The sequence below is a fragment of the Jannaschia donghaensis genome (assembly GCF_001403795.1).
Lineage (GTDB): Bacteria > Pseudomonadota > Alphaproteobacteria > Rhodobacterales > Rhodobacteraceae > Jannaschia > Jannaschia donghaensis.
Genome location: NZ_CXSU01000011.1, coordinates 1282 through 56694, shown reverse-complemented (window position 1 = coordinate 56694; position 55413 = coordinate 1282). Strand labels below are relative to the sequence as shown.

General features: G+C 66.0%; 56 protein-coding genes (1 of these 56 only partly in view). 25 read left to right on the top strand and 31 right to left on the bottom strand.

Annotated elements, in window-relative coordinates:
• Positions 1-765, bottom strand: partial view of an aminotransferase class IV gene (locus tag JDO7802_RS04665; RefSeq protein ID WP_055083161.1) — the 5' portion only. 135 nt of this gene lie to the left of the window's left edge; only the first 765 of its 900 coding nucleotides appear in the window; the start codon lies at positions 763-765; its stop codon lies beyond the left edge, outside the window.
• 86 nt (positions 766-851) lie between these two features.
• Between JDO7802_RS04665 and JDO7802_RS18675 the strand changes: the two genes are divergently transcribed.
• Positions 852-986 (top strand): hypothetical protein, encoded by a 135-nt coding sequence (locus JDO7802_RS18675; protein WP_275934848.1) that lies wholly within the window; start codon positions 852-854, stop codon positions 984-986.
• Here JDO7802_RS18675 and JDO7802_RS04660 read toward each other — a convergent pair.
• Complete coding sequence (locus JDO7802_RS04660; RefSeq protein WP_055083159.1) at positions 977-1267, bottom strand: YggT family protein; 291 nt, start codon at positions 1265-1267, stop codon at positions 977-979. The two genes, JDO7802_RS18675 and JDO7802_RS04660, sit on opposite strands and share 10 nt — an antisense overlap.
• A gap of 108 nt (positions 1268-1375) precedes the next feature.
• Here JDO7802_RS04660 and JDO7802_RS04655 point away from each other — a divergent pair, with 108 nt between their 5' ends.
• From JDO7802_RS04655 to JDO7802_RS04640, 4 genes are all read left to right on the top strand, one after another.
• The gene (locus JDO7802_RS04655) at positions 1376-1939 is read left to right on the top strand and encodes an acyl-CoA thioesterase (RefSeq protein ID WP_055083157.1); all 564 of its coding nucleotides are present in this window, start codon (positions 1376-1378) and stop codon (positions 1937-1939) included.
• Between the two features lie 76 nt (positions 1940-2015).
• Entirely contained in the window at positions 2016-3353 is a 1338-nt protein-coding gene (locus tag JDO7802_RS04650) for an MFS transporter (protein ID WP_055083155.1), read from the top strand.
• Positions 3350-4210: a penicillin-insensitive murein endopeptidase gene (gene mepA / locus JDO7802_RS04645; RefSeq protein WP_055083154.1), complete on the top strand. Its 861-nt coding sequence runs from the start codon at positions 3350-3352 to the stop codon at positions 4208-4210. The genes JDO7802_RS04650 and mepA overlap by 4 nt, the downstream gene beginning before the upstream one ends.
• Positions 4183-5037 carry an esterase-like activity of phytase family protein gene (locus JDO7802_RS04640; RefSeq protein WP_055083151.1) on the top strand — a complete coding sequence of 285 codons (855 nt, stop codon included), beginning with the start codon at positions 4183-4185 and terminating at the stop codon, positions 5035-5037. Before mepA ends, JDO7802_RS04640 begins: the two co-directional genes overlap by 28 nt.
• A 65-nt stretch (positions 5038-5102) precedes the next feature.
• On the opposite strand, the gene JDO7802_RS04635 is transcribed toward JDO7802_RS04640, so the two are convergent.
• A complete protein-coding gene (locus tag JDO7802_RS04635; RefSeq protein WP_055083149.1) occupies positions 5103-5957 on the bottom strand; it encodes an LOG family protein in 855 nt (284 codons plus the stop codon).
• A 44-nt stretch (positions 5958-6001) separates the two neighbouring features.
• Entirely contained in the window at positions 6002-6457 is a 456-nt protein-coding gene (locus JDO7802_RS04630) for a DMT family transporter (RefSeq protein ID WP_144430526.1), read from the bottom strand.
• Between the two features lie 98 nt (positions 6458-6555).
• On the opposite strand from JDO7802_RS04630, the gene dapD reads away from it, so the two are divergent.
• Both dapD and JDO7802_RS04620 read left to right on the top strand, forming a co-directional pair.
• Positions 6556-7404, top strand: coding sequence for a 2,3,4,5-tetrahydropyridine-2,6-dicarboxylate N-succinyltransferase (dapD, locus tag JDO7802_RS04625; RefSeq protein WP_055083146.1), 849 nt, complete (start codon positions 6556-6558; stop codon positions 7402-7404).
• Positions 7405-7495: 91 nt separating this feature from the next.
• Entirely contained in the window at positions 7496-7756 is a 261-nt protein-coding gene (locus JDO7802_RS04620) for a hypothetical protein (RefSeq protein ID WP_055083144.1), read from the top strand.
• A gap of 120 nt (positions 7757-7876) precedes the next feature.
• Here JDO7802_RS04620 and JDO7802_RS04615 read toward each other — a convergent pair whose 3' ends face one another.
• A complete protein-coding gene (locus JDO7802_RS04615; RefSeq protein ID WP_055083141.1) occupies positions 7877-8110 on the bottom strand; it encodes a DUF6525 family protein in 234 nt (77 codons plus the stop codon).
• Between the two features lie 102 nt (positions 8111-8212).
• On the opposite strand from JDO7802_RS04615, the gene JDO7802_RS04610 reads away from it, so the two are divergent.
• From JDO7802_RS04610 to dapE, 3 genes are all read left to right on the top strand, one after another.
• On the top strand, positions 8213-8458 hold the full coding sequence (locus JDO7802_RS04610) for a GlsB/YeaQ/YmgE family stress response membrane protein (protein WP_055083140.1): 246 nt from the start codon (positions 8213-8215) through the stop codon (positions 8456-8458).
• A 97-nt stretch (positions 8459-8555) separates the two neighbouring features.
• Positions 8556-8930: a DUF8846 family protein gene (locus tag JDO7802_RS04605; RefSeq protein ID WP_055083139.1), complete on the top strand. Its 375-nt coding sequence runs from the start codon at positions 8556-8558 to the stop codon at positions 8928-8930.
• Positions 8920-10062: a succinyl-diaminopimelate desuccinylase gene (dapE, locus tag JDO7802_RS04600; protein ID WP_055083138.1), complete on the top strand. Its 1143-nt coding sequence runs from the start codon at positions 8920-8922 to the stop codon at positions 10060-10062. Before JDO7802_RS04605 ends, dapE begins: the two co-directional genes overlap by 11 nt.
• Here the strand turns inward: dapE and yaaA are convergent.
• Both yaaA and recQ read right to left on the bottom strand, forming a co-directional pair.
• Positions 10059-10829, bottom strand: coding sequence for a peroxide stress protein YaaA (gene yaaA / locus JDO7802_RS04595; RefSeq protein WP_055083137.1), 771 nt, complete (start codon positions 10827-10829; stop codon positions 10059-10061). The genes dapE and yaaA overlap by 4 nt on opposite strands.
• Before the next feature lie 43 nt (positions 10830-10872).
• Positions 10873-12906, bottom strand: a complete 2034-nt coding sequence (gene recQ, locus JDO7802_RS04590) for a DNA helicase RecQ (protein ID WP_055084710.1) — start codon at positions 12904-12906, stop codon at positions 10873-10875.
• Between the two features lie 176 nt (positions 12907-13082).
• Here recQ and JDO7802_RS04585 point away from each other — a divergent pair, with 176 nt between their 5' ends.
• Positions 13083-14111 (top strand): TRAP transporter substrate-binding protein, encoded by a 1029-nt coding sequence (locus JDO7802_RS04585; protein ID WP_055083135.1) that lies wholly within the window; start codon positions 13083-13085, stop codon positions 14109-14111.
• Positions 14112-14183: 72 nt separating this feature from the next.
• On the opposite strand, the gene rsmD is transcribed toward JDO7802_RS04585, so the two are convergent.
• A complete protein-coding gene (gene rsmD, locus JDO7802_RS04580) occupies positions 14184-14729 on the bottom strand; it encodes a 16S rRNA (guanine(966)-N(2))-methyltransferase RsmD (RefSeq protein ID WP_055083133.1) in 546 nt (181 codons plus the stop codon).
• A gap of 10 nt (positions 14730-14739) precedes the next feature.
• Positions 14740-15936, bottom strand: a complete 1197-nt coding sequence (locus JDO7802_RS04575; RefSeq protein WP_055083131.1) for an NAD(P)/FAD-dependent oxidoreductase — start codon at positions 15934-15936, stop codon at positions 14740-14742.
• Positions 15937-16012: 76 nt separating this feature from the next.
• Between JDO7802_RS04575 and JDO7802_RS04570 the strand changes: the two genes are divergently transcribed.
• The gene (locus tag JDO7802_RS04570) at positions 16013-16501 is read left to right on the top strand and encodes a peroxiredoxin (protein WP_055083130.1); all 489 of its coding nucleotides are present in this window, start codon (positions 16013-16015) and stop codon (positions 16499-16501) included.
• 30 nt (positions 16502-16531) lie between these two features.
• Here the strand turns inward: JDO7802_RS04570 and JDO7802_RS04565 are convergent, their stop codons facing one another.
• A complete protein-coding gene (locus tag JDO7802_RS04565) occupies positions 16532-16954 on the bottom strand; it encodes an Lrp/AsnC family transcriptional regulator (RefSeq protein WP_055083127.1) in 423 nt (140 codons plus the stop codon).
• Between the two features lie 116 nt (positions 16955-17070).
• On the opposite strand from JDO7802_RS04565, the gene rocF reads away from it, so the two are divergent.
• The gene (rocF, locus tag JDO7802_RS04560; RefSeq protein ID WP_055084707.1) at positions 17071-18000 is read left to right on the top strand and encodes an arginase; all 930 of its coding nucleotides are present in this window, start codon (positions 17071-17073) and stop codon (positions 17998-18000) included.
• Positions 17997-19052 (top strand): ornithine cyclodeaminase, encoded by a 1056-nt coding sequence (gene ocd / locus JDO7802_RS04555; RefSeq protein WP_055083126.1) that lies wholly within the window; start codon positions 17997-17999, stop codon positions 19050-19052. Before rocF ends, ocd begins: the two co-directional genes overlap by 4 nt.
• Before the next feature lie 39 nt (positions 19053-19091).
• On the opposite strand, the gene JDO7802_RS04550 is transcribed toward ocd, so the two are convergent.
• From JDO7802_RS04550 to JDO7802_RS04515, 8 genes are all read right to left on the bottom strand, one after another.
• Complete coding sequence (locus JDO7802_RS04550) at positions 19092-19943, bottom strand: mechanosensitive ion channel family protein (protein WP_055083124.1); 852 nt, start codon at positions 19941-19943, stop codon at positions 19092-19094.
• Positions 19944-19956: 13 nt separating this feature from the next.
• Complete coding sequence (locus JDO7802_RS04545; RefSeq protein WP_055083122.1) at positions 19957-20202, bottom strand: 4a-hydroxytetrahydrobiopterin dehydratase; 246 nt, start codon at positions 20200-20202, stop codon at positions 19957-19959.
• The gene (locus JDO7802_RS04540) at positions 20199-21386 is read right to left on the bottom strand and encodes a GNAT family N-acetyltransferase (RefSeq protein WP_055084705.1); all 1188 of its coding nucleotides are present in this window, start codon (positions 21384-21386) and stop codon (positions 20199-20201) included. The genes JDO7802_RS04545 and JDO7802_RS04540 overlap by 4 nt, the downstream gene beginning before the upstream one ends.
• A 25-nt stretch (positions 21387-21411) precedes the next feature.
• Positions 21412-22167 carry a glycerophosphodiester phosphodiesterase family protein gene (locus JDO7802_RS04535; RefSeq protein WP_055083120.1) on the bottom strand — a complete coding sequence of 252 codons (756 nt, stop codon included), beginning with the start codon at positions 22165-22167 and terminating at the stop codon, positions 21412-21414.
• Positions 22164-22616 (bottom strand): RidA family protein, encoded by a 453-nt coding sequence (locus JDO7802_RS04530; protein ID WP_055083118.1) that lies wholly within the window; start codon positions 22614-22616, stop codon positions 22164-22166. The genes JDO7802_RS04535 and JDO7802_RS04530 overlap by 4 nt, the downstream gene beginning before the upstream one ends.
• Positions 22617-22715: 99 nt before the next feature.
• A complete protein-coding gene (locus JDO7802_RS04525) occupies positions 22716-24044 on the bottom strand; it encodes an HlyD family type I secretion periplasmic adaptor subunit (RefSeq protein ID WP_055084703.1) in 1329 nt (442 codons plus the stop codon).
• Positions 24045-24112: 68 nt separating this feature from the next.
• Positions 24113-25864 carry a type I secretion system permease/ATPase gene (locus JDO7802_RS04520; protein ID WP_055083116.1) on the bottom strand — a complete coding sequence of 584 codons (1752 nt, stop codon included), beginning with the start codon at positions 25862-25864 and terminating at the stop codon, positions 24113-24115.
• 93 nt (positions 25865-25957) lie between these two features.
• On the bottom strand, positions 25958-28108 hold the full coding sequence (locus JDO7802_RS04515; RefSeq protein ID WP_055083114.1) for a transglycosylase domain-containing protein: 2151 nt from the start codon (positions 28106-28108) through the stop codon (positions 25958-25960).
• 259 nt (positions 28109-28367) lie between these two features.
• On the opposite strand from JDO7802_RS04515, the gene JDO7802_RS04510 reads away from it, so the two are divergent.
• Both JDO7802_RS04510 and JDO7802_RS04505 read left to right on the top strand, forming a co-directional pair.
• Positions 28368-28706, top strand: coding sequence for a P-II family nitrogen regulator (locus tag JDO7802_RS04510; RefSeq protein ID WP_055083112.1), 339 nt, complete (start codon positions 28368-28370; stop codon positions 28704-28706).
• A gap of 25 nt (positions 28707-28731) precedes the next feature.
• On the top strand, positions 28732-30075 hold the full coding sequence (locus JDO7802_RS04505) for an ammonium transporter (RefSeq protein WP_055083110.1): 1344 nt from the start codon (positions 28732-28734) through the stop codon (positions 30073-30075).
• Between the two features lie 84 nt (positions 30076-30159).
• Here the strand turns inward: JDO7802_RS04505 and JDO7802_RS04500 are convergent, their stop codons facing one another.
• The 9 genes from JDO7802_RS04500 to regB form a co-directional block, all read right to left on the bottom strand.
• Positions 30160-31224 (bottom strand): SDR family oxidoreductase, encoded by a 1065-nt coding sequence (locus JDO7802_RS04500; RefSeq protein WP_083481027.1) that lies wholly within the window; start codon positions 31222-31224, stop codon positions 30160-30162.
• Between the two features lie 165 nt (positions 31225-31389).
• The gene (gene trxA / locus JDO7802_RS04495) at positions 31390-31710 is read right to left on the bottom strand and encodes a thioredoxin (RefSeq protein WP_055083108.1); all 321 of its coding nucleotides are present in this window, start codon (positions 31708-31710) and stop codon (positions 31390-31392) included.
• A 39-nt stretch (positions 31711-31749) separates the two neighbouring features.
• Entirely contained in the window at positions 31750-35115 is a 3366-nt protein-coding gene (gene addA / locus JDO7802_RS04490) for a double-strand break repair helicase AddA (protein ID WP_055083106.1), read from the bottom strand.
• Positions 35112-38054: a double-strand break repair protein AddB gene (gene addB, locus JDO7802_RS04485; protein WP_055083104.1), complete on the bottom strand. Its 2943-nt coding sequence runs from the start codon at positions 38052-38054 to the stop codon at positions 35112-35114. Before addB ends, addA begins: the two co-directional genes overlap by 4 nt.
• Positions 38051-38722, bottom strand: coding sequence for a nucleotidyltransferase family protein (locus tag JDO7802_RS04480; protein ID WP_055083102.1), 672 nt, complete (start codon positions 38720-38722; stop codon positions 38051-38053). Before JDO7802_RS04480 ends, addB begins: the two co-directional genes overlap by 4 nt.
• On the bottom strand, positions 38719-39741 hold the full coding sequence (locus tag JDO7802_RS04475) for an aminoglycoside phosphotransferase family protein (RefSeq protein WP_055083100.1): 1023 nt from the start codon (positions 39739-39741) through the stop codon (positions 38719-38721). The genes JDO7802_RS04480 and JDO7802_RS04475 overlap by 4 nt, the downstream gene beginning before the upstream one ends.
• Positions 39738-40229: a tRNA (adenosine(37)-N6)-threonylcarbamoyltransferase complex ATPase subunit type 1 TsaE gene (gene tsaE / locus JDO7802_RS04470; RefSeq protein WP_055083098.1), complete on the bottom strand. Its 492-nt coding sequence runs from the start codon at positions 40227-40229 to the stop codon at positions 39738-39740. The genes JDO7802_RS04475 and tsaE overlap by 4 nt, the downstream gene beginning before the upstream one ends.
• A 67-nt stretch (positions 40230-40296) precedes the next feature.
• Positions 40297-41883: a PAS domain-containing protein gene (locus JDO7802_RS04465; protein ID WP_055083096.1), complete on the bottom strand. Its 1587-nt coding sequence runs from the start codon at positions 41881-41883 to the stop codon at positions 40297-40299.
• A 76-nt stretch (positions 41884-41959) separates the two neighbouring features.
• Positions 41960-43324, bottom strand: coding sequence for a sensor histidine kinase RegB (gene regB / locus JDO7802_RS04460; protein WP_055083094.1), 1365 nt, complete (start codon positions 43322-43324; stop codon positions 41960-41962).
• 81 nt (positions 43325-43405) lie between these two features.
• Here regB and JDO7802_RS04455 point away from each other — a divergent pair, with 81 nt between their 5' ends.
• Positions 43406-43957 (top strand): ActR/PrrA/RegA family redox response regulator transcription factor, encoded by a 552-nt coding sequence (locus tag JDO7802_RS04455; RefSeq protein WP_055083093.1) that lies wholly within the window; start codon positions 43406-43408, stop codon positions 43955-43957.
• On the top strand, positions 43954-44304 hold the full coding sequence (locus tag JDO7802_RS04450) for a hypothetical protein (RefSeq protein WP_055083091.1): 351 nt from the start codon (positions 43954-43956) through the stop codon (positions 44302-44304). The genes JDO7802_RS04455 and JDO7802_RS04450 overlap by 4 nt, the downstream gene beginning before the upstream one ends.
• Here the strand turns inward: JDO7802_RS04450 and JDO7802_RS04445 are convergent.
• The 4 genes from JDO7802_RS04445 to JDO7802_RS04430 form a co-directional block, all read right to left on the bottom strand.
• A complete protein-coding gene (locus JDO7802_RS04445) occupies positions 44301-44699 on the bottom strand; it encodes a DUF2177 family protein (protein ID WP_055083089.1) in 399 nt (132 codons plus the stop codon). The genes JDO7802_RS04450 and JDO7802_RS04445 overlap by 4 nt on opposite strands.
• A gap of 23 nt (positions 44700-44722) precedes the next feature.
• Entirely contained in the window at positions 44723-45199 is a 477-nt protein-coding gene (locus tag JDO7802_RS04440) for a GNAT family N-acetyltransferase (protein ID WP_055083086.1), read from the bottom strand.
• A gap of 66 nt (positions 45200-45265) precedes the next feature.
• Positions 45266-45877 (bottom strand): HD domain-containing protein, encoded by a 612-nt coding sequence (locus tag JDO7802_RS04435; protein WP_055083084.1) that lies wholly within the window; start codon positions 45875-45877, stop codon positions 45266-45268.
• A 47-nt stretch (positions 45878-45924) separates the two neighbouring features.
• A complete protein-coding gene (locus JDO7802_RS04430) occupies positions 45925-46497 on the bottom strand; it encodes a YceI family protein (protein ID WP_055083082.1) in 573 nt (190 codons plus the stop codon).
• 185 nt (positions 46498-46682) lie between these two features.
• Between JDO7802_RS04430 and ahcY the strand changes: the two genes are divergently transcribed.
• The 7 genes from ahcY to msrP form a co-directional block, all read left to right on the top strand.
• Positions 46683-48068: an adenosylhomocysteinase gene (gene ahcY, locus JDO7802_RS04425; protein ID WP_055083081.1), complete on the top strand. Its 1386-nt coding sequence runs from the start codon at positions 46683-46685 to the stop codon at positions 48066-48068.
• A 184-nt stretch (positions 48069-48252) separates the two neighbouring features.
• A complete protein-coding gene (locus JDO7802_RS04420) occupies positions 48253-48789 on the top strand; it encodes a PRC-barrel domain-containing protein (RefSeq protein ID WP_055083079.1) in 537 nt (178 codons plus the stop codon).
• A gap of 81 nt (positions 48790-48870) precedes the next feature.
• Positions 48871-49584 (top strand): extensin-like domain-containing protein, encoded by a 714-nt coding sequence (locus JDO7802_RS04415; RefSeq protein WP_055083077.1) that lies wholly within the window; start codon positions 48871-48873, stop codon positions 49582-49584.
• Between the two features lie 99 nt (positions 49585-49683).
• Positions 49684-50025 carry a DUF2853 family protein gene (locus tag JDO7802_RS04410; protein WP_055083075.1) on the top strand — a complete coding sequence of 114 codons (342 nt, stop codon included), beginning with the start codon at positions 49684-49686 and terminating at the stop codon, positions 50023-50025.
• 174 nt (positions 50026-50199) lie between these two features.
• Positions 50200-52815, top strand: coding sequence for an ATP-dependent chaperone ClpB (gene clpB, locus JDO7802_RS04405; RefSeq protein WP_055083073.1), 2616 nt, complete (start codon positions 50200-50202; stop codon positions 52813-52815).
• 154 nt (positions 52816-52969) lie between these two features.
• A complete protein-coding gene (locus JDO7802_RS04400; RefSeq protein ID WP_144430525.1) occupies positions 52970-54481 on the top strand; it encodes an FMN-binding glutamate synthase family protein in 1512 nt (503 codons plus the stop codon).
• 130 nt (positions 54482-54611) lie between these two features.
• Positions 54612-55413, top strand: an 802-nt coding sequence (msrP, locus tag JDO7802_RS18200; protein ID WP_055083071.1) for a protein-methionine-sulfoxide reductase catalytic subunit MsrP, incomplete at its 3' end; no start/stop codon positions are given.

The following is a 55413-nucleotide window of genomic DNA, read 5'->3' as shown; positions in this document are numbered from 1 at the left end:
CTCCTCCGCGCCGTAGGTATCGACGAGGGAGAAGTTCCGCTCCTGGACCGGGATGTCGTTCGCGCGGCACAGGTCGATGACCTTCTGGCGGGTGATACCATTCATGCAGTAGTCGCCGGTGGAGGTCCAAACCGCGCCGCGGCGCACGATGAAGAAATTGCAGGCGTTGGTGGTGTTCACGAAGCCATGGATGTCGAGCATCAGCGCCTCGTCCGCGCCGGCCTTTTCGGCGGCGATGCAGGCCAGGATGCAGTTGAGCTTGGAATGCGAATTGAGCTTGGGGTCCTGCGTCATCGGCAACCCGCGCACGTGGGGCACGGTGGCCAGCGTCACGGGGCGCGGGATCTTGGGACGCGAATGTTCCATGATGATGACCATGGTCGGCCCCTTGGTGGACAGGCGCGGGTGCTGAAACGGCAGGCGCTTGACCCCGCGGGTGACCATCAGGCGCGCATGGGCATCGGTGGTGAAGCCGTTGGCGGCGCGCGTGTCCTCGATCGCCTGCATCACCTCGTCGGGGGTGAGCCGGATATCGAGGTCGATGGCCTTGGCCGCTTCGAACAGGCGGGCGATGTGTTCGTCGATGAAGGTCCAGCGCCCGTTGTACAGACGCAGCCCTTCCCAGACGCCGTCGCCCAGCATGAAGCCGGAATCGTAGACGCTGACCTTCGCGTCGTCGCGGTGGGTCAGTTTGCCGTCGACCCAGATGCGGATGTCGGCGTTGCGGGCGTCGTCTTCGGCGTCGTGGGTGCTGATCTTGTCCATGGACGGGACGGTGCCGTCACGCGGGTGTGATTTGCAAGTGCGGGCGTCGGGGGCAGACTGCCCGGACCACAAGAAGGGACGGTCCGATGACCTACAGACACGAAATCCGCATGATCCTGCTGGTCGGTGCCATCCTGACGGGGATCACGCTGCAGCATGCCGACCAAATCGATCTGGCCGATTGCCTGCTGTGCAAGGTCGGTGCCATTCTTCAGGTGTAAAGACCGGCGCGCAGGTCGCCCAGGACCATCTGGGCGATGATGATGGCAAGGATGAAAACCAGCGGGGCCAGATCCAGCGCGCCCATGTTGGGCAGGATGGACCGGATGCGCGAATAGGCCGGCTCCAGTATGCGGTTCAGGCCGTCCCAAAGCTGTGCGACGATGGGCTGCCCCATGTTGAGCACGCCGAAGTTGATAAGCCACGACATCACGATATGTGCGACCGCGAACCACCAGGCCACGTTCAGCAGGAGCAGGGCGATGTTGATGAGCGTGATCATGGGCCGTCCTTCGACTGTGTGCGGATGATCTAGGGATCGGATGCGCCTTTCGCAACCTGACGTGCCGTCGGGGTTGACGCAATTCGCCACAAGGTAAATGTCCGGGCGATGTATCCTTTCATCCGCCTCGCCTGGCAGCTTTGGCTGACCCGCAAGCAGCCCACGATGGGGCTGACCGATTTGCATGTGTCCCACCATCTGTGCCTGCCCTGGGATCTGGACGGGTTCCTGGAGCTCAACAACGGGCGGACGCTGACACTTTATGATATCGGGCGGTTCACCGCAGGGCAGCGGATGGGCCTGTCGGGGGCATTGAAGCGCAAGCGCTGGGGCCTGGCGGTCGCGGGGGCCAGCGTGCGGTATCGCCGCCGCGTAACCGGGTTCCAGAAGATCGAGATGCGCACGCGCTGCGTGGGATGGGACGCGCGTTTCGTCTATATCGACCAGTCGATGTGGGTGGGCGACACCTGCACCAGCCAGGCCCTCCTGCGCACCGCCGTCACGTCGAAGGCGGGCACGGTGGAGCCGCGGATCGTCGCGTCCGAGATCGGATTCGACGGCCCGTCGCCCGCGCTGCCCGACTGGGTCGCCGCCTGGGTCGAGGCGGAGGGGACGCGCCCCTGGCCGCCCGTCGGCGACGTGCCCGAAGGACACGTGCCGCCCGCGATCTGACGCAGGGGGCCACGCCTGTGTTGCGCGGATTTCAAAACACCCCCAGAAGTGATGCAGACCGAGGGGACGACATAACATGACCGACATAACGCTCAGGCGCCGGGTGCGCGGCTGGATGATGTTCGATTTCGCGTCGCAGCCCTACAACACCTTGCTGCTGACCTTCATCTTCGGCCCCTATTTCGCCAGCGCGGTCATGGACAACCCGGTCAAGGCGCAGTCGGCCTTCGGTTTCGCCATCGGCATCGCAGGCGCCATCATGGCCGTCAGCGCGCCGGTGATGGGGGCGATGGCCGATGCGTCGGGCCGGCATCTGACGTGGATCAAGACGTTCTCGGTCCTCTATGTCGTGGGGGCCGCCGCGTTGTGGTTCGCGGTGCCGGGGGCGGAGTCGGTCTGGCCGATCCTGCTGTTCTTCTGCATCGGTCTGATCGGGATGGAGTTTGCGACGATCTTCACCAATGCGATGCTGCCGACGCTTGGTCCGCGCGACGAGATCGGGCGCATCTCGGGCTCCGGTTGGGCGCTGGGCTATGTTGGCGGCGTGATTTCCCTGATCGTGATCCTGGCCTTCTTCGCGGAGACCGAGGCGGGTGTGACGATGATCGGGCTGGAGCCTGCCTTCGGGTTCGACCCTGCGGTTCGCGAAGGCACGCGTTTCGTCGGGCCGTTCACCGCGATCTGGTACGTGGTGTTCATGGTGCCATTCTTTTTGTGGGTGAAGCCGGTCCAGCGGGTTTCGGAGATAATTACGCCGGTGTCGGTCACCTTGCGCCGCCTGCGCCAGACGATCCGGTCGCTGCCCGCGCGACCGTCGTTCATGGCGTATCTGGTCGGGTCGATGCTGTACCGCGATGCGCTGGCCGGGCTTTACACCTTCGGGGGCATCTATGCCGCGGGCGTTCTGGGCTGGACGACGACAGACATCGGCAAATTCGGTATCCTGGCCGCGCTGACCGGGGCGGCCTTTGCCTGGGCCGGGGGGCGAATGGACCGCGCGCGGGGACCCAAGCCGGTGATCGTGCTTTGCGTCGTCGGGTTGATCGCGACGTCGGTCGGCGTGATCTCGATCACGCAGACCTCCGTCTTCTTCCTGCCGGTGCCCGAGGGGTCGATCCTGCCCGACCTCGCATTCTATGTGATGGGCGCGCTGGTGGGCGCGGCGGGGGGCGCGCTGCAGGCGTCCAGCCGCACGATGCTGGTGCGCCTGGTCGACCCGGATCACGTGACCGAAGGGTTCGGGCTTTTTGCGCTGGCGGGCAAGGCGACGGCCTTCCTGGCCCCGACGTTGATCGGGCTGGTGACATATCTGTTCGACAGTCAGCGGATCGGGGTGCTGCCTGTTGTCGCGCTGTTCACACTCGGGCTGATCCTGCTAGTCTGGGTGAAACCCGAAGGCGAGGCCACCGCATGATCCGTATCGCAACACTTGCCCTGACATTGATGCTGGCCCTGCCGGCGCAGGCGCAGTTGGCCAAGACGCAATTCGGGGCCGCGCGCGCCGGATCGGCACAATCGCCCGAACCCATCGGCAGCTATGCCAAGGGCTGCGCCGCCGGCCTGGTTCAACTGCCGGAAACGGGCGACAGCTGGCAGGCGATGCGCCTGTCGCGCAACCGCAACTGGGGGCACCCCGAACTGGTCGATCTGGTGCGGGACGTCGCGCGCCACATGAACCGCATCGGCTGGGCCGGGATCTATGTCGGAGACATGAGCCAGCCGCGCGGCGGACCGATGCTGTCGGGTCACCGCAGTCACCAGATCGGGCTGGACGCCGACATCTGGCTTTATCCGACGACGCGGATGAACCTGTCGCGCGGCGAACGGGAGAATATCTCGGCCATCTCGATGCGCCGGGCCGGGGGGGCCTTTGTCAACGCCAACTGGTCGCGGGGGCAGCATGAGTTGGTCAAGAAGGCAGCGCAGGATCCGCGGACGGCGCGCATCTTCATCTTTCCGGGGGCCAAGGTCGAAATGTGCAAGACCGAGACCGGGGATCGGTCGTGGTTGCGCAAGGTCCGTCCCTGGTACGGCCATCATTATCACATGCACGTTCGCATGTCGTGCCCGCGCGGCGCGCGCGGCTGCGTCGATCAGGCGGCCCCGCCCCCCGGCGACGGCTGCGGCGAGGCGCAGGAATGGGTGAACAACATCCTGAATCCGCAGCCGGCCCCGCCGCGCGACCCGAACGCGCCCGCCCCGCAGCCGCGCCGGGAATTGCAGCTGGCCGATCTTCCGACGCAATGCGTTTCGGTCCTCTCCTCGCGCTAGGGCTGATCGCCGGGTCGCCTGCGTTCACCGCCGAATTCCTCGGGTCCCATGTCTGGACGCCGGGGTTCGACGGGGCGGGGGGATACTCGGCGATCTGGCTGGATGACGACGGGGCGCAAACGCTGCTTTTGTCGGATCGGGGGACATGGGTGCGCGGCACGGTGACGCGCGATACGACCGGCAAGGTCACCGGGTTCGACATATCGGATCGCGGTCCGCTGCTGCGGTCGACGGGCGGCGCGTTGCAGGCGGGGGAAACGGATGCGGAAGCCATCGCTCAGGTCGACGGTGTTTTCTTCGTCGCCTATGAGGGCACCCACCGCGTCATGCGCCACCCCGACATTGCCGCCCCGCCCGAACGCTTTGCGCAGGACGGCCGGTTCGAGGCGTTGCAGGGCAATTCCGGGCTGGAGGCGCTGGCCGCGGATGCGCAGGGGCGCCTTTATGCCATCCCGGAGCGGTCGGGCGGATCGACGACGCCTTTTCCGGTGTCCCGCTTTGACGGCGGGCAATGGTCGCAGCCGTTCGCGCTGCGCCGCGACGGCCGGTTCCTGGTGTCGGGGGCGGATGTGGGCCCGGACGGTCGGCTTTATATTCTGGAGCGGGACTTCGCATTGCTTGGCTTTCGCAGCCGGGTGCGCAGTTTCGATCTGACCGGCGGCGACGAACGGCTGGAGCTGGTGACGGGGATCGGGGTGCACGACAATCTGGAAGGGATCGAGGTGTGGCGCGACGCGGCAGGGCGCACGCGCGTCACGATGATCTCCGACGACAATCAGCGCCCGCTGATCCAGCGCACGGAATTCGTCGACTACGTTCTGGACTGAAGGAACCGATGCCTTCTTCTGGTCGATGAAACCTTCGGGAGTGCGGGGGCTGGCCCCCGGCCCGGTCAGCCCTCGACCCGGCCCGGAATTTCCTGACGGCGGGTGCGGGGATGATGCCAGTTTTCCAGATGCGCCAGCGCCTCTTCGGCCGTTTCCACGAAACGGAACAGGTCCAGATCGTCCGCGCCGATGGTCCCCGCCTCCTGCAAGGCGTCCCAATTGATGATGGAGCGCCAGAATTTCTCTCCGAACAGAAGGAACGGCACGCGCTCCATCCGGCCGGTCTGGATTAGAGTCAGCGCCTCGAACATCTCGTCCAGGGTGCCGAAGCCGCCCGGAAACACGCAGATCGCGCTGGCGCGCATCAAGAAGTGCATCTTGCGGATCGCGAAATAGTGGAAGTTGAACGACAGATCGGGCGTCACGAATTCGTTCGGGGCCTGTTCGTGGGGCAGCACGATGTTCAGGCCGATGCTGCGTCCGCCGGCATCGTGGGCGCCGCGATTGCCCGCCTCCATCACGCCGGGGCCGCCGCCGGTGACGATGACATTCTCGCGCCCGGCCGACGTCGCGATGGAGCGTTCGGTGACCAGACGGGCGAAGCGCCGCGCCTCGTCGTATTGGGCGGTCAGGTCGCGCAGGGTGTCGGTGCGCGCCGTCGCCTTGTTTTCGGGCCGGGGAATGCGCGCGCCCCCGAACAGAACGACGGTGGAGGTGATCTGAGCCTCGTCCATCAAAAGCTCGGGCTTCATCAGCTCCAGTTGCAGGCGCACGGGGCGCAGGTCCTCGCGGCAGAGGAACTCCTCGTCGGCGAAGGCCAGGCGATAGGCCGGGTTGCGGGTCTGGGGCGTGTCGGGAACGGTGCGGGCGGTGGTGCGGTCTTCGCCGGAATGGCGCAGCGGATGGCGGGCGTCGGTCATGGAAATCCTCGGATTGGTCGAAGGGTCTGTAACAGGCGCGCGCCTCAAAGCCGAGACAGGATCAGGCCCCCGGCCACCAACGTGACGGCAAGCAGGCGCGTCGGCGTGATCGGGTGAACGGGGGCCGCGAAGGCCCCCAGGGCGTCCAGGACCAGCGCCGCGCCCAACTGTCCCAGCAGAAGGGCGGCAAAGGCCGTCAGGATCCCGATGGTGGGCACCGACCAGAGCATTGCCCAGACGACGACCGCCCCCAGCAGACCGCCCGCCCAATAGTGCGGCGGCATCGTCGTCGCCCGTGCAAGGGCCGGCCCCTGGCCGAACGCGAAGGTCAGCGCCAGAAGGGCGACGAAACCGACCCCGAAACTGATCGCCGCCGCCGCGACACCCCCGCCGATGCCGCGCCCGAGTGCGGCGTTGAGCGGTGCCTGAATCGCGAAGCCGATCCCCGCGACGAAGACCACGACGATCGGGAAAAAAAGTGCAGGGAAGAGGTGGGGCATGTCTGGACCGATCCGGCGGGGGCGGGATTGCCCCGTGAAGGGCTGGCGGATAAGAGCGGGCCAGTCAATTCCCAGCCCGTCCCCCCAAGAGGTCTTCCATGTCGAACCAACAGCTCGAAACCGCCATCGAAGCCGCCTGGGAGACGCGCGACTCCATCTCGCCCCAGACCACCGGCGAGACGCGCGACGCGATCGAAGCGACGCTGGACGCGCTGGATTCAGGGTCGTTGCGGGTGGCCGAGAAGCAGGCGTCGGGCGACTGGCACGTCAACCAATGGGCCAAGAAGGCCGTGTTGCTGGGGTTCCGCCTGAAGGACATGGAATTGCAGTCGGGCGGTCCACAGGGCGGATCCTGGTGGGATAAGGTCGATTCGAAGTTCCACGGCTGGAACGCGGCCAAATGGCAGGCGGCAGGCTTCCGCGCGGTGCCCAACTGCATCGTGCGCAAGTCGGCCTATATTGCGCCGGGCGTCGTGCTGATGCCGTCGTTCGTGAACCTGGGCGCCTATGTCGACACCGGAACCATGATCGACACCTGGGCCACCGTGGGCAGCTGCGCGCAGATCGGCAAGAACGTGCACCTGTCGGGCGGTGTGGGCATCGGTGGCGTGCTGGAGCCGATGCAGGCCGGGCCGACGATCATCGAAGACAATTGCTTCATCGGGGCGCGGTCCGAGGTGGTCGAAGGCTGCATCGTGCGCGAAGGCAGCGTGTTGGGGATGGGTGTCTTCATTGGTAAGTCGACGCGGATCGTGAATCGGATCACCGGCGATATCACCTATGGCGAGGTGCCGCCCTATTCGGTGGTCGTGGCGGGGTCGATGCCGGGGAATTCGATGATGGGAAACGGGCAGGCCGCCCCGAACCTGTATTGTGCGGTGATCGTGAAGCAGGTCGATGCGCAGACGCGGTCGAAGACGGCCATCAACGAGCTCCTCCGGGATTGAGGGCGAAATCATTGAAAAGGCGGGGTTCGGTCTTGTTCCGGACCCACCAACTTGGTTTCGTGTCGGCATCAGAACCGGAGACAGGAAACCGATGAAGTCCTTCTTTGTCCTGCCCGCCGTATTGGCCCTTTCGGCCTGCGTCGGTGCGTCGACCCCCGATTATCAAACCTCCTGCATGTTCGAAGTTTCGCCCCCGGGGGCCTATTCCTCCAATCTTGTCCGCGGTGCCGTGAGCGAAGCAGTTCCCGTCTATTCGACGGGCGCGACCGATGCGGGTGCCGCAATGCTCAACGCCTGTATCCGGGCCAAGGCCGCGGCAGATGGTGTCGCGCTGGCCTTGGTGCCAGGCTAATTCCCGGCAGTCGCGCGTCGCAGCTTTCCGAACAGCGCGGTCAGGACATCCGCGCTTACGGCACGCCGCCTTCGCAAAGTTGATGCGTCTGACGCAGTCGGGTCAGGCATGATCCGCCGCCTATTCTTCGCGGCCAATGGCCGCTTCTTCCAGGGCGTCCATGTGGGCGCGGGCGATGGAGGTGCGGCCCAGCCCTTTCCACAGGCCACGCCGCCAGGCGCGATGCGCGGAGCGCGGTTCCCACTGCATCCGCGCGCCGGCCAGCCACTCGCGCAGCGCGGGCGGCAGGGCGTCGTAATCGGCCATCACGCGCTTGCGATCGCGGGCTTCGGACAGGGGGGCGTTGCGGGTCATGGCATCGAAATGGGATTTCGCACGCAAGCTGTCAAATGCCGGAACCCATTTGGGGGGGTGCGGCGTTCTGTCGTTACGCACACCACACTGGAGGACCGCACAATGGGTCTCGGATTTTTCGCATCTATCATCGTCGGCGGTCTGGCCGGCTGGATTGCCAGCATGATCATGAAGGCCGACACCGGCCTTTTCCTGAACATCATCTTGGGCATCGTCGGGGCCGTGGTCCTGAACTTTATTCTTGGGCTTTTGGGCATCTATGCCGCCGACGCCTGGATCCCGCAGCTTTTCGTGGGCATCATCGGGGCCTGCATCCTGATCTTCGGGGTGCGCGCCGTCCGCAGTTGACGCCGCCGATCCTCGACACTGCGCCGTCCCTTCGGGGGCGGCGTTTTGCGTTTGGGCTTGGTTGACACCGGGCCACCCGCGGCGGACACCCGTGCCCATGTCAGACAAGAAACCCAAGCGCCCGCATTACGTCTATACCCTACTGGTCGAGGTCGGTCGCAAGTCGGGCGACGGCCTGCCCGACGACGCGACCGGGGCGGCGTTGATGTGCTACGCCAGTGGCGTGGACGAGGACGAGGCTGTGCGCGAAAGCGTGGCCGTCCTCAAGACTGCCGACCTCAACGTGCTGGAGGTGACCGGCTATGGTTCGCTGGAAGAGCGCGAGGCCGAGGGCCACGACATCGAACACGACGAACGCAAGATGATGGCGCGCGCGCTGCGCGAAAACTCGGTCGTGGTCGCGCAGACCACCGTCTTTCGCGAGGGCGACGAGGGGATGCCGTCGGACGAAGGCGACGACGATGACGGTTGATCCCGTCGATCTGACGGCCCGGCTTGTCCGCTGCCCCAGTGTCACGCCCGAAGAAGGCGGCGCGCTGGTCCTGCTGGAGGCGGTGCTGTCGGACGCCGGGTTCGCCTGCACCCGCGTGGACCGCGCAGGCACGTCCAACCTTTATGCGCGCTGGGGCGACAGGGCGCACGCGCGCACCTTCGGGTTCAACGGTCATACCGATGTCGTGCCCGTCGGCGACCGCGACGCCTGGACCAAGGATCCGTTCGGCGCCGAGATCGAGGACGGCTGGCTTTATGGGCGCGGGGCGACGGATATGAAGTCGGGCGTGGCCGCCTTTGCCGCCGCCGCCGTGGACTTCGTGACCGAGACGCCGCCCGACGGCGCAATCGTGCTGGCGATCACCGGCGACGAGGAGGGGGACGCGACCGACGGCACCGTCGCATTGCTGGACTGGATGGCGGCGGAGGGCGAGCGGCTCGACGTCTGCATCGTCGGGGAGCCGACGTCGCCGGATCACATGGGTCAGATGATGAAGATCGGACGGCGCGGGTCACTGACCGCCTGGTTCACGTTCCGGGGTACGCAGGGCCACGCCGCCTATCCGCATCTGGCGCTGAACCCGTTGCCCGCGATGGCGCGGCTGATGGCGGATCTGTCGGGGCATGTTCTGGACGACGGGACCGACCATTTCGACGCCTCCACCCTGGCGATCGTGACGATGGACGTGGGCAACCCTGCGACCAACGTCATTCCGGCGGACGGGCATGCGACGGTCAACATCCGGTTCAACGATGCACACACCGGGGCCGGCCTGACCGAATGGTTGCGGGCCGAAGCGGACCGGATCGCGGATGAGACCGGCGTGGCGGTCGACATGAAGGTCAAGATTTCCGGCGAGAGTTTCGTGACGCCGCCGGGGGCATTGTCCGATCTGGTGGCGAAGGCCGTGCAGGTGGAGACGAACCGCACGCCCGAGCTGTCGACCACGGGGGGCACATCGGATGCGCGCTTCGTCAAGGACCATTGCCCCGTGGTGGAGTTCGGACTGGTCGGGCACCGGATGCACGCCGTCGACGAACGTGTGCGGGTCGAGCAGATCGAGCAGTTGAAGGCCATCTATGCCCGGGTGCTGCGCGACTACTTCGGCTAAGCGGCTTTCTGCGCCTGATCGGGGCGCAGAAACACGGGTGCATCCTCCGCCGATTGCGAGGGCTGATATTCGTAACCGCCGGTGGTGAATCCGCGCAGGTCGGCCGGGTCCGTGATGCGGTTTTCCATCACGAAGCGGGCCATCGCGCCGCGCGCCTGTTTGGCGAAGAACCCGACGACCTTGGGGCCGCCCGGCTTATCTTCCAGAAAGCGCGGGGTGACGACGGGCAGGGTCAGGGCGTCGCGGTCGACGGCCCCGAAGTATTCCTGACTGGCGCAGTTCAGCAGATGGGTGGCCCCCGTGTCAGCAGCGTCGTCGTTGAGCGCACGCGCGATCCGGTCGCCCCAGAAGTCGTAGAGCGTCTTGCCGCGGGCGGTTGCCAGCTTGCTGCCCATTTCGAGGCGGTAGGGTTTGAGCGCGTCGAGCGGGCGCAGCAGGCCGTACATCCCCGACAGGATGCGCAGATGCCCCTGCGCCTGGCGCAACGCGTCGCCCGACAGCGTGCCTGCATCCAAGCCGGTGTAGGTATCGCCGGCGAAGGCGAAGACCGCCGCCTTTTCCGGCGCAACGTCCCAATCGCGGAAGCGGTCGCGGTTGAGCACGGCAAGCGTTTCGGAAATGGACATCAGTTTCATCAGCTGCGTAACCGACAGGTCCCGCGCGACCGTCGCCAGCTGCGCGACGTCGTCGGGGAACCGCACGGGCGTGGCCGTATGGGTCACTGCAGCAAAGTCGAGCGTCTTGGCGGGTGAGATCACGGTCAGCATGGGCAGCTCCTTTGCGGGCAAGATAATCGCGGCGGCGGCAGTCTCAACCCTCGCGCAGGATCTCCAGGAAGGCATCGCCGAAGCGTTCGGCGTGGCGGTCCCCCAGGATGCGGGTGATGTCGCCGGGTTCGGCGCGCGCGCGCGCGACCTTGGCCAGTTGCGACGACGAACAGGTCATGGGTTTGTCCGTGCCCGTCTCGCCGCGCGCCAGATCGTTCTGGACCGACAGCAGGCGGTCATAGATCGCGCCTTCGGTTCGACCGGCCAGCTTGCGCCGTGCGGGGTGGACGTCTTCGGGCACCTCTCCGGTCAGGACGGCCAGGAACGTCTTGCCGTAGCGTTCGAGTTTCTTGGCCCCGACGCCGGTGATGCGCGCCATCTTGTCCAGCGTGTCGGGCCGCGTTTCGGCCATTTCGATCAGGGTGCGGTCGTTGAAGACGACGTAGGCCGGCACGCCCTGCGCTTCGGCCAAGGCACGGCGCTGCGCCTTGAGCGCGGAGAGCATCGGGGCGTCTTCCTCGGACACCAGTTGTTTGACGGCCGGCCGACGTTCGGCGCGCTTGATGCTGTCGCGGCGCAGGGTCACCGATTCCTCTCCGCGCAGGATGGGGCGGGCGGGGTCGGTCATGCGCAGCGCGCCGTGACGTTCGGCGTCGGGCCGCACCAGATCCAGGCCCATCATCTGACGGAACACGGCCTGCCACTGATGTTTGGGCGTCTCCGACCCGACGCCCCAGGTCGGCAGGGTGTCATGGGCGAAGCGGGCGGTCTTTTCAGTTGCGGTTCCCGTCAGCACGTCGATCAGGTGACCGATGCCGAAGCGTTCCTCGGTTCGCAGCATGGCCGACAGGGCCTTGCGGACCTGGGTGGTCGCATCGAACAATTCGGGCGGTTTTTCGCAAAGATCGCAGTTGCCGCACGGCTGCGGGCTTTCGCCGAAATACCCCAGCAGCGTGACGCGGCGGCAAACCTGCGCCTCGGCCAGGCCCAGAAGGGCGTTCAGGCGACCGTGGTCGGCCACGCGCAGGTCGGGCGGCACCATACCTTCGTCGATCTGCTGGCGGCGGTAGCGGATGTCGTCGGCCCCGAACAGCGTCAGCGTGTCTGCGGGGGCCCCGTCGCGGCCCGCGCGGCCGATTTCCTGGTAGTAGCTTTCGATGGATTTGGGCAGATCGGCGTGGGCGACCCAGCGGATGTCGGGCTTGTCGATGCCCATACCGAAGGCGACCGTGGCGCAGACGATCAGACCGTCTTCCTGTTGAAAGCGGCGCTCGACATCCCGTCGGTCGTCGGCGTCCATTCCGGCGTGGTAGTGGCAGGCGGAGTGGCCATCGTCGGTCAGCGCGCGGGCGATCCCCTCGGTCTTGGCCCGCGTGCCGCAGTAGACGATGCCCGACTGCCCCTTGCGGGCCGCGGCAAAGGACAGGATCTGGCTGCGGGGCGAATTCTTGGTCTGGAAGGACAGGGTGATGTTGGGCCGGTCGAAGCCATGCAGGAAGGTTTCGGGTTCTGCGTCGAACAGGCGTTGACCGATTTCGGCCCGGGTTTCGGCGTCCGCCGTGGCGGTAAAGGCGGCCAGCGGCACGTCGAGGGCGCGGCGCAATTCCCCGATGCGCAGGTAGTCGGGGCGGAAGTCATGGCCCCACTGGCTGACGCAATGGGCCTCGTCCACGGCGATCAGGCTGCACCCGGCCTGCCGCAACATCCGTTCCGTCCCGCCCGACGCCAGGCGTTCGGGCGCGATGTAGAGCAGCTTCAGCCGCTCCGTCTCGATCGCCTGCCAGACGGCCTCGGTCTCTTCTTCGGTGTTGCCGGAGGTCAGCGCACCGGCGCAGACCCCCGCCTCCTGCAAGGCGCGCACCTGATCGCGCATCAGGGCGATCAGCGGGGAAATGACCACCGTCAGACCGGGTCGAACCAGCGCGGGCAGTTGGAAACACAGCGATTTGCCGCCACCCGTCGGCATGATGGCAAGAACGTCCCGACCTGCGACGACGGCCTGCACGATTTCTTCCTGGCCGGGGCGGAAGGCATCGAATCCGAAGATGGAGGACAGAAGATCCTGCGCGTCTGGCATGGAAGGCTCGGGCTTGGTGGGTTTCCAACGGAATCCCATAGCGTCCGACGGGAAACAAGGGGGCCGGGCGTGTTTCCGAAGAGTAGTTTTTGCGAACGATTCGCAATAATTCGCTTGGCATAGGCTGTCAGTGGTGGTAGTCGGGCGACCCTGACGCAAAATATGGGGGGCTATCCATGTCCATCCTTCGTACCCTTACCGTCGCCCTGGCCCTGTCCGGGCCTGCCATGGCCCCCGTCGCCGCGCAGGAGGTGACGCTGCGGTTCCAGCATTTCGTGAACCCGAATTCCGCAAATCCGACGTATTTCATGCAGCCCTGGGCCGATGCGATCGAGGAGCAATCGGGCGGCCGCATCAAGGTGGAGCTTTATCCCTTCATGCAACTGGGCGGCGCGGCGCCGAACCAATACGACCTGATCGCGGATGGCGCGGTGGATGGCGGCTGGGTCATCCCCGGCTACCAGCCTGGACGCTTCCCGAAGGCCGAAGCGCTGGAGTTGCCGTTCATGACGTCGAAATCGGCGGAAGCATCGTCGCGCGGGGCTTGGGCCTTTACGCAACAGCATCTTCTGGACGATTTCGCCGAGGTTCATGTCATCGCCGCGCATCTGCACGGCCGCGGCATCATCCACAAGAAAGGCGCGCCCATCGCGGTGGTCGAGGATTTCGCGGGTCTGACCCTGCGCGGCCCGTCGCGGCCCGCGACGCTGCTGCTGGACAAGTTGGGTGCGAACCCGGTTGGCATGCCGGTCCCGGCCTTCCCCGAAGCGCTGTCCAAGGGCGTGATCGAAGGGGGAGTCATCCCGTGGGAGCAGGCCCCGTCGCTGAAGCTGGACGAGTTGACCGACAGTCATACGGACGTTGCCGGCGATCGGTCGCTCTACAACCTCTATTTCCTCTGGGCGATGAACCGGGGCGTCTATGACGGGCTGCCGGAGGATCTGAAGGCGGTGATCGACGCGAATTCCGGTCTGATGGCGTCGGAATGGGCGGGGCGCGCGCATGACAGGGGCGATGCCGAGGCCGAGGCGACAATCGGGGCGGAAACGGACAATGCGACCACCGAACTGTCGCCCGAAGTGACGGCGCAGATCGAAGCGTTGGGTGCCGAAGTCACCGCCGAGTGGATCGAGGAGATGACGGCGCGGGGCCTGAACGGGTCCGATCTGGTCGCGGATGCGCAGGCCGCGATGTCGGCGGAGTGACGGTTGGGGCATCGCCCCCGCCGTTTGAGTATCTCGGCCAGAAGAAAGGGCGACGGGCTTCGACCTGTCGCCCTATTTCAATCGGGCCAGCGTGACGGTCGTGTCGCCGTACGTGCGTTGATCGACTTGCGTAAGGTCGGTCAAAACAGGCGGTGCGGCCTCCTCCCACACGATCAGGGCATCTGGTGCCAACCAACCATGATCGCGTAACGCGACAACGGCCTTTTCGCCAAGGCCCTGGCCGTAGGGCGGGTCGAGGAAGACCAGATCGTGCGGTGTGCCGGGGCCGGGGCGCCGGGCATCGCGGGGGTGGATGCGGGCGTCGGCGTCCAGCAAGGCGATGTTTTCGCGCAGGATGGCAAGGCTCTTGCGGCCCTGTTCGATGAAGGTCGCCGTGGCGGCCCCCCGGCTGAGCGCCTCCAGCCCCAGCGCGCCGGTGCCCGCGAACACATCGAGCACGCGGGTGCCGTCGAGCGTGTCGGCATGGCCGCCGTTGACCAGCAGGTTGAAGATGCTTTCGCGCACCCGGTCGGTGGTGGGGCGCAGGTGGGCCGCCATGTCGCCCTTGCCGACGTTGGCCAATCTGCGGCCCCGCCAGTCGCCCCCGACGATCCTCATGCGGGGGACCTCACATCAGGCTCTTGATCGGGGTCGCGCCATCGGCGACGGCGGATTTGGCGGGGGACCGCCCCGCTTCGATCAGGCGCTTGCCGACCATGTAGGCGCGGGGGTCATTCATCGCATCGACCGCCAGCAGGCGGTCACCGTTGTAATACCAATGCGACCGGCCGTCGCCGTCGCGCACCACGATGTCGTCGAACCCGGCGTTCAGGCCGGCGATCTGCAGCTTCACGTCGTATTGGTCGGACCAGAACCACGGACGCGGCACGTAAGCCTCGGTCCCGCCCAGCACGTTTCGGGCGACGACTTCGGCCATGTCGATGGCGTTGGGCACCGATTCCAGCCTTACGCGCCCATTGCCCACGGGAAAGGACGCGCAATCGCCCGCCGCCCAGATGCCGGGGGCCGAGGTACGGCCCCGCGCGTCCACCGCGATCCCGTTGTCGAGCGTCAGGCCCGCCGCCTCGGCCAATGCGGTTTCGGGATGGGCGCCGATGCCCGCGATGACGATGTCGACGGCGATCTCGGTGCCGTCGGTCAGGCGCGCGGCTTCGATCCGGCCGTCGCCCAGCAGGGTGTCGAGGCCGACGCCTTCGCGGATATCGACGCCGTGATCGCGGTGCAGGGCGCGAAACCAGTCGGCGGTGGGTTTGCAGGCCACGCGGTTGAGCAGCCGGACGTTCAGCTCCACCAGCACCACGTCCAGCCCGATCTTGCGCGCCACCGCCGCCGCCTCAAGCCCGATATAGCCGCCGCCGACGACCAGCATCCGGCGGCCTGGCGTCATTTGCGGCCGCAGCGCGTCGATATCGGCCAACGTGCGGATCACATGCGTGCCAAGCAGGCCCCCGGTGCAGCGGTCGGGCAGGGCGTTGGGCGTCGACCCGGTGGCCAGGATGGCGGCGTCGAAAGTGTCGGATCCGCCGCGATGCATCAGGGTTCGTGTGCCTGTGTCCAGTGCGGTGATCGGGGTGCCCAAGCGCAATTCGACGTCGTGATCGTCATAGAACGTGCGGGGGCGCAGGTGCAGACGCGTCCGCTCCATCTCGCCCAGCAGATAGGCCTTGGACAGCGGCGGGCGCTGATACGGAAGCACGTCTTCGGACCCCCACAGCGTCAGGCGGCCGTCGTAGCCCCGTTTGCGCAGCGTCTCGACCAGGGTGGCCCCGGCCTGTCCGGCCCCGATGACGGCGATGTGATCCATGGTGCCCCTCACTGGTCGCGTGTTGCCGGGACAGCTATATGCCCAATCGTACAACTTCAAATGCGAGGACCGCGATATGGCCATCTCCACCGGCGACACCCTGCCCGATGCACAGCTGATCCGAATGGGGGCCGATGGCCCCGAGACGGTTTCGCTGGCCGAGATCGGCGTGGGCAAGACCATCGCCGTCTTTGCCGTGCCCGGTGCCTATACCCCGACCTGTTCGTCGGCCCATGTGCCCAGTTTCATCCGCACCAAGGGCGCATTCGCGGCCAAGGGCGTGGATACGATCGTCTGCGTCGCGGTCAACGATCCCTTCGTGATGAAGGCCTGGGGCGAGGCGACGGGGGCGACGGCCGCCGGGTTGCACATGCTGGCCGATGCGGACGGATCGTTCACCAAGGCGATCGGCATGGATTTCGACGCACCGCCGGCCGGCCTGATCGGGCGGTCGCAGCGGTATGCGATGCTGGTGGATGACGGCACCGTCAAAGCACTGCACGTCGAAGAAAGCCCCGGCGTCTGCGAAACCTCGGCTGGTGAATCGCTGCTCGAAGAACTCTGATCCCGGTTTGCGATCAGGACACGCGCCGGGTCAGCCCCGGCGCGTGGACAGATAGAGGTTGGTTTCCGATCGGCTGACCCCGTCGATCATGCGGATGCGGTTCAGGGTGGTGTCCAGCGCCTCCAGCGTGTCTGCCCCCAACTCCGCCACCAGATCCCATCGGCCGTGGGTCGAATGCACGGCCTCGACCTCTGCGATGGCGCTGATGATGCGGGCCACACGGGCGGCCCCCGTCCCCTCGATCTCGATCAGGATGATCCCGCGGACGGGCCGGTCGGCCAGATCTGCCTTCAGAACAGCCCGGAACCCCAGCAGGTCGCCGGATGCCGTCAGCCTGTCCATGCGCGCGCGCACCGTCGCACGCGTCAGCTTCAGCGTCGCGGCCAGGGACGACACGCTGGCACGTCCGTCGCGGGCCAACAGGGCCAGCAGTCTGTGGTCGGTGTCGTCCATTCTGCATGCTTCCGTTGATCGAATTGGTCAATTCATCGCTCAATTCGATCACTTATTCCACTTCAGGGTCAGGGCTCAAGATGATCCTCTGGATGCAGACGCAATCGGAGTTTTCCATGAGCAGACATATCACCCTGATCGGCGCGCCCGTGCAGACCGGTGCCTGGCGGCGCGGTTGCAAGATGGGCCCGGATGCGTTGCGCACCGCCGGGTTGGAAACGGCGCTGACGGAATTGGGCCACGGCGTCGTCGATGCGGGTGACGTGACCCCCCAGGCCGTGACGGTGCCGGCGACGGCCAACCCGCTGATCCGCGATCTGGATCTGTGCGCCGGTTGGGTGCGGGCATTGCAGGCCGCGGGGGATGTGGCGCAGGACACGACGCCGATCTTCATGGGCGGCGATCACCTAATGGCCGCGGGTACGGTGCCCGCGATGGCGAAACGCGCGGACGACGCGGGTCGGCCCCTGTTCGTTCTGTGGCTGGACGCGCACAGCGACATCCACGATTTCACCACGACCGACAGCGGCAATCTGCACGGCACGCCCGTCGCCTATTTCACCGCGCTCTCGGATTTTGCGCCGCAGTTTCCGGACCTGCCGGGCCGAGTGGATCCGGCGAACATCTGCATGATCGGGCTGCGGTCGGTGGACCCGGCGGAAAAGGCCGCGTTGGCCCGCACCGACATTCAGGTGGCCGATATGCGCGCCATCGACGAGCATGGCATCGCCGCCCCCCTGCGCGCCTTTCTGGAGCGGGTGCAGGACGCGGGCGGGCATCTGCACGTCAGCTTCGATGTCGATTTCCTTGAGCCGGACATCGCCCCCGCCGTCGGCACCACCGTCCCCGGAGGTGCCACCTTCCGGGAGGCGCATCTGGTGATGGAGTATCTGCACGACAGCGGCCTTGTCACATCGCTCGACATCGCCGAACTCAACCCGTTCATGGACGACCGGGGCAAGACGGCCCGCCTGATGGTGGATTTCGTCGCCTCGCTGTTTGGCAAAGCCGTGCTGGACCGTCCCACAAGGAGCCGCTGGACATGACCGATCTGACCCCTTCCAAGATGGCCATGGTGCCGTTCGTTTCGGTGCACGACATGATGCGCATCGTGAACGCCGACGGCGTGGCCCAGACCATCGCCGCCATCGCCGACCGGATCGAGGCGGATTTTCTGCGTTGGGAGGATTTCGACAAGACCCCCCGCGTGGCCGCCCATTCCGACGAGGGCGTGATCGAGTTGATGCCCACGTCCGACGGCGAACGCTACGGCTTCAAATATGTGAACGGCCATCCGGCAAACATGGGGCGGGGGTTCCAGACGGTCACGGCCTTTGGCGTGCTGGCCCGCGTCGACAACGGGTATCCCATCCTTCTGTCGGAAATGACGGTACTGACCGCACTGCGCACCGCAGCCGCATCTGTGGTCGCCGCGCGGCATCTGGCCCCGAAAGACGCGACGGTGATGGCGATGATCGGCAACGGGGCGCAATGCGAGTTTCAGGCCCTGGCCTTCCACCACGTTCTGGGGATCGAGGAGGTGCGCCTTTACGACATCGACCCGGACGCCACGGCCAAGGCCGCGCGCAATCTCGCCTCCACGGGTTTGCGCGTCACGTCCTGCGCCACGGCCGAGGAGGCCATCGCCGGCGCGCAGATCATCACCACCTGCACCGCCGACAAGAAGCAGGCGACGATCCTGACGGACAATATGGTCGGTGCGGGCGTGCACCTGAACGCCATCGGCGGGGATTGTCCGGGCAAGACCGAATTGCACCGCGATATCCTGTTGCGGTCGGATATCTTCGTCGAATTTCCGCCCCAGACGCGGGTCGAAGGGGAAATTCAACAATTGGATGCCGATCATCCGGTGACCGAGTTGTGGCGCGTGATTGCAGGCAAGGACGCGGGCCGCACGTCGGACAGCCAGATCACGTTGTTCGATTCAGTGGGTTTTGCGACCGAGGATTTCAGCGCGCTGTGCCACATCCATGACGCGGCGTTGCGCACGGGCTTCCATGTCGATCTGGATATGCTGGCCGACCCTGATGACCCGCGCGATTTGTTCGGGATGGTGAACCGGGCGTCCGGGGCCTAGCGCCGAACGCCCCGGATCGACGGCGGTGCGTCTTGGGATTCAGGTGTCTTCCTTGACGATGTGGACCGTGCGGTTCGGGAAGGGAATGTCGATGCCCGCCGCGTCCAGCGCGATTTTCACGTCGCGGTTCATGTCCTTCGAATAGGTCAGGAAATCCGCGCTTTTGACCCAGGCGCGGACCATGAAATCCACACTGGAAGCGCCCAACCCGTTCACCAGGACCTTCGGTTCCGGGTCGGCCACGAAGCGCGGGTCGGAGGTGATCGTGTCGCGGATCACCTGTTCGGCCAGTTTCAGATCGGCATTGTACCCCACGCCCCAGATCCATTCCGCCTGCCGCATGTCATAGGCGGAGTAATTCGTGATCGTGTTGCCCCAGACCTGCGCGTTGGGGATGATGATCTGCACGTTGCCGACGCTGGCCAGTTCGGTGAAGTTCAGGTTGATCGACTTCACCGTCCCCGACTCGTCGTTGATTTCGACGAAATCGCCGTTCTTGATGGGCCGAAAGAGGATCAGCATGACACCTGCCGCGACATTCGACAGGGTGCCCTGCAACGCCAGACCGATGGCAAGACCGGCCGCACCGACGACTGCGACCAGCGATGTCGTCTGGATGCCGAAGGTGTTCAGAACGATCAGGAACGAAAGACCAAAGACGACATAGCGGACGATGTTGCCCAGAAATTCGAACAGGGTGTCGTCCAGCCTGGCGTGGCGTTCGGACAGGTTCTTGACCCGCCCACTGACCCAGCGCGCGATCATGTAGCCGACCAGCAATACCAGACAGGCGGCCAGCACGTTGCCCAGAAGCGAGGCGAGAAACTCCAGAGAGATCAGATCCTGCAGCGTCTTGCCGTTGTAGATTTCCGTGGTGAGCAGTTCGTTCATTGCGCGGGGTCTTTCAGATCAAATCGTTTATCGCGGCGGCCAGGGCCAGGTCCTTGGGTGTCAGGCCTTGAGCGTCATGCGTCGTCAGGCGGATTTCTACAAGGTTCCAGACGTTGCGCCAGTCGGGATGATGGTCCGCCCGTTCGGCCAGAAGGGCGACGCGGGACATGAAGCCCCAAGCTTCCGAGAAATCGGCGAACCGGAACGCGCGGGTGATCTCCTCTCCCTCGCGGGTCCATCCTTCGGGAAGATCGGTCATTCCTGTTCCTCCATCGTGGTGGTCTTGAACGGGCCATAGGATGTCAGGACTTCGATGTCCTCCTCCACCGCGCGGGCTTCGGCCTGCAGGTATTGAGCGATGGCCCGGCGGAACCCTTCGTTCGGGATGTGGTGCAGGCTGTTGCAGGTGACGGGCAGATAGCCGCGGGCCAGCTTGTGATCGCCCTGTGCCCCGGCCTCCACCCGCGACTGGCCGCGCGCGATGGCGTGGTCGATCGCCTGATAGTAGCACAGCTCGAAATGGAGCATCGGATGATGCTCCGCCGACCCCCAGTACCGCCCATAGAGCACGTCGCGCCCGATGAAGTTGAGCGCGCCGGCCACCGGCACACCGTCGCGTTCGGCCAGCACCAGAAGGACGTCGTCGCGCATCGTGTCCTGCACGCGGTCGAAGAAATCCCGCGCAAGGTACGGCGTCCCCCATTTGCGCGCGCCCGTATCTTGATAAAACCGCCAGAACGCATCCCAATGTTCGGGCCGCAGCGTGTCCCCGGTATAGGCCCGGATCGTCCCGCCGAACCCCTGCGCGACGGCGCGTTCGCGGCGAATGGTCTTGCGCTTGCGCGATGACAGGGCCGCCAGGAAATCGTCGAAGCTTGCATAGCCGTCGTTGAACCAATGGTATTGCTGGCTCGACCGTTCCATCAGGCCCAATTCGACCCCGGCCGCGCGTTCATCGTCGGTGCAGAACGTGATGTGCAGCGATGACAACCCGTTGTCGTCGGTCAGCTGCACCGCGCCCTTCACCAGCGCCTGGAAGCCGACCTCCTCGTGACCCGGGCGCAGCAGGAACCGCCGGCCCGTCGCGGGCGTGAACGGCACAGCCAGTTGCAACTTGGGGTAATAGTCGCCGCCCGCCCGCTCGAACCCGTGGGCCCAGTTGTGGTCGAAGATGTATTCGCCCTGACTGTGTTCCTTGGCATAAAGCGGCGCGCAGGCGATCACCTGACCGTCCTTGTGCGCGGTCAGGTATTGCGGATGCCAGCCCGATCCGGGTCCCACGCTGCCCGATTGCTCCAAGGCGTACAGGAACCGATGGGTCGTGAACGGATCGTTCGGGGGACCGCCGTCCGCCGCTTCGGGGCAGGCGCAGGCGTCCCACTCCTCCGCGTCGATCCGGGACAGGCTGGGCAGGACGTGAAGTTCGATTTCGGTGGCGCTCATGGCGGACAAGTGGGGCGCGGCGGCGTCAGGGCAAGTAGCCTTCGAAGGTCACGGCATCGGCCACGCGCCGGGCCTCCGATTCCTGCGCTTTCGACCGCACCGTCCACGTCAGGATATGCGCGCCCCGCGCCTTCAAGTCGCTGATGCGCGCCATGTGAAGCGTCTCTCTCTGGTGGCTGACGAAGGTGCATCCCAGCGCGTCGTAATCGGGAATGTCGCGAAGCCGGTTGCGCGTTGCGGCGGTCAATTCGGGCCAGGCTTCGGGCGTGAAATCCGACGTGACCAGCCCGCGTGGCAGATGCGGTGCGGAGTCGCGGAACCGGGCAACGGAGTGCGGATTGAAGGACATCACCGCGACATCGCCGTCATATTCGGCCAGATCCGCGATGACCGCATCTTCCAACGGGCCGACGTTCGGCCCCATGTCGCCGTCCCGATCCTTGATCTCGATCAGCAGGGGAACACGGCCCGCGACGAGTGTCAGAACCTCGGCCAGGGTCGCAACGGTCTGGTCGGTGTCGAGCAGCGGCACGCGGGTCAGGGTCGCTGCCGATTGGCGATCGATCGGGCCTGATTTCGGGGTCAGGCGATCGAGGTCATAATCGTGGAACGCCATGGCGATGCCGTCGGCCGACGGCTGCACGTCCAACTCGATGGCCACACCCAAATCGACGGCGGCACGGAACGCGGCAAGGGAGTTTTCGGGAACGCCGCTCGAATGCAGCCCCCGGTGGGCGATGTGACCCCGAAGAAAGGTGTCGGGCAAGACGGGGCCGGTCATCGGACCCGGAAAATGCCTTCGATTTCGACCGCGACGCCGAACGGAAGCACCGCGCCGACGGCCGACCGCGAATGACGGCCCCGGTCGCCCAACGCGTCCACCAGAAAGTCGGATGCGCCGTTGATGACCTTGGGGTGGTCGGTGAAATCGGGCGTGCAGTTCACGAAGCCGGTCAGCTTGACGACCTGGTCCAACGCCTCGATGTCGCCGGTCGCGGCCTGAACCTGCGCAAGCAGGCTGATGGCGCAGGCCCGCGCGGCGGCGGCACCGGCCGCGACGGTCATGCCGTCGCCCAAACGCCCGAGGATCAGGCCATCGGGACCGCTGGAGATCTGACCCGAAACGAACAGCAGATCGCCGGACCGAACCGCAGGGACGTAATTGGCGGCCGGTGCCGGTGCGTCCGGCAGGGTAACGCCAAGATCGGCTAGTCGGGCGGTGATGGACATCGGGCAAATCTCCGGCTGGTGATTGACGCAAGGCTGACACGGCGGGCGGCCATTGGAAAGCGGGCCGTCACCCCGGATCGACCGGGGGGGGCCCGACGGCTAGCCTTCGCGGAACGCGCGGTTGAAATAATCGGCCAGCGGCTTGACCAGATATCCCAGGGGGGAGCGGTCGTCGGTGCGCAGATACGCCTCCACCGGCATTCCCGGCAGCAGGGGTTGCCCGTTCAGACGGTCGATCTGCCCTTCGCCCGGCAGAATTTCGGCCTGGTAATACGCCAGACCCGTCGCCTGATCGGTGAAGGCGTCCGGCGACACGCGAATGATCTCTCCGAACAATTCGGGTGTGGTGCGCGCGTCGAACGTCGGCAGGCGCAGAGTGACTGGCTGGCCGGGATAGACCTGGTCGATGTGGATCGGATCGACCTGCGTCTGGATCACCAGGGGCCGATCCTGCGGCACCAGGAACAGAACCGGGTCGGCGGGTCGGATCACGCTGCGTTGGGCGAAGACCTTCAGGTCATAGACGACGCCGTCGACCGGGGCGGTGATGTCCAGACGCTCCATGCGGCCCGTCACGGCGCGAAATTGCTCGGCCAATTCGATCTGGCGGAACGACAGGTCGCGCAGCTCGGTGATCGCCGCCTCGCGCGCCGCCGTTCCCAGCTTGAGGATCTCCAGATCGATTTCCGTCGCCCGGCCCTCCAGCTCGGCGATGGAGGCGGCGAATTCGCCCGATTGTCCCAGCAGGCCGGCTTCCTCGCGTTGCAGGGCCAGGACCCGCGGGGCCTGGGCCAGACCGCGGTCCAGAAGGCTCTGCTGCGATTCCAGTTCTTCGCGGATGAAGCCCAGCTGAGATTCCAGCGCGACGGATTGCGCCGTGATCCCATCCACCTGCGAAGCGATCTGATCCTTGCGCCGGGCCAGCTGCTCCGCTTCGCGCGCGCGGGACGCCTTGCGCGCCTCGAACAGGTTCGTCTGTCCCTGCACCATCTCGGCCACGGTCGGCATCCGCTCCGCCGCGTCCTGCAAGTCACGGGGGAAATCCAACGTGTCCAGCTCGTCCCGCTCGGCCATCAGGCGAACGGTCCGGGCCGCGATTTCAAGCAGTTGATCGCGCAGGATTTCCATTTCCGACCGAAGGTTCACCGGATCCAGCCGGACCAGCACGTCACCTTCTTTCACGCGGTCGCCCTCGCGCACGAGGATTTCCGTCACGACGCCGCCGTCGGGATGCTGCACGACCTGTCGGTTGCTGTCGACTGCAACGCGCCCCGAGGAGATGATCGCCCCGGAGATATTGGCCATCACGGCCCAAGTCCCGAACCCCCCCAGAAGAATGGCAAGTCCGATGACGCCGATCATCATCGGCCGGGCGACGGACCATTTGGGGGGGGCGATCGCGGCCGGTGATTTCGGTGCCTCGCCCATGCGCAGTGCAACGGGTTTGGACGCGGTTTTGGCGGGCACGTCCTGGTCGGCCTTCGCGGGCACTTCGGTCATGTCACGCCTCCTGGCTTGCTCGGGGAGGATCCCGAGATTTCGCCGTGGTTCTTGACCATCTTCTGCAACACTTCCTCGCGCGGGCCAAAGGCCTGCCGCATCCCGTCGCGGATCATCAGGAGCATTTCGCATTCCTGGATCGCGGCCGGTCGGTGCGCGATGATGATGATGGACTTCCCCTCTTGCTTCATGCCGCGGATCGCCTGGTTGAGCGCGATCGTACCGGCATTGTCGAGGTTGGAGTTCGGCTCATCCAGGATCAGCAGGATTGGGTCGCCGTACATCGCGCGGGCCAGGCCGATGCGCTGGACCTGTCCGCCCGACAACCGGCCGCCCACCGCCGAAACCGGTGTGTCGTAGCCCTTGGGCTGCTCCAGGATCATTTCGTGCGCGGCGGCCTTCTTGGCCGCTTCCACGATGCGCGCGGGATCGGCGTCTTCCTGAAGGCGCGCGATGTTGTCCGCGATCGTCCCGTCGAAAAGCGTGACCGTCTGCGGCAGATAGCCGATGTAACTTCCCAGGACGTCCGGGTCGTACTGATCGAGTGTGGCGCTGTCGAGGCGCAGCTTGCCACCCGCCGGTGCCCAGGCCCCCGTGACCGCCTTGGCCAAAGACGTCTTGCCCGCACCCGAGGGCCCGATCACGCCCATGGCCTGACCCGGCTTGAGCACGAAGGAAATCGCCCGAAGCGCGGCTTGGTTCGACCCGGGTGGAATCACCGTGATGTTATCGGCCACCAAAAGGGCCTGGGGGCGCGGAAGCGGCGTCCGCGCCACGTCCGGGGGGACGCGGTCCAGCAGGTCGATGACCGACGCGCGGCCCTTGCGGGCGGCATCCACGAGTTGCCACTGACCGATCATCATCTCGATCGGGGCCAGCGCGCGGCCCATCAGAATCGATCCCGCGATCATCGCGCCCGCCGTCATCTGGTTCTGGAGGACCAGATACGCCCCTAGGCCCAGCATCGCGGATTGCAGGAACAGACGGATCGTCTTGGTGGAGACGGTGAAAAAACCCGACTTGTCGGAAAACTGCATCGCCTGGCCCAGGGACGCGCTGCGCGCCTGCATCCAGCGCGAAAACGCCGCCCCGCGCATGCCCAGCGATTGCACCAGCTCGGCTTCGGACACGAGTTGCTGGGACGTCAGCTCCGCCTGTGCGGTCGCCATGTTCGCCTTGGCCATCGGCCCGCGCGTCGACATCTGGTTGATGATCGCCAACGTTACCAGAACGGCCCCGCCACCCAGCGCAAGATACCCCAAATAGGGGTGCAGGATGAAGATCGCGGCGATGAAAAGCGGCGTCCACGGCACGTCGAGGACGGCCATGAAAACCGGCGACGACAGCAGACGCTGCACCGCCTCCACGTCGCGCAGCGGGGTGCGCCCGCCCGAGCCGCCGGGCGTGACCGCGGCCTGACGCAGATGAGCGGTGAACACGCGCCCGTCCAGCGCGGACTGGAACCGTGCCCCGACGCGCGCCATCACCCGCCCGCGCACGTAATCCATGATGCCCATCATCAGGAACAGGAACGTCAGCAGGACCGACAGGGCGATCAGCGTCTCCTCGGAGCGGGAGCCCAGCACGCGGTCATAGACCTGCAGCATATAGATCGGACCGGTCAGCATGAGCGCGTTGACGACCAGCGAGAACAGGAACGACATCATCAAAAGATGGTTTGACCGGGCCCGGACTTCGCGGACCTCTTCTGCCCCGCCAGGGCGCATCAACTGTCGGGGGGAGCTCATTCGAGAAAGTCCATCAAGGTAAAATTCGCCGTGTTCAATCGCAGTCTAGACAAGACACCGCGCGGTCCTAGCATGGCACGGCATGAAAGAAAGTCAGTTTCTGCCGAAAATACCGCCCAGAACGTCCATCAGGATGCGCTCGGCCAGGTCGGGCTGCTGCGCCTGCGGCTGCGGTGCGGGTCCCGGATCGGGGGCGACGGGGGCCGGACGGGCGTCGCGTGCGGCGTCGATCATCGGCAACGGTTTGACCGGCAGACCGTCGTGCACCCGCACCATCGTCTCGCGCCAGATTTCGGCCGGCAGGCCCCCGCCCGTCACACCCGTCAGGGGCGAATTGTCATCGTATCCCATCCAGACACCGGCCACATAGTCGCCGGTGAAGCCGATGAACCAGGCGTCGCGCGCGCCCTGGGTGGTGCCGGTCTTGCCGGCGGCGGGCCGCCCGTCGGGCAGTTTCGCGCGCCGTCCGGTACCGTTCTCGACCCCGCGGTACATCATATAGACCAGCTGCCGCGCGGCATCGGTCTGGATCACCCGCTCCCCCAATCCGCTTTCGTGGTCCAGCAGGGGGGCCTGATCTCCGCGGAGAGTAAGGGAGGTGAGACCATAAGGCGTGACGCTTGTCCCGCCATTCAGGATGCCGGCATAAGCGCCCGTCATTTCCAGCAGCGTCGACTCGCTGACGCCGAGTGCCAGGGCGGGACCGTCCGCCAGATCGCTGTCGATGCCGAATTCGGTGGCAACCTTGCGCACGACGTCGCGCCCGACGAGTTCCGACAGACGCACGGTCGAGGTGTTCAGCGACCGGGCCAGAGACTCGGTCAGTGTCACATCGCCCGCGAAATCGCGGGAGTAGTTCTCGGGCGACCAGGCCCCCGATCCGGGAATATTCAGCGTCAGCGGGGCATCCAGGATCCGGTCGTCGAACCGCATCCCAAGGTCCAGGGCGGCGGCATAGACGAACGGCTTGAACGACGATCCGGTCTGGCGCTCCGCCTGTATCGCGCGGTTGAACTGCCCGCCGCCACGCGTGTTGCGCCCGCCAACCATGGCGCGCACCGCGCCGTCGGCGCTCATCACGACGATGGCTGCCTGCGCGTCGGAGCCTTCGCGCACCTTGGTGTCGAAGATCAGTTGCAACGCCTCCTCGGCGGCGGTCTGGATGCGCTGATCCAGGGTGGTGCGCACCAGGACATCCTCGGTCGTCTCTCCGGTCAGGAAGTCGGGGCCATCTGACATGACCCAGTCAGCGAAATAGCCGCCCGTGTCCTGGCGCGCAGCGGGCGACAGGGTCGCCGGATTTTCGACCGCTTGGGTGAATTCCGCCGTGGTCAGATACCCCTGATCGCGCATCAGGCGCAGCACGGTGGCGGCCCGGTCCTGCGCGCGCTCCAGGTTGTTGGTGGGCGCGTAATAGCTGGGCGCGGGCAACAGGCCCGACAGCATCGCCGATTCCTGCGCGTTCAGGCGCGCGACCGATTTGCCGAAATACCGCTGACTGGCGGCCGCGAAGCCCCGTGCGCCCGCGCCCAGATAGGCGCGGTTCAGATAGATGGCGAGGATTTCCTCCTTGGAGAACTTCGCCTCCAGCGCCAGGGCATAGGGAATTTCCTTGAGCTTGCGCCAGACCGTGCCGGCGCGGCAATCGGCCTCGAACTCCGCCTCGGTCTGACCCATCGTTGGGTCCCAATCCTCGCCCAGGCACAGCAGCTTGGCGACCTGCTGGGTGATCGTCGATCCGCCGCCGCCCGAGAACGGGCCACGCCCTGCGCGCAGGTTGGTGCGCATGGCCCCCACGATGCCGCGCGGACTGACGCCGATGTGACGGTAGTACCGCTTGTCCTCGGACGCGACGACCGCGTTGGCAAGGTTCGGCGACACCCCGTCCAGCGTCACGAGGCCGCCGAAATTGTCGCCGCGCCAGGCAAAGGTCTGCCCCTCGCGGTCCTGCAACGTCACCGATCCGCGCGCCCGACCGTCCGCCAGCGTCGCCATATCGGGCAGCCCGACGTAATTGTAGGCCGTGGCGCCCGCCAGGATCAGACCCAGGATTGCAGCCCCCCGCCAGCTGAGCGCCCAGGCCAGCCGCAAAAGCAGACGGAACGGCAGCATCAACCAGCCTAAGACACCACGCGGTTTGGGTGCGGCCTTGGCCCGGCGACGTTTGCGTGCCGGAGGCCTGGCCGCAGCCTTGGCCGTTCGCCGTTTGTCAGCGGTCAGCGGCTTTCTTGGGGTTCTGGCCATGTCTGCTCATCCCTTGAGGGGTTTTCGAGCCAACATATGGGCAGCCGAGTCGGTTGTGCACCCCGATTGGCACATCGCTTCGCATTTGCAACATTTCAGAAGTGCCTGTTTTGTGTGCGTTGCCTCTAATTTGGGCACTTCTTTGGGCAAACGGCTTGGATGGCGGCGCCCGACGTCTGCTCATGCGTTGCGCGCACCGTCACCCGACCGTGATCTGCCGATGTCCGGTTCTTCGGGGCCGTTTCGGAAGGGGAAACACGTGAAACTCATCATTGCAGCGATCAAACCGTTCAAGCTGGAGGAGGTCCGCGAAGCGCTGACCACACTCGGCGTGCGCGGCATGATGGTGACCGAGATCAAGGGCTTCGGCTCCCAGTCGGGTCATACGGAAATCTATCGTGGCGCGGAATACGCCGTGAACTTCGTCCCGAAGGTCAAGCTGGAGATCGTGGTGCCCGCCGCCATGGCCGAGCAGGTCGTCGAGACCATCGCCACAACCGCCAAGACCGACAAGATCGGCGACGGCAAGATCTTTGTCCTCGATGTTCAGCAGGCCGTGCGCGTTCGCACGGGCGAGCTCAACGACGACGCGATCTGAACGAGTAATTAGGGGAAACCACCACATGAAACTCCGTACCTCCCTCGGCCTGACGGGCGCGCTGGCGACTCTCGCCGTCGCGCTGCCGCAGATGGGCCTCGCGCAGGACGCCGCCGCGCCCGCGCCGACATTTGACGAAATCGGGCCCTACCTGATGACGACCCTGCTGTTCCTCGTGGGCGGCTTTCTCGTGTTCTGGATGGCTGCCGGCTTCGCCATGCTGGAAGCCGGCCTCGTCCGGTCCAAGAACGTGACGACGCAGCTGACCAAGAACATTGCTCTCTTCTCCATCGCGGGCATCATGTACTGGCTGGTCGGCTTCAACCTGATGTATCCGGCCGAATGGATGATGGAAGGCTATCTCGGGCCGTTCTTCGCCATCACCGCGTTGGAGCCTGTGGGCCTGGCCGCCGCCGATGCGTCGCTCGACTATGCCTCGGTCGCATCCGACTTCTTCTTTCAGTTGATGTTCTGTGCCACGACTGCGTCGATCGTCTCGGGCACCTTGGCCGAGCGGATCAAGCTCTGGCCGTTCCTGATCTTCGTGGTCGTGCTGACGGGCTTCATCTACCCGATCGAAGCGTCCTGGCAGTGGGGCGGCGGCTGGTTGTCTGAAGCGGGCTTTTATGACTTCGCAGGCTCGACCCTGGTGCATGCTGCGGGCGGTTTCGCGGCCCTGGCCGGTGCCATCGTGCTGGGCCCCCGGATCGGCAAATACGCCAAGGACGGCAAGGTCATTCCGATGCCCGGCTCCAACCTGGCGCTTGCCACGCTGGGTACGTTCATCCTGTGGCTGGGCTGGTTCGGCTTCAACGGCGGGTCGCAATTGGCCGCGGGCACGGTGGGTGACATCACCGACGTGGGCCGCATCTTTGCCAACACCAACATGGCCGCCTCGGCCGGTGCCGTCGCCGCCCTGATCCTGACGCAGATCCTCTACAAGAAGGTCGATCTGACGATGGTGCTCAACGGTGCGCTGGCCGGTCTGGTCTCCATCACCGCTTCGCCGCTGGAGCCGACGCTGTTCGGTGCGCTGTGGATCGGTGCGGTCGGCGGTGTGATCGTGGTCTTCGCCGTCCCGATGCTCGATAAGTTGAAGATCGACGATGTGGTCGGGGCTATCCCGGTCCATCTGATCGCCGGTTTCTGGGGCACGATCATCGTTCCGGTCTATGCGCCCGACACCAGCTTCGGAACGCAATTGCTGGGGTTCGTCTCGATCGGTGCCTTCACCTTCATCGTCTCGCTGATCGTGTGGTTCATCCTCAAGGCGGCCGGTGGCATCCGGGTGTCCGAAGAAGCCGAGATCACCGGCCTCGACATGACCGAGTTGGGCATGGAAGCCTACCCCGAGTTCTCGCGCGGCTGATCTTCCCTCCAGCCCGCGTGAAAAAACCCCCGGCCGTGGATGCGGCCGGGAGTTCTTTTATTGCCACCCTGCGACCGGCGCGCCCTAGCTGCGATATTCGGTCGGACGGACGTAGTAGGGCACCGCCGTATCGTCGTCGCCGTCGGATCCAAGGCGCGGCATCGATGCTCGGCTGGTCCGGCCCAGCAGGATACCGACAGTCAGCAACGCCGCCGCCCCCCCGAAAAGCGCCGCCTTACGCGCGAAATCCCCGTCCACGATGATCCCGTCGTCTTCGGCCCGTGCATCGAAGCTGCCATGCGCGCGCGACGGATAATCGGCGGGGCTTTGCAGGTTGTCGCGGGCATCGGGATCCATCCCTTCGGCCTTCTGCGCCTCGACGCCCATCTGCGTCAGTTGGCGTTCGACGACCTCCGGGAACAGCATATTGCCTGCCATCAGCTTGAGGACGGACCGACCGACAAGGATTTCGCGCGCATCGGTGTCGATGGCCTGCAGGACGGCGCGGGCCGCCACCTCGGGCTGGAAGATCGGCGGCGCGGGCTGCGGATGCGTTTCCATCCGGTTGCGCGCCCAGTCGAATTGCGGCGTGTTGATCGCCGGAAGCTGCACCATCGACAGCGTCACGGGGCGTTTGGCGCGGGCAATCTCGATCCGCAGGGCCTGTGTGAAGCCCTCGATCGCGTGTTTCGCCCCGCAATACGCCGCCTGGTTGGGCACCGACGTATAGGCCAGGCCCGACCCGACGTTGACGATGTTACCGCGCCGCATCACGGCCAGCGCCGCGCGGCAGCCGTTCACCGTGCCCAGATAGGTCGTGTCGGTGATGCGCCGGAACTCTGCTTCGTCGACGTCGTCGAAAGGCGAAAAGCTGGTGAGCATGGCCGAATTGACCCAGATTTCGGGTCGTCCGAATTCCTCCACGATGGCGTCGGCCGCGCGGTCCATCGCCGCGCCGTCGGACACGTCGACCGACCGGGTCCAGACGCGGTCGCCGAAGGCGTCCGAGATTTCGGTCAGGCGGTCCTGTCCGCGCGCCAAGACGGCCACGCGCCAGCCGCGATCCAGTATCGCATCCAGCGTAGCGCGCCCGACCCCGGCAGAGCCTCCGGCGATGACGGCGACGGGCGAGTGTAGCTTGCGGGACATGGATTTTCCTTTCGGGTGGCGGATGGGGCGCTGACCCCGTTGCACCCTCAACGCAAACCCTCCCCGTCGCGGTTCCCGCACGGGCCGTCGGGCAGACGCGAACCCCCCGGACGCGCAAAGGCATCCGGGGGGCATGTCGTCGTTTGGCAGGATGTCGGTGCGGCGTCAGACGGCGCCGTCGATCCAGTCTTTCAGGGCGGCCTTGGGGGCTGCGCCGATCTTCTGATCCACGGCTTCGCCGCCCTTGAACATGAACAGCGCGGGAATGCCGCGGACGCCCATGGCGGCCGGGCTCGACGGATTTTCGTCGACGTTGACCTTCACGATCTTGATGCGGCCTTCGTATTCCGCCGAAAGCTCTTCCAGGGCGGGGCCTATCTGCTTGCAGGGACCGCACCATTCGGCCCAGAAGTCGACGATTACGGGGACGTCGGATTGCTTGACGATTTCGTCGAACGTTGCGTCGGTGGCGGACACGGTGGCCATGGAACTCTCCTGAATTTTCTGTGCGCGTTGGTTCGGTAGCTAGGCAGGCGGATCTACGCGGTCAATGCCCGGCCCGAGGTCCGTAGCCAGGGTATGCGGCATTTCCATGAGCGTTGGCCCCTTTGTCCAAAGGATCTGAATCGAAATCGCGCGATCGGGCCAGATGGCCTGTGCGGCCAAGCGGTAGGCCGCCATCTGGCGCAGAATGCCTACGGGCGTGTCCGCCGGTGTCTGTGGCACGATGGCATTCGACTTCAGATCGACGACGGTAATCCTGTCCGGGGCGACGATTACACGGTCCATGGTGCCGAACATCGCGGGGTGCGTGTCGCTTTCGGGCAGGGCAAAGGGCACTTCGGCCAAGGTTCCGGGCGCGAAGACATGGGCCAAGTCCGGGGTGTCCAACACGGACACCGCCTCAGCCAGAAGCGGCGCGACGGCGAGGTCGCGCAAGTCGGTGTCCGCCGCCAGCATCGCGGCCGCGCGGCTGTCCCATTGGGCGCGGGGCAGGAGGGGCAGATGCTCCAGCAGCGCGTGGATCGCCGTGCCGCGCCGCATCGCATCCCCCCCGTCCAGACCCGTCTCTCCGGGCAGGGCCTTGGCCCCCGGCAGGCCGGACGGCGCGATCCGCGTGGCACCCTTGGTCGGCGGTGCAACGCGGGCGTGCAGCCAGTCGGCAGATGCCGGGCCATCCGTCGACACCGGCCCCCGGACTTTGCCCAGCGGCGTCCAATCGCCGGTTTCCAGACGCAGGATTTCGCCGGTGGCCGTGTTTAGAAACTGCGCCCCGCGGGCCGTCATTGCGGCCGTGATAAGATCATGCCAGCTCTCGCCTGTCTCTTTGCGCTTGGGCTCTGCTGCGGCAACGATGAGCCAATTCTCGGCCCGCGTTATCGCCACGTAAAGCAAACGATCCCGCTCGGCGATGTCGGCCTCATTGCGATTTTCCACCAAGTCGATCATCGCGGGCGAGCGCTTCTCAGTCGCAGGCAGCCAGACGGGCGTGCCATCGTCGAGCCGTTGAATGGTAGCGATGCTGCGCGGCTTCAGCTTGATAGTTTCCGGCAGGATCACCACGGGTGCCTCCAATCCCTTGGCCCCGTGGACGGACATCACCCGGATCGACCCGGCCCCGGCCTGCCGCTTCAAATCCACGTCCGCCGAGGCGAGCCAGCCCAGAAAACCCGTCAGACTGGGCGTTTCCAATTGTTCATAGGCCAGCGCCTGCGCCAGCAGCGCGTCGATCGCCTCGCCTGATTCAGCGCCCAATCGCTCCAACAGGCGGCGGCGGCCATCGTGGCGGATCAGGATGCGCTGCAACACTTCATAAGGGCGTAGGATGTCGGCGATGCGCAGCAGATCGGCCAGCATCGCGGTCGTGTCCGGGTCACTCTCGGCGTCGCGCAGAACATCCCAGAGCCGTTGGTTTTTCCTGCGCCCGTGGGCCAGACCGAACAGCCCCGCCTCGTCCGTGCGACCCAGGGGTGAGCGCAGGACCGTCGCAAGCGACAGGTCGTCGTCCGGCGTCGCGGCCCAGGTCAGCGCGGCGATCAGATCTTTCGCCGCCATGTCCGTCGACAGTTTGAGCCGGTCCGCCCCGGCAAGGTCCAGGCCGACGGCCTTGCATTCGCGCACGACGTGATGGAACAGCGCGCCGCGTCGCTGCAGCAGGATCAGGATATCACCGGCTTTGACGGGGCGGCGGGCGTCGGCGGGCCCGACGGGCGTTCCGTCCTGGATCATGGCCTTAATGGCCTGCGCGACCCTTCGGGCCAGGACGACATTGGCGTCGTTGGCAGCAGGACGATCGACCGGATCGTACCAGACCCGATCCGTCAGATCGGCCTCCTGCGCCGGGATCGCGGGCCAAAGGTCGACGCGTCCGGGCATGTTGGTCTTGTGAGCGATGTGCCGGGGCGGGGCACCGATGCCACCGCCGTCGCGGAACACTTCGTCCACAAGCTCCAGGATCACGGGCGACGACCGGAAGGAGTGAAGCAGGGCGTGGTCGCGCATCGGCGCGTCGCTCCCCGCAAGCCTTTCGACGAAGACATCCCGCTTGGCATCGAAGGCGGCAAGGTCGGCCCCCTGAAAGCCGTAGATCGATTGCTTGCGGTCGCCCACGATGAAAACGGTGCGTCGCACGTCCGACCGGGCGCTGGCCCCAGCGTCGAATTCCTGCGTCAGCCGTTCGATCACGTCCCATTGCGCGGGCGACGTGTCCTGCGCCTCGTCCACCAGGATGTGATCCAGCCCGCCGTCGAGCTTGAACAGAACCCATTGCGCCATGTCGGACGTCGACAGAAGGCGTCGCGCGCCATCGATCTGATCGTCGAAGTCGAGCCATCCGCGCGCCTGCTTGCGCGCCTCCACCTGGGCCGCGAACGCCGGTCCGAAGGCGTGGAGCGCCTCGGTCTGGGCCAGGGCGTCGAAGGCCGCGATGCGGGCGCGGGCATCGGCGATGCGGTCGGCCAGATCGACGATCTCAGCCACCGCATCCTCCCCGAGGATGTCGCCTGCGGCCTTGCTGACCGGCTTTTTCACCGGCTCGTGCTTCTGGGTCAGGAAAGCCCGGCACAGAAGGTCGAACCTGGTGACCGGATCGGCGGTATAAGCCTCGTCCATAAGACGGGTCAGTCTGACCATCGTCACGCCCGTCTCGACGCGGGTCGCGGCGCGTACCGTGTCGATCAGCGTCAGGTCATCCGCCGTGACAGCGGCGTCGTGCACGGCGTCGGGGCTTTTATCCTCGATCCCCAGGGCGACGCGCAGATCCTCTCGCGTCTGCGTCTTGCGGAACCCGCCGCGATTGGCGGCCACGGCGGACAGGAACTGCGACGGCTCCCCGTCGGTCAGGCGGCGGGCGATCCGGTCCAGCAGCGGGCGCAACACCGGGTCGACGGCCATATCGTCGAGGACTTCGGCGTGCAGCCGGGCCTTGGCCGTGTCGTCCATTTCCGAAAAGGCCGGCGACACCCCCGCCTCCAGCGGAAACCGTCGCAGAAGGGAGGCGCAGAAGGCGTGGATCGTCTGGATCTTCAGGCCGCCCGGCGCCTCGATCGCGCGCGCGAACAGCGTGCGGGCGCGCATCAGCTGATCCGTCCGGATCGTGCCGCGCCCGGCCCCCAGCCGCGTGATCTTGGCGCGCAGGGCATCGTCGGACAGCATCGCCCATTCGCCCAGCGTCCCGAACAGGCGGTTCTGCATTTCGCCGGCGGCGGCCTTGGTGAAGGTCAGGCACAGGATCTTTTCCGGCGCGGTCCCATCCAGCAGCAGCCAGGCGACGCGGTCGGTCAGAACCCGCGTCTTGCCCGACCCGGCATTCGCGGCCAGCCAGACGGAGCCTGCGGGATCGGCGGCGTCGATCTGCGCAAGGGTCGCGGCGTCGGGGCGAAAGTCACTCATGGCTGGCCCACGTGGATCGGGCGCGCGGCATTCGTGTCGTCCCATTCGCCAAAGCGCGACAATTGATCATAGGCGCTGGTGAAGCTGAGGAAATCGGGGGCAAGGCGGGCGATGAAGGGCGTGCCGGATTGGTATCCTTCGATCAGGGTCAGAAGATCCGCCCGCGTCTTGGCCACCAGTTCGGCGTCGAAATCCTTGGGGGCCACTTCCTGTGTCTGAGTGCCGACCTGAATATAGGCCACCTCGGCCACGTTGCGCTGCGAAACCTGCGCAAAGGCCCCGGCCTCGACCATGACGGCCATCAACAGAAGTTGTTTGGCATAATAGAGTTGTGCCGGGCCGGAGGGCGGCGTCCCGGTCTTGTAGTCGTAAAGGGCCACGGCATCGCCCCGGTCGTCGATCCGGTCGGCCCGCGCCGTCAGGGTGAAGGGTGGCGCGTCGAACCGCAGCTCCCCTTTCGCCTCGGCATGTTGCGGCCTGCCCTTGGTGCGCCGCTGGATCTCGTCGGCGATGAACTGATCGGTGACCCGCTCGAACTTCCCCAGCCACAGCCTGCGCGCCCCGGGCCAGGGGGCCGTTTCCTCCAATGTCACGGCCAGCGCGCTGCGCAAGCGCCCTGCGGCGTCGGGTGGCAGATCGTCGGGCAGATCGCGGCTGAACCGCTCCATCGCGTCGTGGACGGCGGACCCGCGGACGCGCGCGTCGGGCCCCTGACGCAACGGATCGAGCGGTTCGAGGCGCAGAAAATGTCGCGCGTAGATGGCGTAGGGGTCGCGGATCAGCGTCTCGACCCCGGTCACCGAAAGGCGGTCGAGTTTCAGATCCGGTGGCAGGATCGGCGCGGGTCGGGGGGCCGGGCCGGGCTTGGCGACGGGCGCGTCGAGTGCGGCGGCAAGCGACAGCCAGCCGTCGCCCCGCGCCTTCATCGCCGCCAGCGCATCCTGACCGCCTTGGCCGATCCCGCCCAGCAGGTTCTGCAATCGGTTGAGCCAGCGCGACGGCACCGTCTCGGCTTCGGCGGAACGTGCGGCGCGGGACAGCCAGATCTCCGGTCCGGCCGCCGCCTGCTGAAAATCATGGGCCGACAGTCCGATGGAACGGTCGGGCAGCCGCAGGCCGACGGCATGGCGCATCGCGCGGTTGAGCCAGGGGTCCGGTGTCGGCTGACCCGGCCAGACATCGTCGTTCAGCCCACCCAGAATGACCAGATCGGCGGTGCGCACCCGCGCTTCCAATGCGCCCCAGATCATCACGCCGGGATGGGGCGAATACGGATCGCGGACCTCCTCGGCCTGCAGCAGCGCGGACAGGATGCGGGCATAGTCGCGGGCGGAGATGTCGACGTCGCCCCGGGCGGGTGCGGCGCGCATCAGACGGTCGATAACCTGCCGCGCGGCCCGGCCCGCCGGATCGGACCATGCGGGATCGGTGCCGTCCCCGGCGGTGCCGACGATCCGGTCGATCAGGGCCAGATGGGTGTCGACATGGGCCACAAGCGGTGCGGTGCCAGGCTGCGCGGGCAGCGCATCCAGCAGATCGGCGAGCCATCGGCTCCACCCGTCGGGCCCCTGCGGAGGATCTTTCTTCGCCATCCAGGCGTCCATCGCCGCTCGCGTCGGAAAGGGGCAGGGACCGGCGCGCAGCAGGCCGAGTTCCAGCGCACGTGCCCGTTTCAGATGCGTCTGCCGATCGCCGCCTGCCTGCGTCAGCGGATGTTTCAGCAAGATCGCGAGCGGTTCCGCCTCCACCGTCTGTCCGCGCATGTCGGCGGTGTGCAGAAGCAGGCGACCGATCGCGCTTTGGTTCAGGGGTTTGCCGGCGGAATCGTCCGGGACGATGCCCCAGCGATCCAGATGCGCCGCCACCTGCCGCGACAAGGTCCGGTCCGGTGTGATCAGCGCAGCGGTCCTGCCCGCCTCCAGCGCGGCGCGAAGGCCCGTGGCGATGGCGGCGGCTTCGGCCCCCGGCGACGGGGCCGCCAGAAGGGTGACGCCCGCGCAGGCGGCGTCGATGCCGTCCAGCGCCGGTCCCTCGTCCCGCCAGGCGTCGGTCACCGGCGCGGGGCGCAGGGCCAGCGAAACAAGCGCATTGCGTCCCGGTGCAGCGGGCACCGCGTCGCCCCAGCGGGCGACCCCGTCACGGGTCAGGCCTAGGTCCCGCATCAGCGCCGCGTGTCGGTATTGCGGATGGTCCTGTTGGCCCGGCCCGTCCGCGTCCGTCAGCCCGGCCCAGGCGGACTCCGGCATGTCGGTGTCGACCCCGGGCAGGACGACGGCCCCCTGCGGCAGATCCAGCGTCGCGCGGATGAGCGCACGGGTCGGCGCGCGCGAGGCGGTGGACCCGGCGATGATGATCGGGTCCTGCGGCGCGGCACTCCTCCAATGGTCCAGCAGACGGTCGAGGGTCAGGGCCTGCGCCCCCGCCGGGGTCAATGTGCCGTCCGTCGCCATCCAATCGGTCGCGATGGTCAGAAATCGCAGCGTGTTCTGCCAATGCATCGACAGATCGCCGGTGTCGATGTCGGCCAATGCGGCCGGGTCCATCCCCTCCTCCTGCATTTCGGCCAGAAGGACCGTCAGGCTGCTGGCCAGGTCGAAGGCGGCGGAGGCGGGGGCAAGGTCGGGGGCCGCTTCCAGCAGTTGCGCGACGAGTTGCGTCAGCTTCAGGCGCAGAGCCAATGGCTCGATATCCGCGACCGCCGCGTCGCCTGGCGGCAGAAGCGGGGCCAGATCGGTGACGAGGCCGATGCGCGGCAGCAACGTCGCGCCGTCCGCGACCAGCGCCGCCTCGATCCGCCGTGCCATGCGCGTCGTGTTGACCAGAACGGTGACGCGGGCCATCGCTTCGGGGGGCTGGCCCGTCAGGCGCGCGCGCAGACCGGCGGCGAAGCTGGCCGAGAAGTCGATGCCGACGGGTTCGCGGAACAGGCCCTGGATCATGTCGCGTCCGCCAGCATGGCTTCGGCGGCGGCGATGCCGTCCGGCGTGCCGACGTCGGCCCATCGGCCGGGATGGACCACGCCGAACAGACGGCCCCGGTCGATCATGTCGAACCACAGATCCCGAAGCGAGAAAACGTCGCGTGGGTCTGCCAACAGACCGCCAGGCTTGACGATGCCCGCGCCGGTATGAACCAACCCTTCCCGATCGCGCGTCAGCCGCCCCTGCGCGTCGCGCGCGAAGTTGCCCCCCGCCTGGCCAATGGCGCGGTTCTGCGGCACGAGCAGGAGGAGGCCGTCCATCGCGTCGGCATCCCACGCCGCCAGCAGGGTGTCGCGCGCGCGCGGGCCGGTCCAGCAGGCATCGGCGTTCATCGTCAGGACGGGCCCGTCGCCCAGCTGCGGCAGGGCATTGCGCAACCCGCCCCCGGTTTCCAGCAGGGTCGGCGTCTCGTGGATTACCGCGATGGTTTTGTCGGCCAGGTGGCGCTGCAACAGATCTGCGAAGTGGTGCGCGTTGACGACCGTCGGGCCAGGTCCGGCCACCTGATGCAGGGCGTGGTCGATCAGGGGGCGGCCCGCGACCTGAACCATCGCCTTGGGGCGATCATCGGTCAGCGGGCGCATCCGGGTGCCGCGACCGGCGGCGAAGACCATGGTGGCGATCATGGCGCATCCGCGTGATCGCGGCCCGCGAACCGGCCCGCCTGCGCCTGCGTTCGGGCCATCCATTCGGCGTCGGGCACGGGCAGCAACTCGTCGAGCAGCGCGCGTACATCCCCGAGGGCGGGATGCTGCAATTCGCGCTGCAACGCCTGCCAGGTGGGCGGGATGAAGCGCAGGTAGGACGTCCGCCCGGACTGCAGGCATAGGCGGGTAAACACCCGTCCGATGATGCGCAGGCTGCGCTGCACCGAGCAGACGGCGATGCGCGCGCGGGTGACATCCGGGTCCGCCCCGGTGGCCGTCAGAAAGGCCTGCGTCGCGGCCTGGACGGCGGCGGGCGAGACAGCGCGGCGCGGATCGTGGATGAGAGAGGCGAGGTCGTATTCAGCCGGGCCGGTCATCGCATCCTGAAAATCCAGCAGGCCGATGCGGGCGGGGCCGTCGCGGTCGGGCAGCCAGAGCAGGTTTTCGGCGTGAAAATCGCGGTGCACCAGAACCGCCGGGCCGGTCAGCGTGGCGTCGATGGCGCGCTGCATCGCCGCCTGAAGCTCCGCCTTTCGGGCGCGGTGGGCGGGCGCGTACCAATCGAAGACGGTCGTGGTCAGGGCAGCCATCTGCGCGGGATAGGACGGCAGGGCCGGTGGTGCGTGGGTCTGCAATGCGGCCAGCATGCGGGCTGCCCCGGCATAGAGGACGGGCTCCTCGGCCGGGTGCGCGGCGGCGTGAACGGCCAGCAGGTCGTCGCCCAGATCTTCCAGAAGCAGGAAGCCCTGCGCCGGGTCGCGGGCCAGGATCTGGGGGGCGGAAAAGCCGCGTTCGGTCAACCAGTCGGCGATCGCGATGAAAGGCTGGATATCCTCGCCGGTGTCGGGTGGCGCATCCATCAAGATGGCGCGCGCCCCATTCTTGTCGAGCCGAATATAGCGTCGCAGCGAGGCGTCGCCCGCAAGCGGGTCACGGCGCGCGTCCCCCCATCCGGCGGCGTGCAGAAAGGCGTCGATCCGGGCCGGGCGGTCGGTCATGTCGGGGCTTTCGCAAAGGCGGGGGCAAGCCGCGCAAGGATGTCGTCGGGGCCGTCGATCCGCAGATCGCGGCCGTCGTCCGGCGTCGGGGTCAGGGTCAGGTCGATGGCCCGCGCGGGACGATCCGCGCCCAGCCGGTCGGGCCATTCGATCAGGCACAACGCGGTGCCGAACGCCTCGTCCAGGCCCAGCTCGACCACGGCATCGGGTCCGGAAAGGCGGTAGAGATCGGCGTGCCACGTCTCAAAAGGACCGGTGGGATAGGTCTGCACCAAGGTGAAGGTCGGAGAGGGCACGTCTTCGGGGTCGAGGTTTGCGGCCCGCTGCAACGCGCCGATCAGCGCGCGGGCGAAGGCCGTCTTGCCCGCGCCGACCGGTCCGTGAAGCAGGATCGCGTCGCCGGCACCGACCAGCGGGGCGATCGCCCGGGCCAGGGCGTCGGTCGCGGTCGGATCGGCGAGGAAGCGGGTCAGGATCGGGGCGGTCATGCCCGCGCAGTTAGCCGGCCCCATGGGATCGCGGCAAGGGCAATCCGCAGGACGCGCCGTGTTGATGTCAGGCGGTCATGGCCGGCGGATCGGCAAGGACCGGAGCGACCGGCACGATGTCCCGATCGGACCGCAGGGCCAGCGCCAGGCCGCCATCTGGCTGCGGCAGGACGCGGATCCACATGGCCGTCCCGTCCGACAGAACGAGGTTTTCATCCCAGGAAGCGCGCGCGTCCAGCGGTCCCTGGACCAGATCCCTGATCTCGCCCCAGAGCGGTGTCGGCCGGGTCATCGACGCCCAGAGGGTAAGGCAGCTGCGCAGGGTCTTGGGCAAGGGAATGCCCTGACCGTCGTGAAACCACATCGCCTGTGCCAGATCGGTCGCGACCGTGCGCTGCCCCTTGGCATCGAAGGCGATGACGGCGGTGTCCACATGGCCGAGGACATCGGCGAACATGTCGTGGTTCTGCCGGGCGCGCCGTTCGGTCGAGATATCGACAGAGACATCCTCCAGCAGCAGTGTGATCGCGCCGTCATCCTGCGGGCGCGCGGTCATGCGCAGGCTGCCGCGGCCGGGCAGGGTCCACGTCTCGATGTGGGGGGGCTGCGCGCGGTCGCCCGGTGCATCGGTCAGGGTCTGAAGCCAGGCCTTGTAGTCGCGCGGTTCGGGGATTTTCTGACTGTCCCGCAACTGATTGAAGACATCGGTGATGTGCGGACGGCGCGACAGAAGTGTGCCGTCAAGCCCGGTCAGGTCCATCAGGGCAGGATTGAACAGGGTGAGGTGACCGCTTCGGTCGAAGATGGCGAGGCCCGTGGGCAGGACCGCGAAACTCTTGGTGAGGGTCTGGATGAAGGTGCGCAGTGCCGTCTCGGCCTTGATGACGCCGTCCAGCGACAGCGCATGCCCCTGGAGGTGTCCGTTCGCATCCGGACCGGTCAACGTGACGTCGAACCAATGCTCTTCCCCGAGATCGTCGATGCATTTGCGGCGCGACCGACCGACACGCGCCCCGTCCCCATCGGGGAACAGCACCCGCAGCGGCCAGCCCCGCGCGGCGTCCGGCCCCATGCAGCGTTCGATCAGCCCGCGGTAGGCCGCGTTGCACCAGACGATGTCGCGCTTCGCATCGAGGGTCCAGCTGAGCGCGGGCGACGTTTCGTCCGCGCGGATCAGGGCGTCGCGTTCGGATGTGATCGCATCCAGGCTGTCGGCATCGATACGCACCGTCGCCTGCCCCGCTTGGGACGCCACGACCGTCAAGCACAGGTCGCCGGCGTCGTGCCGACCCAAGGCCACGATCCGATCGGACCCGAGTGCGCCGTCCAGCCGGAACGGCGTGCCATCGAGACCCAGCGCGCGAAACGCCGATTTCGCGCCCGGCAGAAGATCGTCCAGCCCGCGCGCCAGATCGGACCAGGCCGTCATCCGGTCGACCGGGTCGGGCAACAGAAAACCGACGTTATCGGAATGATCGACGAGGTATCCGTTGCGGAACCGGAAGGTGCGGGGGTCCGAAAGCTGGTCGGGCGTGATCGACGCGCGCGACGCGCCCCGCATGCGCCCCGCGAGCCACAGCACCAGCAGGAGCGATGTCGCGGCCGCGAAGGCCCCGCCCACGATGGGGATCAGAATCAACCCGGCGTCATGCATCTCTCGTCTCCCCTCTGCGGATCAGAGGGTGGTTCAATTTGGTTAAGGGGCCGTTAACGACGGTGGGACGCCAGCGTTATCCCGTGATCGGGACGTTTTCCCCAAGGATCGCGCGGTCGCTTTCCTCCAGCGCGGCGCGGGCCCAGACAGCCTCGGCGATGGCCCCGCCGCGCGACGGGGGGCGGGCCCGTCCGACGGTCGATCCATTGGCGAAAGAAAGAGTGGCACCCGTCCGCTCCAGCAGGGTTTTCGCGATGAACAGGCCAAGACCCATTCCGACGTACCCCTTGCGGCGCCGGCTGCGCAGGAAGGGGTCGCCCAGGCGGTTCAGAACCTCGGGCGGATAGCCGGGGCCGTCGTCGATGATGCGCAGGATGATCGTGTCATCGGACCAGCGCCCGTCGATCCAGATCTCGGAATGCGCGAAATCCACCGCATTCTGGATCAGGTTGCGCAGCCCGTGAATCACTTCCGGCATGCGGTTGAGCGTCGGCATCCGGTCGGCGCTGCCGTCCAACCCGCTCCAACTGCTGTGGATGACGATGCCCCGGTCGGCATGCGGGTCGGCCGCTTCGCGGATCAGCTCCTCCAATGGGACCGCACGCATCTGGCGGTCGGATTTCCCCGCGCGCCCCATAGAGCGCAGAATGTCGCGACAGCGGTCAGCTTGGGAGCGGATGAGCTCGGCGTCGGCACGCAATTCGGCGTTGTCGGACAATTCGTCCACCAGTTCGGCCGAGACCAGTTTGATCGTGGCCAAGGGCGTGCCCAATTCGTGCGCGGCGGCGGCGACCACGCCGCCCAGGTCGTGCAGCTTTTGTTCGCGGGCGAGCACGGTCTGCGTCGCAAGCAGGGCATTGGACATTCGCTCTGTCTCCAACGTCAGGCGGAAGGCGAAGCCTGCGAGGAAGACCATGCCGATCACGATCGCCAGCCAGAATCCCACCAGTTGCAGCTGCGGCAGGGCAAGGATCTGACCGTCCGACAGGCGCAGCGGCAGGTGATAGCCCGCCAGCATCGTGATGAGCGCGATGCCGATCGCCCCCAGCGTCATGGTCGCGCGCAACGACAGCGCCGTCGCCGAGATGGTGACGGGGGCCATGAACAGCAGCGCGAAGGGATTGTTCAGCCCGCCGGTCAGGAACAGCATGGCCGTCAGCTGCACCAGATCGAACAGAAGGAACGCGATGGCGGAGCGTTCGGACAGTCGCGCATTGCCGGGGCGGAACGCCTCGATCGTGAGGTTGGCGACGGCCCCGGTCCCGATGACGAGGGCGCATAATCCCAGTTCGAACCGCAAATCCAGGAACAAACTGGCGAAAAGGACCGTGACGGATTGTCCCAGGATGGCAAGCCATCGTAGGTTCACCAGGGTACCAAGACGGACGCGTGGCGCCTCGGTTTCGGGGGGCAGAAGGCTGTCCGTGCTTTCGAAGGTCATGGGGTTATTTGGTCCATCCGCGTTTGACCGGTCTGAGAATGACCCATATCTCCCCTTAAACAAGGGCATTGGAGAAACGCGATGAGCGATACCCCCCTGGAAATCGGGCCAGACCCGACGCTGCTGCTGGTTGACGACGACGAGCCGTTCCTGCGCCGTCTGGAGCGCGCGATGGAAAAGCGTGGCTTCGACGTGCAGGCGGCCGGGTCCGTGGCCGAAGGCATCGCCAAGGCCACGGCGCGCCCACCGGCCTATGCCGTTGTCGATCTGCGGCTGGAGGATGGCAACGGTCTGGATGTGGTCGAACGGCTGCGTGAAAAGCGCCCCGACGCGCGGATCGTCGTGTTGACCGGATACGGTGCGATCGCCACGGCGGTGGCGGCGGTAAAGATCGGCGCGACGGATTACTTGTCCAAGCCGGCGGATGCCAATGATGTGATGCAGGCCCTTCTGGCCAAGGGCGACGACCTGCCGCCGCCGCCCGAGAACCCGATGTCCGCGGACCGCGTGCGGTGGGAGCATATTCAGCGCGTCTATGAGCTGTGCGACCGCAACGTGTCGGAAACGGCGCGGCGGCTGAATATGCACCGCCGCACCCTGCAACGTATCCTGGCCAAGCGGTCGCCGCGGTGAAGCGGGGCCTGGCCGGGCTTGCCGTCGTCGTGTTGGCTGCCTGTCAGCCGACCGGCGGCGCGGACATCCGGTCGGGCGACGGAATCCCTGGCCTGAGCCTTGTGCCCGCGCCCGGCGGATTGATGGTTGCGGGGTCGGGCGGGCGCGAGATCGGGTTCGGTCGTGATCGGATCGGGGCCCTTCAAAGTATGGGGCGCATCGAAGGGCGCAGCCCGCAGCCCGTCGACTGCCCCGCGCCCGGACGCGATGCTTTCGACACGACGACGGGCCTGCGCGTCATCTTCGAGGGTGAAAAATTCGTCGGCTGGACGAATGGCGTGGGCACGGCAGGACGGACCTGCGTTTAGCCGAACGTCTTCACCGCCCAGACGCCGGCGGCGGCCGATGTGGCAGTCAGGACGGCCCCCCATGTCGTGTCGGTGATGACCATCTGCCAACTCCAGTCGCGCATGACCGACATGCTGGTGAATTCGTAGGTGCCGTAGGCCACCGCGCCCAGAACCGCGCCGCCGATGGCCGCCGATACCACGCTGCCGTCGCGCAACGCGGGCAGGGACACGAGGTACAGGATGCCGGCGATGTAGAAAAGATAGAAGACCGCGGCGGGAACGAAGTTGATCGGGCTTCGGATCATGTCGCCCAGATGTTTCTCGAACAGCGGCTTCATAACATTCGTGAGCATGATGGCGTCCAGGACGGCGAAGACGATCAGCGTCGCGGCATAAAGGAAGATGATCTGCATGGGGCGCGTCCTTAGGTTGGGCGTCACAGACGGTAGGTCATCGTGACGCTTTGGACAGGGGGACGGACGGAGGTGGGGTCGTCGCGCGGGGTCAAACGCTCGAACCCGCGCGACTGGTAATAGATCAGACCGCCTTCGTTGGCGGCGCGGACCTTCGCGTGGATATGGGTGAACCCTGCGGATTTCGCCGCCTTCCGGGTCGCATCGAACAGGCTGGACCCGATCCCCATGCCTTGGCCGTCCGGCATGACGAATGTCGCGATGTCGCAGGTGGTGTCGGGCAGTTGCGGATGCGGTTCGACCCATTGGAAGCCCAGAACCTGCCCGGCGCGTTCGGCCAGATGCCAGAGATCGCCGTGCGCCATCCAGTCCTGCAATTCACCCGCGGTCATTGGATTGGGGGGTGGCAGGACAGCGGTGCCGGCGACGATCGTGTTGAGCAGGCGCACCATGGGCCCGGCATCGAACGGACGGGCGCGGCGGATGTGCACGGGGGTCATGGCGACTGGCTACCGCCCGTGGCGGGCGGGGCGCAAGAATGAAGTCCGGGCAAAGGGCCTGGTGTGCTAGGACGGGTCGCCGGCCCGCATCAGCGCGGCGTGGCGCGCCAGAAAGTCGGCGCGCACGTCTGCGGGCGGACGAAGGGTGATCGACACCCCGTCGAGCGCGCCTGGCGCGGGTTTGCCGAAAAAACGATCCGCCTCGACATCGGAGAACCCGGCGATCTGCGTCGCCTCCAGCCAGGCGGACAATGTATCGGCCCGCTTGATACGCTTCTTCAAGGTCGCGGGCGTCTGTGCGGGCAGGCCGAACCGGATATTGATCGCCGCCTGCAACCGGTCATCCAGCGCGCCGTAGCCCGGCCCGACCGCGGCCTTCACTGGGGAAATCATGTCGCCGATGACGTATTCGGGCGCGTCGTGCAGCAGGGCCGATAACAGGTGGCGGGGCGATGCCCGCGGGTCGAGGCGGGTGAAGATGTCGACAACCAGAAGCGAATGTTCGGCCACGGAGTAAGGCCAGTCGCCGCGCGTCTGTCCGTTCCACCGCGCGACGAAGGCGAGGCCGTGGGCGATATCCTCGATCTCGATATCGACGGGCGTCGGATCGAGCAGATCGAGGCGTCGCCCGGACAGCATCCGCTGCCAGGCGCGGGACGGAGAAGTGCGGCGTGCCATACCCCCCGTCCTAGACGGACGGAGACGCGATGCAAGGCCGCGCTGAGCTAGCGCGCGAAGATCAGATCGAAGGTCACGGGCACCGCGGGCGAAATCGCGTCGAGGCTGGCGATTTCCTGCAGCTGGGCAAGGCCGTCTTCGTAGCCCAGGTCGCGGGCATTCACGATGAAGGGCCGGGCCGTGCTGACGGCGACGAGCGTGTCGCTGATCCGCGTGACGGACACGTCGCCGAAATACTCCGCCTCCGTCCCGTTGGCCGCCACCGTGATCTCGATCTCCTGTGTCATCCGGTCGCCTGCCGCCATCGCGCCGAAAAGCTGCATGTCGATTTGCGCGCTGATCGTCGCGGCGGGAAAATCGGCGACCCGGAACAGGATGTCGCGCATCCGTTCGTTGCGGATGTCGATAAAGGTTTCGACCGATGCGAGCGGGATCGTGACGTCGGCACCCCCGTCATCGGTAACCGTCCCGGACAGGCCCGAGAACATATGCGCCTCGGACGCGTCACCGTTCTTCGTGGTTACGAAGCCGAGCGTGGATCTGTCGCCGTCGAGGGTCCAGTCGGCGAAGGCGGGTAAGGCGACGAGGGCGAGGGTTGTCGTCAAGGCGATCGCGCGCATCGTAGGTCCTCCCAGAATATGACGGTGTGGGACGATCCTATCACCAGTTGGAGCGTATCGCGGTCACGTTTCGGTTTGGGGGCGTTCGCATCTTTTGTCGCGGGGACGTGTCGTCGGGTGTTGTTGTGCCAGTTGGGGCCGCCTGATAAGTGCGCCCCAACCCGAATTTCGCAGGAGAGCGAGAGATGACCGACTACGTCGTGAAAGACATCGCACTGGCCGCTTATGGCCGCAAGGAACTGGACATCGCCGAGACGGAAATGCCCGGTCTGATGGCCCTGCGCGAGGAATACGGCACGTCCAAACCACTGGCGGGGGCGCGGATTGTGGGCAGCCTGCACATGACGATTCAGACCGCCGCCCTGATCGAGACGCTGACCGCGCTGGGCGCGGATGTGCGCTGGGCGTCGTGCAACATCTTCTCCACCCAGGACCATGCTGCGGCTGTGATCGCGGAGTCCGGCGTGCCGGTCTTTGCGGTTAAGGGGCAGAGTCTGACGGAGCATTGGGATTACCTTGACCGGTCATTCCAGTTCGCCGACGGGGCCAACCTGATCCTGGACGATGGCGGGGATGCGACCCTTTACATCCTGCTGGGTGCGCGGGCCGAAGCCGGCGAGGATATTCTGGCCGTGCCCACCTCGGAAGAAGAAGAGGCGATCAAGGTGCAGATCAAGAAGCGCATGGAGGAGAGCCCCGGCTGGTTCACCAAGACGCGTGAGGCCATCGTTGGCGTGTCCGAAGAGACGACGACCGGCGTGCACCGCCTGTATGACCTGTTCCGCAAGGACCTGCTGCCGTTCCCGGCGATCAACGTGAACGATTCCGTCACCAAGTCGAAGTTCGACAACAAATACGGCTGCAAGGAATCGCTGGTCGACGGCATCCGCCGCGCGACGGACGTGATGATGGCCGGCAAGGTCGCCGTCGTCTGCGGCTATGGCGACGTGGGCAAGGGCAGCGCGGCGTCGCTGGCCGGGGCCGGGGCGCGGGTGAAGGTGACGGAGGTCGACCCGATCTGCGCGCTTCAGGCGGCGATGGACGGGTTCGAGGTCGTGGTGCTGGAGGATGTGGTCGAGACGGCGGACATCTTCATCACGACCACGGGCAACAAGGACGTTATCCGCATCGAGCATATGCGCGAGATGAAGGATATGGCGATCGTCGGCAACATCGGCCACTTCGACAACGAGATCCAGGTGGCGAACCTGAAGAACCACAAGTGGACCTCCGTCAAGGAACAGGTCGACATGATCGAGATGCCGTCCGGCAATCGCATCCTGCTGCTGTCCGAGGGGCGTCTTCTGAACCTTGGCAACGCGACCGGGCACCCGTCGTTCGTGATGTCCGCGTCGTTCACCAATCAGGTGCTGGCGCAGATCGAGCTGTGGACCAAGGGCGAGGACTACAAGCCCGGCGTCTATATCCTGCCCAAGCACCTGGACGAGAAGGTCGCGCGCCTGCATCTGGAGCGGATCGGCGTGAAGCTGACCGAGCTCAAGAAGGATCAGGCGGACTATATCGGGGTGACGGTCGAAGGGCCGTTCAAGCCCGAACACTACCGCTATTGACCATTGTTCCAACGTCTGGATCGAGGCTCGGCGCTTTGGTGCCGAGCCTTTTTTCTTTTGCGCATCGGGCGTTGCAGGACCGGCATTCATCCTTCGGCCAAATCTGGCCGAAGGGGGATTTCCGCCGAGGAACGAGGTCTTTGCGGCTGCGGTTTGTCCGTCACAACCCTACGGAGGAAAACCGATGAAAACGTTGTTTCTGACCACTGCCGCCATCGCCCTCACCGCGGGCTTTGCCGTCGCACAGGATGCTGCGCCGGCCGATCCCCTTGCTACCCCCGAGGTCGAGACGGAGGCCCCCGAGGTGGGGGCGACCGAAAGCTCTGACATGAACACCGATGGGGGCGGTGGCTCCGCAATGGGGGCCTTCGCCGACACGGCCGTTCGCGATATCGTGGGCAAGAACGTCTTGGCCGAAGACGGCAATAACGTCGGCGAGGTCGAGGCCCTGTTCATTGAAGGCGACCAGGTGCAGGCCGTCGTGGGCGTGGGTGGCTTTCTGGGCATCGGCGAGCATGACGTGGCCGTTCCGCTGGCCGATTTCGTGGTCACCGACCAGGGCATGATGCTGCCCGAACTGAGCCAGGAAGAGCTTGAGGCGATGAATGCCTTCGACGGCGAGGCGGAAAGCATGCCGTTGAACGTGACGGTCGCCGGCGATCCGGTGGAGGAGGAAGTCATTCCCGTCCCCGATGCCGGCGGTGTGCCGACCGACGGCTGATCCTGAGCGTCCCCGCGAAGAGATGGCCCTGCGTCCGCGCGGGGCCTTTTCTTTCGCGCCGCGGACCGGCAGGCAGGGGCCATGCCGAAGAGCCTTCGCATTCTTGGCCGCATCGCGGTTCGCCTGACCCTTCTGGGCTGTCTTCTCTGGGGCGGGTGGTGGCTTTTGATGGCTGGGGACAGTCCGCTGCCGACGCAGTGGCATCCGTTGAAACCGCTGGATGTGGCCGCCGACGAAAGCTGGTGGACCGGCGTGAAACTAAGGCGCGCCGTGTCGTCCGATCGCGCCTGTCTTGCGGCGCTGGACACCGGGGCCGATTATGTTTCTCTTCCGCCGCTCGAAGGTGAAGGGGCCTGCGGGATCGACCCCCGGGTGTCGCTGCGCGCGGTCGGGGACGTCGGCCTTTCGCCGGTGGAAACGACCTGCGCCGTCGCCCTGCGCACCGCGATGTGGGAACGGCATGTCCTGCGGCCCGCGTCGCAAACGCTTGGCAGCCCGATTGCGCGCCTGCACCATCAAAGCAGCTACAACTGTCGGCCGATCCGCGGAAGTACATCGCGGCTAAGCACCCATGCGACCGCCGAGGCGATCGACGTGCGCGGCGTGACGCTGGCCGACGGGCGGCGGCTGGAACTGGTCTCCGGGTGGACGGGCGATGGGGCGGAGGCGGCGTTCTGGCGCGCGGCCCGCGACGGGGCCTGCGATTGGTTCGTGACCGTGCTGGGCCCGGACTACAACGCGCTGCACGCCGATCATTTTCACCTGCAATCGCGCGGATGGGGCCTGTGCCGGTGAGGGGCGTTTAACTTTTGCTTTCTTTTCGGACCGACCCCGGCAATCATCGCGCCGGGGCCGCACATGGGTGCCCGAATACGCGACCGAGAGGGACATCTGATGAGCAAGCGTGACGAATTGATCGGCAAATACATCGACGAAGTGAAGGGCAAGCTTGGTCTGGAGCCGGATGTGGACCTGATCCGCAAGGTGACGATCGGGTGCGGTCCGTCGATCTATAACCGCGACAGCGCCACCGTCGCGACCAGCCAGCCCAAGGAGATGGAGACGGTGAAGAACAACTTCCTCATCAAGAAGCTGGGCCTTTCGGATGGGCCAAAGCTGGACGAGGGGATCGAGGCCGTGACCGAAACCTACGGCAAGTCGAATTCGACGAAGTACCGCGCGGTCTTCTACTACCTTCTGGTCAAGCATTTTGGCAAGGAAAGCGTTTACAAGTAACGCCTTCCGAAATCGATTGTCGGGGTGTCGTCCGCCGGACGGCACCCTTTTTCGTGCGCGGGGCGACTTGCGATGTCGCGCTGCGGTTCCCATTTCGGGTGCAAGGTCCGCGACCTTGCCGTGCCTCTTTTCGGGCGGCGTTTTCACAGCGGATGCTTTTGAAGGAGAGACGACATGAACGTGGAGAAATTCACCGAACGCGCACGCGGCTTCCTGCAAGCCGCACAGACGATCGCGACGCGCGAAGGGCATCAGCAGCTGATGCCGGAGCATTTGCTCAAGGCGATCATGGACGACGAACAGGGGATGGCCGCGAACCTGATTGCCGCCGCCGGTGGCGCGCCGGACCGGGTGCGCCAGGCCGTCGACATTTCGGTGGCCAAGTTGCCCAAGGTGTCGGGCGATGCGGGCCAGGTCTATCTGAGCCGCGACGTGACCCGCGTCCTGGACGAGGCGGAGGCCGTGGCCAAGAAGGCGGGCGACAGTTTCGTGCCGGTGGAGCGGGTTCTGATGGCGCTGGCCATGGTGAAATCCAAGGCCAAGGATGCGCTGGACGCGGGTGCTGTCAACGCGCAGGCGTTGAACGCGGCGATCAACGATGTGCGCAAGGGCCGGACGGCGGATTCCGCCAGCGCCGAGGACACCTATGAGGCGCTCAACAAATATGCCCGCGATCTGACGGAAGCGGCGCGTGACGGCAAGATCGACCCGATCATCGGCCGGGACGAAGAAATTCGGCGCGCGATGCAGGTTCTGAGCCGCCGCACCAAGAACAATCCGGTCCTGATCGGAGAGCCCGGCGTCGGAAAGACCGCCATTGCCGAAGGCCTTGCCCTGCGGATCGTGGACGGCGACGTGCCTGAATCGCTTCGCGACAAGCGCCTGATGGCGCTGGACATGGGCGCGCTGATTGCAGGGGCGAAATATCGCGGCGAGTTCGAGGAGCGACTGAAGTCCGTGCTGTCCGAAGTGACGGCGGCGGCGGGCGAGGTCATCCTGTTCATCGACGAGATGCATACGTTGGTGGGCGCGGGTAAATCCGAGGGCGCGATGGATGCGGCGAACTTGATCAAGCCGGCGCTGGCGCGGGGCGAGCTGCACTGCATCGGTGCGACAACGTTGGACGAGTACCGCAAGTACGTCGAAAAGGACGCGGCACTGGCCCGGCGTTTTCAGCCGCTTGTCGTCGAAGAGCCGACGGTAAGCGACACCATCAGCATCTTGCGCGGTATCAAGGAAAAGTACGAGCTGCACCACGGGGTGCGGATCAGCGATTCCGCATTGGTGGCCGCGGCGACGCTGTCGAACCGCTACATCACCGACCGGTTCCTGCCCGACAAAGCCATCGACCTGATGGACGAGGCGGCATCGCGTCTGCGCATGGAAGTGGACAGCAAGCCCGAGGAGTTGGACGCGCTGGACCGCGACATCCTGCAAAAGCAGATCGAGGTCGAGGCCCTGCGTTTGGAGGACGACCAGGCCTCCAAGGACCGCTTGGAAACGCTGGAGCGTGAGCTGGCCGATCTGCAGCAGCAGTCGGCGGAAATGACGGCGACCTGGCAGTCGGAGCGCGACAAGCTGGATACGGCACGCGACATCAAGGAGCAGCTGGATCATGCCCGGGTGGAGCTGGACACCGCCAAGCGCGACGGCAATTTCGCCAGGGCGGGCGAATTGCAGTACGGGCGGATCCCGGAGTTGGAGAAGGCACTGGCCGAAGCCGAGAGCCGCGACGACGACATGATGGTCGAAGAGGCCGTGCGCCCCGAGCAGATCGCAAGCGTGGTCGAGCGGTGGACCGGCGTGCCGGTGTCGCGGATGCTGGAAGGCGAACGCGAGAAGCTGCTGCGGATGGAGGACGAGCTGGGCAAGCGCGTCATCGGGCAACGTCAGGCGGTCACGGCCGTCGCTAACGCGGTGCGGCGTGCGCGGGCCGGTCTGAACGACGAGGCGCGGCCGCTGGGCAGCTTCCTGATGCTCGGGCCGACCGGCGTGGGCAAGACGGAGCTGACGAAGGCCTTGGCAGAGTTCCTGTTCGACGACGATGGCGCGATGGTGCGGATAGACATGAGCGAGTTCATGGAAAAGCACGCGGTGTCCCGCCTGATCGGCGCGCCGCCGGGCTATGTCGGTTATGACGAGGGCGGTGTGCTGACCGAAGCGGTCCGGCGCAGGCCATATCAGGTCGTGTTGTTCGACGAGGTCGAGAAAGCCCATTCTGACGTGTTCAACATTCTGCTTCAGGTGCTGGACGACGGGGTGCTGACCGACGGTCAGGGTCGGACGGTGGACTTCAAGCAGACGCTGATCCTGCTGACCTCCAACCTTGGCGCGCAGGCGTTGTCCCAATTGCCCGACGGAGCGGATGCGAGCCAGGCGAAGCGGGACGTGATGGACGCCGTACGCGCCCATTTCCGGCCCGAGTTCCTGAACCGTCTGGACGAGACGATCATCTTCGACCGTCTTGCCCGCGAGGATATGGACGGGATCGTGGACATCCAGATCGCGCGCTTGGCCACGCGGCTGGCGGGACGCAAGATCACGCTTCAACTGGACGACGCGGCGCGGTCCTGGTTGGCCGACGAAGGCTATGACCCGGTGTTCGGGGCCCGGCCGCTGAAGCGGGTGATCCAGCGGGCGCTTCAGAACCCGTTGGCTGAAATGCTGCTGGCCGGCGAGGTCGGGGACGACAGCGTCATTCCGGTCAGTGCCGGGGCAGACGGCCTGCTGATCGGTAATCGCGTTGCAACTTCGGACCGGCAGCCGCCCGAGGACGCCGTCGTCCACTGAAGCGGACGCGATATGCGGGGCACCTTCGGGTGCCCCGTTTGCGTTTCACACATTTGTTCACGTGCGGTCATTTCGGCTTCGATGAACGGTCCCGTCCCTTGCCATTCGGTCGCCGCGCCTCACAATGCGAAGCAGGCGATCGAGGGAGCGTGTCATGGTGATGGTGGAATGGACGGCCTGGGTGATCGAGATCCTGGCCCTGGGGTTCGTCTTCGTGATCGGGGCGGCGATGGCGCTTGCGCTGGTCCTTTTCGTTATTGACCGGACGCAGACCGAAGATGCGATCCGCCGCAACTACCCAGTGATCGGCCGGTTCCGCCATCTTTTCACCGAGCTGGGCGAGTTCTTCCGCCAGTATTTCTTTGCGATGGACCGGGAGGAATTGCCGTTCAACCGGGCGCAGCGCGACTGGGTCAAACGGGCGTCCGACGGAAGGGGCAACACCGTCGCCTTCGGGTCGACGCGCAACATCAATGTGCCGGGAACGCCGCTGTTCGTGAACGCCGCCTTTCCGCCGTTGGAGCAGCAGGCGGCCAAGACCGATCCGCTGGTCATCGGGGCCGGGACCCGAATGCCATATGTCGCCCCCTCGATCTTCAATCTTTCGGGCATGTCCTATGGCGCGATTTCCAAGCCGGCGGTTCAAGCGCTGAGCCGGGGATGCAAGGAAGCGGGCATCTGGATGAATACCGGCGAGGGCGGGTTGAGCCCGTATCATCTGGAAGGCGGCTGCGACGTCGTCTTTCAGATCGGCACGGCAAAGTTTGGTGTGCGCGATGAAGACGGCAACCTGTCCGACGACAAGCTGCGGGAGGTGGCGGCCCACCCGGAGGTCCGCATGTTCGAGCTGAAGCTGGCGCAGGGGGCGAAGCCGGGCAAGGGCGGCATTCTGCCGGCCGCGAAGGTCAACAAGGAGATCGCCAAGATCCGCGGCCTGAAGGTCGGCGAGGCCGGAATCTCGCCCAACCGGCACGCGGAGGCGGCGAACGCGGACGAGCTTCTGGATCTTATCGGGCGCATCCGCGACGTCACCGGCAAGCCGGTGGGAATCAAGACAGTGGGCGGTGCGGAAGCGCCATTCATCGATCTTTTCGAGGCCATCGCCCAGCGCGGCAAGGCCAGCGCGCCGGATTTCATCACCATCGACGGCGGTGAGGGCGGGACCGGGGCGGCCCCGATGCCGCTGATCGACCTGGTCGGCATGTCGATCCGGGAATCCCTGCCGATGGTGTCGGGCCTGCGGGATGCGGCCGGGCTGAAGGATCGGATCCGGATCGTGGCATCCGGCAAGCTGGTCAACCCGGGCGACATCGCGTGGGCATTGGCGGCCGGTGCTGATTTCGTAACCTCCGCGCGGGGTTTCATGTTTAGCCTTGGGTGTATCCAGGCGCTCAAATGCAACAAGAACACCTGTCCCACCGGGATCACGACCCACGATCCGAGGTTTCAGAAGGGTCTGGTGGTGGAGGACAAGTGGCGCAAGGTCGCGCGCTATGCCGAAGGGATCATCAAAGAAGTGGAGATCATCGCTCATTCGGTTGGCGTGACCGAGCCGCGTCAGATGCGGCGCCGGCACGTGCGGCTGGTTCAGGCAGACGGGCGATCGGTTTCGATGCATGTGGTGCATCCGCGCCCCGAGGATGAGCGACCTGTTGCCGCAGAATAGGGAACCGAACACCGGGCCGGTTGCTTACATTGTCGTGATTTGGTGCAAGTTAGACAGCAGTCGGTCCTAAATTGTCGTATGGCTGGTGCCGACCAAGACGTTCCATTGTCAAAGACGAATTGAGGCCTTGATGTTCAAACCTGACCTGACCCGCGCCGATGTGACGCCCGAAGGTGTCTGGATGAACCGCCGCAAGTTGCTTGCTGCCTTCGGGGCGGGGTCTATCGCGGGGACGATGGGGTTGCCCGCGGCTGCGCAGGACGAGGCGCTTGAGCCGCACAGCTGGGAGCAGATTACCGGCTACAACAACTTCTACGAATTCGGAACGGGCAAGGGCGATCCGGCAAAGAACGCCGGCGCGATGGAGACGCAGCCATGGACCGTGAAGGTCGACGGCCTTGTCGACAACCCGGGCGACTATCAACTGACTGACCTGATCGGGGACATCCCGACGGAGGAGCGGATATACCGTTTCCGCTGCGTCGAGGCATGGTCGATGGTCATCCCTTGGAACGGGTTCGAGCTCAACAAATTGCTGACGAAGGTGGGCGTGAAGCCGGACGCGAAGTTCGTCGCCTTCGAAACCGCGGTGTTGCCCGATGTCATGGAGGCCGTGAATTACCCGATCCTCGATTGGCCCTACCGAGAGGGTCTGCGTTTGGACGAAGCGATGCATCCGCTGACGATCATGGCGACGGGCCTGTACGACAAACCGATCCCCAACCAGAACGGTGCCCCGATGCGTCTGGTCGTGCCGTGGAAATACGGTTTCAAGTCGATCAAATCGATCGTGCGAATTTCCCTGGTGGAAGATCAACCGCACGCGACGTGGAACGAATCGGCCCCGAAGGAATACGGCTTCTACTCCAACGTGAACCCTGAGGTGGATCATCCGCGTTGGAGCCAGGCGAGCGAGCGGGTGATCGGGGCGG

Coding starts and splice junctions, on each gene's coding strand:
- JDO7802_RS04570 (WP_055083130.1), top strand. CDS start 16,013: ATGGCCATCTCCACCGGCGACACCCTGCCCGATGCACAGCTGATCCGA.
- JDO7802_RS04655 (WP_055083157.1), top strand. CDS start 1,376: ATGTATCCTTTCATCCGCCTCGCCTGGCAGCTTTGGCTGACCCGCAAG.
- JDO7802_RS04565 (WP_055083127.1), bottom strand. CDS start 16,954: ATGGACGACACCGACCACAGACTGCTGGCCCTGTTGGCCCGCGACGGA.
- JDO7802_RS04440 (WP_055083086.1), bottom strand. CDS start 45,199: ATGACCCCCGTGCACATCCGCCGCGCCCGTCCGTTCGATGCCGGGCCC.
- clpB (WP_055083073.1), top strand. CDS start 50,200: ATGAACGTGGAGAAATTCACCGAACGCGCACGCGGCTTCCTGCAAGCC.
- JDO7802_RS04505 (WP_055083110.1), top strand. CDS start 28,732: ATGAAACTCCGTACCTCCCTCGGCCTGACGGGCGCGCTGGCGACTCTC.
- JDO7802_RS04635 (WP_055083149.1), bottom strand. CDS start 5,957: ATGACCGACGCCCGCCATCCGCTGCGCCATTCCGGCGAAGACCGCACC.
- JDO7802_RS04430 (WP_055083082.1), bottom strand. CDS start 46,497: ATGCGCGCGATCGCCTTGACGACAACCCTCGCCCTCGTCGCCTTACCC.
- addB (WP_055083104.1), bottom strand. CDS start 38,054: ATGATCCAGGGCCTGTTCCGCGAACCCGTCGGCATCGACTTCTCGGCC.
- JDO7802_RS04610 (WP_055083140.1), top strand. CDS start 8,213: ATGGGTCTCGGATTTTTCGCATCTATCATCGTCGGCGGTCTGGCCGGC.
- ocd (WP_055083126.1), top strand. CDS start 17,997: ATGACCGATCTGACCCCTTCCAAGATGGCCATGGTGCCGTTCGTTTCG.
- JDO7802_RS04575 (WP_055083131.1), bottom strand. CDS start 15,936: ATGGATCACATCGCCGTCATCGGGGCCGGACAGGCCGGGGCCACCCTG.
- JDO7802_RS04530 (WP_055083118.1), bottom strand. CDS start 22,616: ATGTCCATCACCGCCCGACTAGCCGATCTTGGCGTTACCCTGCCGGAC.
- JDO7802_RS04435 (WP_055083084.1), bottom strand. CDS start 45,877: ATGGCACGCCGCACTTCTCCGTCCCGCGCCTGGCAGCGGATGCTGTCC.
- JDO7802_RS04545 (WP_055083122.1), bottom strand. CDS start 20,202: ATGACCGATCTTCCCGAAGGATGGACCCGCGAGGGAGAGGAGATCACC.
- mepA (WP_055083154.1), top strand. CDS start 3,350: ATGATCCGTATCGCAACACTTGCCCTGACATTGATGCTGGCCCTGCCG.
- rocF (WP_055084707.1), top strand. CDS start 17,071: ATGAGCAGACATATCACCCTGATCGGCGCGCCCGTGCAGACCGGTGCC.
- JDO7802_RS04400 (WP_144430525.1), top strand. CDS start 52,970: ATGGTGATGGTGGAATGGACGGCCTGGGTGATCGAGATCCTGGCCCTG.
- JDO7802_RS04615 (WP_055083141.1), bottom strand. CDS start 8,110: ATGACCCGCAACGCCCCCCTGTCCGAAGCCCGCGATCGCAAGCGCGTG.
- JDO7802_RS04630 (WP_144430526.1), bottom strand. CDS start 6,457: ATGCCCCACCTCTTCCCTGCACTTTTTTTCCCGATCGTCGTGGTCTTC.
- JDO7802_RS04525 (WP_055084703.1), bottom strand. CDS start 24,044: ATGGGCGAGGCACCGAAATCACCGGCCGCGATCGCCCCCCCCAAATGG.
- JDO7802_RS04500 (WP_083481027.1), bottom strand. CDS start 31,224: ATGTCCCGCAAGCTACACTCGCCCGTCGCCGTCATCGCCGGAGGCTCT.
- addA (WP_055083106.1), bottom strand. CDS start 35,115: ATGAGTGACTTTCGCCCCGACGCCGCGACCCTTGCGCAGATCGACGCC.
- JDO7802_RS04620 (WP_055083144.1), top strand. CDS start 7,496: ATGAAGTCCTTCTTTGTCCTGCCCGCCGTATTGGCCCTTTCGGCCTGC.
- regB (WP_055083094.1), bottom strand. CDS start 43,324: ATGACCTTCGAAAGCACGGACAGCCTTCTGCCCCCCGAAACCGAGGCG.
- JDO7802_RS04465 (WP_055083096.1), bottom strand. CDS start 41,883: ATGCATGACGCCGGGTTGATTCTGATCCCCATCGTGGGCGGGGCCTTC.
- rsmD (WP_055083133.1), bottom strand. CDS start 14,729: ATGAGGATCGTCGGGGGCGACTGGCGGGGCCGCAGATTGGCCAACGTC.
- JDO7802_RS04650 (WP_055083155.1), top strand. CDS start 2,016: ATGACCGACATAACGCTCAGGCGCCGGGTGCGCGGCTGGATGATGTTC.
- JDO7802_RS04455 (WP_055083093.1), top strand. CDS start 43,406: ATGAGCGATACCCCCCTGGAAATCGGGCCAGACCCGACGCTGCTGCTG.
- JDO7802_RS18675 (WP_275934848.1), top strand. CDS start 852: ATGACCTACAGACACGAAATCCGCATGATCCTGCTGGTCGGTGCCATC.
- recQ (WP_055084710.1), bottom strand. CDS start 12,906: ATGCCAGACGCGCAGGATCTTCTGTCCTCCATCTTCGGATTCGATGCC.
- ahcY (WP_055083081.1), top strand. CDS start 46,683: ATGACCGACTACGTCGTGAAAGACATCGCACTGGCCGCTTATGGCCGC.
- JDO7802_RS04480 (WP_055083102.1), bottom strand. CDS start 38,722: ATGATCGCCACCATGGTCTTCGCCGCCGGTCGCGGCACCCGGATGCGC.
- JDO7802_RS04585 (WP_055083135.1), top strand. CDS start 13,083: ATGTCCATCCTTCGTACCCTTACCGTCGCCCTGGCCCTGTCCGGGCCT.
- dapD (WP_055083146.1), top strand. CDS start 6,556: ATGTCGAACCAACAGCTCGAAACCGCCATCGAAGCCGCCTGGGAGACG.
- yaaA (WP_055083137.1), bottom strand. CDS start 10,829: ATGCTGACCGTGATCTCACCCGCCAAGACGCTCGACTTTGCTGCAGTG.
- JDO7802_RS04415 (WP_055083077.1), top strand. CDS start 48,871: ATGCCGAAGAGCCTTCGCATTCTTGGCCGCATCGCGGTTCGCCTGACC.
- JDO7802_RS04445 (WP_055083089.1), bottom strand. CDS start 44,699: ATGCAGATCATCTTCCTTTATGCCGCGACGCTGATCGTCTTCGCCGTC.
- JDO7802_RS04520 (WP_055083116.1), bottom strand. CDS start 25,864: ATGAGCTCCCCCCGACAGTTGATGCGCCCTGGCGGGGCAGAAGAGGTC.
- tsaE (WP_055083098.1), bottom strand. CDS start 40,229: ATGACCGCCCCGATCCTGACCCGCTTCCTCGCCGATCCGACCGCGACC.
- JDO7802_RS04535 (WP_055083120.1), bottom strand. CDS start 22,167: ATGACCGGCCCCGTCTTGCCCGACACCTTTCTTCGGGGTCACATCGCC.
- JDO7802_RS04660 (WP_055083159.1), bottom strand. CDS start 1,267: ATGATCACGCTCATCAACATCGCCCTGCTCCTGCTGAACGTGGCCTGG.
- JDO7802_RS04420 (WP_055083079.1), top strand. CDS start 48,253: ATGAAAACGTTGTTTCTGACCACTGCCGCCATCGCCCTCACCGCGGGC.
- trxA (WP_055083108.1), bottom strand. CDS start 31,710: ATGGCCACCGTGTCCGCCACCGACGCAACGTTCGACGAAATCGTCAAG.
- JDO7802_RS04475 (WP_055083100.1), bottom strand. CDS start 39,741: ATGACCGACCGCCCGGCCCGGATCGACGCCTTTCTGCACGCCGCCGGA.
- JDO7802_RS04540 (WP_055084705.1), bottom strand. CDS start 21,386: ATGAGCGCCACCGAAATCGAACTTCACGTCCTGCCCAGCCTGTCCCGG.
- JDO7802_RS04410 (WP_055083075.1), top strand. CDS start 49,684: ATGAGCAAGCGTGACGAATTGATCGGCAAATACATCGACGAAGTGAAG.
- JDO7802_RS04605 (WP_055083139.1), top strand. CDS start 8,556: ATGTCAGACAAGAAACCCAAGCGCCCGCATTACGTCTATACCCTACTG.
- dapE (WP_055083138.1), top strand. CDS start 8,920: ATGACGGTTGATCCCGTCGATCTGACGGCCCGGCTTGTCCGCTGCCCC.
- JDO7802_RS04640 (WP_055083151.1), top strand. CDS start 4,183: ATGCGTTTCGGTCCTCTCCTCGCGCTAGGGCTGATCGCCGGGTCGCCT.
- JDO7802_RS04515 (WP_055083114.1), bottom strand. CDS start 28,108: ATGGCCAGAACCCCAAGAAAGCCGCTGACCGCTGACAAACGGCGAACG.
- JDO7802_RS04550 (WP_055083124.1), bottom strand. CDS start 19,943: ATGAACGAACTGCTCACCACGGAAATCTACAACGGCAAGACGCTGCAG.